This window comes from Aquisphaera insulae (genome assembly GCF_011064615.1).
Lineage (GTDB): Bacteria > Planctomycetota > Planctomycetia > Isosphaerales > Isosphaeraceae > Aquisphaera > Aquisphaera insulae.
On the sequence record NZ_JAALJH010000001.1, the window covers coordinates 230685 to 288355 of the forward strand.

Sequence of the window (57671 nt, forward strand, 5' to 3'; positions counted from 1 at the left end):
CCAGGATGGGATGCCCTCGTAGAGAAGGGAGTCGAACCGCTATGCAGCTCAGGTCACGGATGGCCGCCGTCGTGCTCGTCGCGGGAGCGACCCACCTCCTCATCGGGCCGGCGAGAGCCCAGAAGTCCGACGAGACGAAGCCCGCCGGAGCGTCCCGCGAGGCGGCAGCTCCGGCCGACCCGGCCGGGACCTGCCAGGTGGACCTGAACCTGAATATCGCGGGACTCGGGGCCGAGGGCTGCGATGTCGACGTGAAGCCCGGCAATCGAAGCTCCCGATTCAAGGGACAGCATCACCACGTGGCCTCGAACGGAAAGGCAAGCCTGAAGTTCCGCGGCGTCGAGGTCCTGGGCGCGGATCGCACCTGCTCGTTCGCGATCACCGTTCATGAGCCTGGGCAGGAGCCACGCACGATCTATCGGGCTTTTCGGATCAACGGGCGAAGCGGTCAGCCGCTGCCGCCATCTCAGGCGTTCACCTGCTACCTGAACTCGCCTTCCAAGCTGGCCCGGCTCTCTCAGCCGGAGACCAAGGTGCGCTGAGGCGCCGCGACGAAGCGGGGCCCGCGTCCGGGGCCGCGGCTCCGCCCGGCTGGTCTGTTCCCTTTTCGCGACCTCGCCGCCAAGAATGGATCGTGACGAGAAGGACCGGTCGGCGGGCGACCCGCTCGCGCCGGCCCTCGTCGCGTTCGAATTCCCCGAGCTGCAACGAGGATCCACATACGATGCGCCGGCCGATCCATCGACGAGAATTCCTGGGAACCACGGCGGCCGCGAGCCTGAGCACGCTGGCCATCGGTGCCGCTCCGGCGAGGCCGCCGGGCTCCAAGCGACCGATCATCGTCTCGAGCGCCAATGGCCTGAAGGCGGTCGAGAAGGCCATGGAGCTGGTCAAGCAGGGGCATGATCCGCTCGACGCCGCAATCGAGGGGGTCGCGATCGTCGAGGCCGACCCGACCGATCACAGCGTCGGACTGGGCGGATTGCCCAACGAGGACGGCGTCGTCGAGCTCGACGCGGCGGTGATGCACGGGCCGACCCATGGCGGCGGCTCAGTCGCCTCGATCCGAAATATCCTCCACCCGGCGGCCGTGGCCCGGCTCGTGATGAAGCGGACGCGGCACGTCCTGCTCGTCGGCGAAGGGGCCCTGCGGTTCGCCCGCGCCCACGGCTTCCCCGAGGTCAACCTGCTGACCGAGGAGGCCCGGCAGATCTGGCTGCACTGGAAGGAGACCCGCGACCCGGACGACGACTGGGTCCCCCCCCCGGCCGAGGCCGTCGCCGCGTTCGTGCCGCAGTACATCCAGAAGCGAGTGACCGGGACGATCCATTGCTCCGTGCTGGACACGCACGGGGACCTCGGCTGCACGACGACCACGTCCGGGCTGTCGTGGAAGATCCCGGGCCGGGTGGGCGACTCGCCGATCCTGGGCGCGGGGCTCTACCTCGACAACGAGGTCGGATCGGCCGGCTCGACGGGCGTCGGCGAGGCCAACCTCCTGAACCTCTCCAGCCACCTGGTCGTCGAGGGGATGCGCGCCGGCAAGTCCCCGAAGGACGCCGTGATGGACGCCTGCAAGCGGATCGCCACCACGAGCATCCGCGACCCCAAGCGGCGCCGGCCGGATGGCCGGACGACCTTCGAGGTGAAGTTCTACGCCGTCAGCAAGGACGGCAAGTTCTTCGGCGGCAGCATCTACCCCGGCGGCAAGATGGCCGTGCACGACGGCGACTCGGCGAAGCTTGTCGACTGCGAGCCGCTGTTCGACAAGTGACGGCCGGCGAAGCGGCCGGCGACGGGCGAAGGGGCCCGCCGCCGGCCTGTGTCCTGGCGAGGACAGGCTTCGCGTCCTGGTGGCTCAATAGCTATCGGCCGAGATCACCTCTCCGCCCTTGATGGAGACGATCCCCCGGAGCGCGACCGGATTGATCGAATCCTTGAGGAACCGGACGCTGCCGTCGCCGAAGAGGCAGTTCACGCCGCCCGGGTGGTAGGAGAAGAGCTCATCATTGGCGCCGGCCTGATTGCCGGCCGTCGTGCCGCTGGACGCCTGTGACCACGCCGCTTCCTCGCGCATCGGCCGGAACTTGTTGTTCGGGGTCCCGGAGACGCCGAAGCCGCCATCCGGCTCGGCCCAGCGCCAGTATCGGCGCTTGATGCCCATTCCGCCGGCCGGTCCCTGGCCGATGATCGGCCGAACATCGGTACCGCGGTAGGCCGACTCGAGATACGGGCTGATGAAACGAGGATCGCGACCGGCATCCTCGCCGATGACCATCGTGTTGCTCGTCCCGTCGGTGATCTCTGCGATCCGCGTCTTACCTTCCTTCAACGCCCCATCGACTCGGGACTTCTTGTTGCGATAGGGGGTCGCCGCGGCAGGGGCCTGGACGGTCCCGGTGGGATCGATGTCCGTATAGCAGGTCGCCCCGTAGTCCGTGACTCCATAGCCGCGACCGAAGATCGCGGTGATCGGATCGTTCGGATCGACCCCGTCGTTCCCCCCGTCCGGGGAACGAGTGGCGGACGGGCAGAGGTAGACATTGAGGACCGTCGAAGCACCGGTGAAGTTCATGCCGGTGGCCTCGTTGTAGTCCGCATTGAAGTTCAGGGCGTTGAACGAGGAGCCGCCTTCCATGAACGGCAGGAGCCGAGCCAGGGCGTTCCATCCGCCGTCGACGAACTGGGTGGAGGCGGTACCGGAGGGATCGGAATACCACGTGGACTCGCCCGCGGGGGGGAAACAATTGATGGCGCTCTCGTAGTTGTGGAGGGCCAGGCCGATCTGCTTGAGGTTGTTGGTGCACTGGGCGCGGCGGGCGGCCTCGCGGGCCGACTGCACCGCCGGCAGCAAGAGCGCGATCAGGACCGTGATGATCGCGATCACGACGAGCAGCTCGATGAGCGTGAAGCCTCGACGACGAATCGCCGGGGCCGACGAGATCAACATGGGGGTTCTCCGTGCAAGGTTGGTAGGCAAGATCAGTCGACGGAGCGGACCCCGTGCCGAGCCCTTCGCGGTCGCGTGGCCAGGGCCGGCAGGGCCCAAGACTATTCCGCTCAAGCCTTATGTTATTATCAAGTCATCGTATATTCAAGTTTATTTTTCAGGAACATGCTGTTACCGCTCTTTCTGCATGCGTCGCCAGGTCGGGGCGGATACCGCTTCCGAGCCCCGATCGGGAGGCCGGGAGAGGCTCCGGAGGTAGGGTTGTCCGATCGTGCCGCGAAATGGCCCGGGGCCGATCGGCTCCGAATTACAGCAGGATCCTACAACGAATGGCCATTGCCGAGCGTGAAGATTCGATGAGAAATCCAGCCGCATCGGGCTAACTTGCCTGCCCTTGTCAACGGGGGAGATGGGAGACGCGGGCGGGTCGACCGTATCACAACCCTCGGGTGCCGAGGTTTCGCGCAAGCAGGAGGCCGGCACAGGGAGGATCCCGGTGCCGGCCTCGATTGCGGATGGAGGATGTTCGGGACGCGTCGAGCGACGGCCTATCGATCAATACTGGTCGGCCGAGAGGACCTCGCCGCCCTTGAGCGTGACGAGCCCTCGGAGCGTGACGACGTTGACGGAATCCTTGAGGAACCGGACGCTGCCGTCGCCGAAGAGACAATTGACGCCGCCCGGGTGGAACGAGGAGAGCTCGTCGTTGGCGCCGGCGTTGTTACCCTTGGTGGTGCCGGTGAGATTCCACGCGCCGGCCTCATACATCGGCCGCAGCTTGTTGTTCGGCGCGCCGGAGACGCCATAGGCTCCGTCGGGCTCGGCCCATCGCCAGTAACGGCGGGGGATGTTGATGCCTCCGGCCGGACCGGCACCGATGATCGGCCGATTGTTGACCGCGAGGCCATCGCCGTAGCCCTCGACATAGGGGCTGAGGAAGCGAGGGTCACGCCCGGCATCCTCGCCGAAGGCGATGGTGTTGCTGGTGCCGTCGGTGGCCTCCGAGATCCGGGTCTTGCCCTGCTTGAGAAGGCCGTCGGCGCGGGACTTCTTGTTGCGATAGGGGGTCGCGGCATAGCTGGCACCGTCGTTGCCGATCTGGCCCTGCGGATCGATGTCGGTGTAGCAGGTCGCGCCGTAGTCGTTGTAGCCGTAGCCGCGGCCGGAGGCGAGCGAGATCGGATCGTTCGGGTCGGGGCCGTCCTGGCCGCCATCCGGGGAGCGGGTGGCCGACGGGCAGATGTACGAGTTGATGACCGTGCTGGCGCCGGTGAAGTTCATGCCGGTCGCCTCGTTGTAGTCCGCGTTGAAGTTCAACGCATTGAAGGACGAGCCCCCTTCGAGGAACGGGAGCAGGCGGGCGAGGGTGCCCCAGCCGCCATCGACGAACTGGGTGCCGGGGAAGGGCGTGAGCGAGTAGTTAGTCGACTCGCCGCCGGGGGGGAAGCAGCCGTTCGCGCTCTCGTAGTTGTGGAGGGCCAGGCCGATTTGCTTGAGGTTGTTGGTGCACTGGGCGCGGCGGGCGGCCTCGCGGGCCGATTGGACCGCCGGCAGCAGCAAGGCGATGAGGACCGCGATGATGGCGATCACGACGAGCAGCTCGATGAGCGTGAACGCCGAACGCCGGGCTCTGGACACGAAAGTCATAAATCACATTCTCCGAAGAAGATAAGTCAAAAGTGCTGCTCCGAGCTGGGGCAGTTGCTGGGCGATCGCCCCCTGGATTCCGCCGATGGAAAGGCGAGAGAGGGAGGGCAAGTTGGGCTTTAGTCGTCGTCCGAACGGCCGGCCTTCGCGGTCTTCGACTTCGCCGCGGCCGGCCCCTCAAGGAGGTGGAACGGTTCGAGCGAGTTCTCGCCGGCCTTGATGGTGGCCTTCAGGCCCGATGAAGCCTCGTCCGCGTATTTCGAGGGATAGGGATTGTTCCAGACCGACTTCCCGGCCGACTTCTTGGCCGGCGCGGAGCCCGAGGCGGAGGGATCGATCCGGATCAGATACTCCCCGTCGGGAATCCCGTCACCGAACTGGGAAGTCATCTTGAATGCCCCGTCCCCGCCGATCGCCGACGAGAACTCGAGCCCCTTGGCCGGCAAGACGAAGACGACCTGGCCCGAAGTCAGCGGCCTATCGTCCTTGAGCAGGACCTTTCCAGAGACGGGATAGACCGTCATGGACTTCACGGCGTTCGAATCGCCGCAGCCGCCGGTCGCGGCCGCCAGAGCGGCGGCCAGCGCGAGGAGAGACATCCCCGGGACGATCCGGCGGACGGAACTGGAGATCATCAAATTCAACCTTCTCCTGGGACCAGGCCCGCACCGATGGCGACGGGCCGCCGAACGGCCACGAGGGTGAACAAGCAACACTATATCAATCCCATATATAGTGTTCAATTAAAGATTCCATGAATACGCCCGTCGGTCATCGCCATCCACCGGCGCACTCTCGGGGGACAGAACCCTGCGGGGCTGGACAGCCAGGCACGACCGGCGGGGCGCAGGGAGGTCACCGGCCCGCGGGCGTGACCCGCGTCCATTGGTGCTCCCGAAGATTGTAGCGCCACTTCGACGGCGGCAGGTTAAGGTTCGATGAATTCGACGAACAGATTCGGAGAACGAGCAAGAACTTGATCAATCCAGATCGTCGTCCTGCGACGGGTCGTCGAGCTCGGGCTCGATGGCGGCCGAAGCGCGGGAGGGGGTGGGAGACGGCTGCGGCGACTCGATCCGCGCCGTGGCCCCGCGCTGGCCGAGGAGCCGGACGTTGCCGGCGCCCACGACGTTCTCGAGGTCGGATTTGAGCTGGTCGTCGTAGCGGACGCGGAGCGAGGGGCCGGCGCGGTAGATGGCGCGACGCAGGTGCTCGATGCCGGTGAGCTCGAGGTAGAGGTCCAGGTGGCCCGGCTTGACGCGGATGAGGCGAAGCAGCCGCTCGAGGTCCTCCTCGCGGAGGGCCGGGCGGTTCAGGCGGACGATCACGCCCCGCGCCAGCTCCGCGGCGGCCGTCTCGATGGGGAGGATCTTGCTGATGATCAGCTCGGCGGGCTCGCGCCGGCGGTCCAGCGTCCCCTTCACGAAGCCGATGAGGTCGTCGCGGACCAGGTCGCCGAGCTTGGCGAATTCCTCCGGCCAGAGCATGGCCGCCGTCGAGCCGGTCAGGTCCTCGAAGGTCAGCTTGGCCATCCGCGTCAGGCCGGAGCGGCTCTTCTGGACGTTCCGGGCCTGGACGTTGGTGATCATGCCGCCGAGGGTCACCTCGCCCTTGTCCGGCACGCTGGCAAGGTCGGAGCAGCGGTGGCTGGCCAGGGCCTGGAGGAGTCCCGCGTGCTGGGAGAGCGGATGGCTGGACATGTAGAAGCCCAGCGCCTTCTTCTCCCCGGCCAGGAGCTCGACGTCGTTCAGCTCGGGGACGTCGGGCAGGTTGGAGTGCGTCGACGCCGTCCCATTCCCGTTGGCGTGGCCGTTGCTCGCGTGGGCGTCGGCCTCGAAGGAGTCGAATAGCCCACGCTGGCCTCGCTTGCGGTCTTCCTGCTTCGACTGCCCGGCCTGGATCGCGCGGGTCAGGATCGCCAGGAGCTGAGCACGGCGGGCCCCCAGGAAGTCGAAGGCTCCGGCGCGGATCAGGGTCTCCGCGCATCCAGACGTCACCTCGCGGGCCGAGATCCGCTCGAAGAAGTCGTCCAGGCTGCGGAACGGTCCCCCCTTCTGGCGTTCGCGGATGACGGCCTCGATGGCCTTGGTCCCGGCGCCCTTGATGGCGCCCAGCCCGAACCGGATCTGGTTCTCCCTCGCCACGCTGAACGGCAGCTCCCCCTCGTTCAGGTTCGGCGGGCGGACCTCGATCCCCAGCCGTTTGCAGTCGTCGATATGTTCGAGAAAGAACTTGTCGCGCTCCATGCCGTCCATCTCGGACGAGAGCACGGCGGCCATGTACTCGGTGGGGTAGTGGGCCTTCAGGTAGGCGGTCTGGTAGGTCAGCATGGCATAGGCCGTGCTGTGCGACTTGTTGAAGCCGTAGCCGCCGAAGAACTCGATCAGGTCGAAGATCTTGACCGCCTCATCCTTGTCCATCCCGCGCTCGACGGCGCCCTGCACGAACAGGCCGCGGCCCTCGGCGATGGTCTCCATCTTCTTCTTGGAGATCGCCTTGATGGTCGCGTAGGCTCGCGAGAGCTCGATGCCGCCGAGGCGGTTCAAGATCCGCATCACCTGCTCCTGGTAGACCATCACGCCGTAGGTCTCCTCCAGGACATCCTTGAGCACCGGGTGGAGGTAGCTGGCCTGCTTGCGGCCGTTCTTCACGTCCACGTACTCGTCCACCATGCCGCCGTTGAGCGGGCCGGGGCGGTAGAGCGCGTTGATGGCGATGATGTCCGCGAATCGGTCGGGCCGCATCTTGATGACGAGGTCGCGGATGCCCGCGCTCTCGAGCTGGAAGACCCCCTTGGTCTCGCCGCGCTGGAGCAGCTCGAAGGTCCTGCGGTCATCGAGCGGGAGCTTCTCCAGGTCCTTCGGCGCGTCGGGATGGCGCTCGTTGATCAGGCGGACGGCCGCCTCCAGCGTCGTCAGGTTGCGGAGGCCGAGGAAGTCCATCTTCAGCAGGCCGGCCTTCTCGACGTCGCCCATGTCCCACTGGGTGCAGACGATCTCCTCCTTGTCCCCCCGGCGGATCACCTGCAACGGGACCAGCGATTCCAGCGGCTTGTCCGCGATGACGACGCCGGCGGCGTGGGTGCTCGCATTGCGGACCGAGTCCTCGAGCCGCTTCGCGAACCGGATCAGCTTCTCGATCTCGGGATCCTGGTCGACCAGGGCCTTGAGCGCGGGCTCGTCCTTGAGCGCCTGGTCGATGGTGATCCCGAGCTTGGTCGGGACCAGCTTGTTGATCTGCTCGACCCGGGCCAGCGGGATGTTCAGCACCCGGCCGACGTCCTTGATGGCGGCCTTGGCCTTCATCGCCGCGAAGGTGCCGATCTGGGCGACATTGGCGTCGCCGTACTTCTTCCGGACGTACTCGATGACCTCGTAGCGCCGCCCCTGGTCGAGGTCGATGTCGATGTCCGGCGCCTCCGAGCGATTGGGGTCGAGGAACCGCTCGAACAGGAGATCATACTTGATTGGGCAGACGTTGCTCAGGTGCAGGACGTAACTCACCAGGGCTCCGCACGCCGATCCGCGGGCCGAGACCCGGATGCCCTGCTCCCGGGCGTAGCGGACGAAGTCCCAGACGATGAGGAAGTACGAGGCGAACCCCATCCGGTTGATGATGCCGAGCTCATGCTCCAGCCGCTCGCGTGCCTCCGCTGGGGGAGACTCCCCGTAGCGGACGATCAGGCCGGCCTCGCAGAGCTCGCGGAGGAAGTCCTCCGGCGTCTTCTCGTCGGGGGGCTGAAACGAGGGGAACTGACGCTTGCCCAGCCCGACGCTCGTGTAGTTTTCCTCGACCATGCCGGCGATGGTCGCCGACATCGCCAGGGCCTCCTCCATCCCGGGGAGCGCGGCGTACATCTCCTCCGGGCTGCGGACGTGGAACTGGTCGGAGAGCTTGCCGTCATCCGCCACGAAGCGGGGCTTGTCCAGCGGCTGGTCGATCGTCTTGCCGGTGTTGATGCAGAGGAGGACGTCGTGGGCGAGATAGTCCTCCTGGGTCAGGTAGTGGGCGTCGCTCGTGGCCACCACGGGCAGGCCCATCCGCCGGGCCAGGTCGATTTCTCGCTCCATGCAGTCGCGCTGGATCTGGAGGCCGTTGTTCTGGACCTCGACGTAAAAATTGCCCTCGCCGAAGGTCTTCGCGTACCAGGCGGCGAGCCTCTCGGCCTCGTCTACCCGGTCGCCCAGGAGCTTCTGCGAGAACTCGGAGCCCACGCAACCGGTGAGGCAGATCAGCCCCTCGCTGTGCTGGGCGAGGATCTCCTTGTCGATCCGCGGCTTGTAGTAATAGCCCTCCAGGTACGACCGGGACGAGAGCCGCAGGAGATTGCGGAAACCCTCCCCATTCTTCGCCAGCAGCGTGAGGTGGTAGGCGAACCGCTCGTCGCCCGCCCCCCCCGCGCCCGTCGATCGGTCGGTCCGCTTGCCGGGTGCGACGTACGCCTCGAGGCCGACGATCGGCAGCACGTGGGCGGCCTTCGCCTCGCGGAGGAACTCGACCGCCCCGAACAGGTTCCCGTGGTCCGTGAGGGCCACCGCCGGCATCCCCAGATCGTGGACCCGCTTCACCAGATCCGGGAGCTTGCTCTGTCCGTCGAGCAGGCTGTAATGGCTGTGGCAATGGAGGTGCACGAAGGGAGGGGTGGCCATCTTGGATCTCTCTCTGAAGTGCGCCATGGGACGAGGGATGCGCGCAGGCCATCCGATGAACCGGCGTCCAGATGAGCGTACCACATCCTCCCGGGTATCGCTAATTCGGCGGCGTATCTCGGCGCGGAGGTCATGCCAGTGCTGACGATCGTATCGCTCACCCCGATCGCGGAGATTGCTCACTCGGTGCCAGGGGGTCTCGCATGCAAGGGCTCGCCCCCTCAGGGGACCTCGCGCGCCCGGTCGAATGGGTGATCGTATCGAACGTCACCATATACGTTTTTGTATTGACATGCGGGGCGATGCCCTCTATGGTCGCGAGACTCGGCAAGCCCCGCCCTTCGTGCATGGGGAAAGGCCCCGCATCGCCGTGCATCTTTGCCAGCACCAAGGAGGATACCGTGACGTCAGGATGGACCCCGGCCGGACGGGCCGGTCTCGGGTTGGCGATCTTCGCGACGACCCTCGGAGCTCCCTCGGCGGCGGCCCCGATCCTTCGCGCCCGACTCGACGCGACGGCCCCGACGCTGCCGGTCGCCGTCACCGTCGATCGGGTCGCTCCGCCGGGCCGGACCGGCGGCGGGATGGATTCGGAACTCGGGCTTCCGGTCGACGTATCCAGGGGCGTCGCTCCTTACCCATCCCCAGTCCCCGGATCCGGCGGGCCGGCGATGACTCCGACAGCTCCGGCCTCGACTCCTCCGCGAGGCGAGGGTGAGTTCTCCGGACATCCGTTCAACGTACCGACGGCGAGCGGCGATGGCGGACCGGTCGCGGCCTCGACGGGGGCGATTCCCAGCCCTCCCACGCCTCCAACTCCTCCCGCCATTCCAACGGGCCGAGGTTCGGCCATCCCGCCTTCCGGTTCCCTCACGGACTCGGAGCGTCCGCGACCCTCGACGGCCGTTACCAGCGGGGCATTCGTCACAACCGGTGCGGCGTCGGGATCATCAGCAACGGCCGCGTCGACACCCCCATCCACGTCCCCCGGCCCTGCACCCGCGCCCGCCACCGGGACGAATTCTCAACCACTCTCCCCGGCACCTGGCCAGGTTCAGCCGACCGCGGTCCCGCAGGCGAACTCGGCCGCGACGAGCAATCCGACGACGTCCGTCGCCCCTCCTTCGTCGTCCCCGGGGGCGACAATTGCCGCCCAGACCCTGGCGCTTCCCCTGATTAGCCAGACAATCGGAGGGGCAGCGCTGCCAGTCGCGGGCTCGGAGGGTCATTCGGACGGTGCGGTCTTGCCCCCAGCGGCGGATTCGGCAGCGGTCCGGATCGCCATGATGGCGATGGCTTCCGCGACGATTCCCCTCGGATCGCCGTCTCTCGCATCCCATGTCGACTCGGCCCTCGACGTGTCATCCACCCCGCGGATCGTGACCTCGACGCCGGCGACGACGGAGATCGGACTGGCCGTGCCGGTCCCGGCCGTCCCGGATACCGTGGTCCCGAATCCCGCCACGCCGGTTGCGGCCTTCCGGGAGTCGATCGCGTCCCCTCTGCCCTCCGCGGTCCCGGAGACGAGCGTCCTGACGTTCGCCGGCCTCCTGGGCGCGGGGGCGGCGGCACGGGCGGGCTTCCGATCGGTCCGAGGCTCGCGAAACCCTCGAGCGGTCGAGGGCGCGGACGTTTGAGGCGGAGGATCACCTGTCGGCCAGCTTGACGGCGATCTCGCCGGCGAGGCGGGCATTCTCGACCAGGAGAGCCATGTTGGCTCGGAGACTCTTCCCCGAGGTTGCCTGGCGAATCCGGTCGAGCAGGAACGGTGTGATCCCCTTGCCGACGACGCCCAGGTTCGCCGCCTCCCTGAGGGCATCATCCAGGGCGGACTCCATCTCGTCTCGATCGATCGCCACCGCTTCGGGAACCGGCTGAACCAGGACGACCGCCCCCGGGGTCTCCAGCCTTCGGTGCCATCGGATCATCTCGGCGGCCTCGGTTGGATCATCGACCCTGTGCTCGATCGACAGCCCCGATCCGATCGACGTGAAGGCAGGCAGTTCGCCGGTTCGATAGCCCACGAGCAGGATACCTCTCGTCTCCAGAACCTCGAGGGTCGCGGGGAGATCGAGGATGGACTTGAAGCCGGAACAGATGACGACCGAACCGCTCGCTTGCGCGAGTTCATCGAGGTCCGTCGAGACGTCGAACGTCGTCCCCGCACCTCGATGGACGCCCCCGAGGCCGCCCGTCGCCATCACGCATGGGTCGATTCCGGCGCGGCGAGCCAGCCAGATCGTGGCGGAGACGGTCGTGGCGGCCGAGCCGCGGCGGGCCAGGATGGCGGCCAGGTCGCGTCGATTCGCCTTTCGAATCGGGCCTTGAGCCGGCTCAATCGCGTTCCTGGGGACGATGCCGGGCGGGGCCGTGATCGGCCTGGCCAGACGCTCGATTTCAGGGATTCCGAGGCCGACCCTCGCCACTCCATCCAGGACCCCGATCGTCGCCGGATCGGCGCCCGCGTGGCGGACGGCCTGCTCCATCCGGTTCGCCGTCTCGAGATTATCCGGCCAGGGCAGCCCCTGCGCGATGACCGTCGATTCCAGCACGACGATCGGTCCACCCGGGATTACGGTCGATCGGACGAAATCGGTGAGGTCGGTTCGATCTCGGTTCAATATTTCCGTCTCCTTGCTGTCGCCGGAATCTGAGTTGGCTCGAATGAAAGACTGAATGAGTGCGAGGACCGCTCTTCGGTACGAATGATCCGTGCCCGGTGTCCACGAATACGAAAACGCCGGAGTTTCGGCCCGAAGTCGAGGAATCTCAGGGCGGCGATTTTGCTTGCTCTTGCAGGGCTCCTAATATTTGTGCGTTGCGTCCTTCCTGTAGGGAAGATCGCGGCCCATCCGATGCTCTCACGGGCGGAGCGGAGATCGCACGCCCGCAATCATCGATGGACTTCGAGGCGAGACTCGAGTCAAGCCAGCGCCGATTGTTGCGAAATTCCTGCCACGATCGGAGCAGGATCAACGTAGACAGAGATAGTCGAAACACGAATTGAGGATAGGAGATTCGAGATCCCTGGCGGCCCGATCGATCGCCTGCGCAGGGGAGGACCGATCGTTTCCCGCCATCGAGTTGTCCCGTACCCGATTTCCGGAAAGAATCGATGCGAGTGATCCTCGAAGTGCTCCAGGGGCCGCGCAAGGGGCGAACGTTCACGTTCGATCGCCATGACACGTTCATCGTCGGCCGGTCGCGGTTCGTGCATTGCTCCATGACCGACGATATGGCCCTGTCTCGCGATCACTTCATGATCGAGATCAATCCGCCGCTTTGCGAGCTGCGGGACCTCGGCAGCACCAACGGGACGTTCGTCAACAACGAGCGCGTGGATCGGGCTCGGCTGGCGTCCGGCGATGTGATCGCGGCCGGCCAGAGCCTGTTCCGGGTCCGCGTCGAGGTTGGCGCGGCCTCGAGCGGCGATGCGAGTGGGCTGCTCGACGGCCGGAGCGTGGAGGGCGGGATCGCCGCGATCCGGTGTGCGGGCTGCGGCACCCCGGCACCGCTGGACGTGACGGTGACCGGCCCGATGAACGGGGACGCGACGGAGGTGGTCGAGTGGTGGTGCCCACTTTGCCGGGCGGAGTCCGGCGTCCTGCCGCAGCCGGTCCCCCATTACACGACGCTTCGCGAGATCGGCCGGGGGGCCATGGGCGTGGTCTACCAGGCGCGCCACAACCAGACGGGCCAGATGGTCGCGCTCAAGTTGATCATGCCGGAGACCGCGACCACGCGAACGGCGATCGACCGGTTCTATCGCGAGATGTCGGTCATCAGCCGGCTCCGGCATCCGAACATCGTGGAATGGTATGAGCAAGGGATGACCCGCGGACAATTCTGGTTCGCGATGGAGCTGGTCACGGGGAGCAACCTCGAGACCCTCGTCCAGGAGCAGGCCGGGCACTATCCCACCACCCAGGCATGCCGCCTGATCTGCCAGGTCCTCAAGGGCCTCGAGCAGGCCCATCGGATGGGCTTCGTGCATCGGGACATCAAGCCGGAGAACATCCTCATCGCGCGCAATGCGGAGGGCCTGATCGCCAAGATCTCGGACTTCGGCCTGGCCAAGAGCTTCCGGGGCGTGGGGCTCTCCGGGCTGACCTTCTCCGGCGAGATGCGCGGGACCATCCCCTTCATGCCGCCGGAGCAGATGCTCGACTTCAAGACCGTCACCCCGCTGGCCGACCTCTACTCGACGGCCGCCACGCTCTATTATATGCTCACACAAAAGTACATCTACGACGAGCCGGCCGGGGGCGGCGACCTGATCCGGATGCTCCTCGAGGAGAAACCGGTCCCGATCCTGAAGCGGCGGTCCGACATCCCCGTGGACCTGGCCGCGATCATCATGAAGTGCCTGGCCCGCGAGCCCAGGGAGCGGTTTCCCGACGCCGCGTCGATGCGGAAGGCATTCAAGGCGTTCTGCTGATTCGCGGAAAATAGCTGAAGCAGCTCTTCCGTCCTCCCGGCACCATGGATCATGAGGGATGATTCAACCCGGATGACGGAGACCGCAGGATGACCCGGCAGGCGCTGGCGGCGGAGAATTCGAGGGACCTTGGCATTCTCTTCGGGGCCGGGGCGATCGGCGGTCGAACCGATCGCGAACTGATCGAGCGGTTCCTGAATCCGGCAGACCGTGGCGACGCGGAATCGGCCTTCGAGGCCCTCGTCCGGCGGCACGGGCCGATGGTCGAACGGGTCTGCCGATCGGTCCTGGGACGTGCCGAGGACGTCGACGACGCGTTCCAGGCCACGTTCCTCGTCCTGGCTCGCCGCGCCGGTTCGATCCGCGACCGGGACTCCCTGGCGAGCTGGCTCTTCGGCGTGGCATTGCGAGTCTCTCGCCACCTGAGGGCGGCCGCGGCCCGACGCCGGGCCGTCGAGATCGACGTCGCCGAGCCGAGGTCCATGACGTCCGCCCCGGCTGAGGATCTGTGCGAGGTGTTCGAGGAAGTGGACCGGCTCCCGGAGCACTACCGTTCGCCGATCGTCCTCTGTTACCTGGAAGGTCGGACCCACGACCAGGCCGCCCGGGAGCTGGCCTGCCCGCTCCGGACTCTCCAGACGCGACTCCTTCGCGCCAAGGAGAAGCTCCGTTCGCGGCTCGTTCGCCGCGGCCTGGCCCCAGCGATGGCCGTGGCCGGTCTCGAGGCTCTGGGCGGCCGCCGTGCCGACGCCGGGGCGATGGCGACCTCGGGATTCATCACCTCGACGACCGAGGAAGCGGCACGCGCGGTGATGGAGTCCATGGGCCGGTCTGCCCTGCGACGATTGATCGGTCTGGCTGGAGTCATTGCGACGGGTTTGGGGCTGCTCGCGTTCGCGTTCCTGGCGGTAGGAGGAACGCCCGACGAGAAGACGCTCATCGTCACCGGCCGCGTGCTTGACGAGGCCGGCAAGCCCGTGGCCGGGGCGAGCATCTGGATGCCCTGGCAATACGGGGGGGCTCTCGAGAATTCCTCCCGGGCGAGTTCCGATGCCGAGGGGCGGTTTACGCTCCTGATCCCCGGGGCCTGGGCGGCAGCGCCGCTCGAGAGGCGAGCCACGATCGTCTGGGCGTATTCCAAAGGCCATTCGATCGCAACGGCGACTGCTTATGACATCCTCAACGGTAAGCCCGGCTCCCTGGAGTTCCGGCTGGGAGCGGCGACCGATACGGCTTTCCTGGTGGTAGGGATCGATGGCCGTCCTCGCGCCGGGGCGATGGTGGAACCGTATCACTTCCTCACGCCAGTCAATTTGTATGCGCCCTTGCCTGAAGGGCTGAGGACCGAGCTTCGGGTCGTCACCGAGGCGAGCGGCCTTGCCTCCCTCCCCGCCATGCCGCGGCAGGGGTTTCGGTCCGTCATGGTCACGACGAAGGAGGAGGGCGTCCAGGAAATCCCCTTCGTCGACAAGGACACGGAGCCGGCTCTCCGATCGGTCACCCTGCGCGCGGCCGGACGCGTCGAGGGCCGGCTGGTGACCGACAGGCTGGAATGGGCTCGTGGGGTGACGATCTACCTCCGCACGGAGGAGGATCGCGGCCAGTTCGGTTCGCTCCGACTCACGGGGGCGGGCACCGCGGTCGTCCAGACCGGGGATGACGGGACGTTCACGATTCCCGCGATCGCCTCCGGGACGCTCTCGATCAACTGTTCCAAGTCACCCCCCTGGAGTGCCCGCCCCGTGCCGCCGCAGACATACCTGGTCCAGGCCGGCGAGACAACCTATCCCAAGATCCCTCTCGCCGCCGCGGTCAAGGTTCGCGGGTCGATTCGCGTGAAGGGCTCGGGGCAGCCGATCGCCGGCGCCTCGATCAACATCCGGACCGAACGAAACGACAGCGGCGAAACGGTCGCCAGCGACAAGGAGGGCCATTTCGAGGGATACGTCCTTCCCGGCCGCGTCACGATGCAAGTGATCGCGATGTCGGGGAATTTTGTTCAACCCCGCGGTTCGCGAGAAAAGCCCATCCAGGTCGCCGAGGGGCTCTCGACCTTCGAGCTTCAACCCCTTGAGGTTGTCCCGACCCGAGCGATCGAGGGGAAGCTCCTCGACGGCAAGGGCCAGCCCCTGGCAAAGGGGCGCCTTGCCGCGAAACAAGGGGAAGACCTGCTCGGGTACGGCATGACTGATGATCATGGCGCGTTCTCCCTCTTCGGAGTCCCCGAAGGGCCCATCGAAGGTTACCAGGCCTACTTCGACGACGCGCCGGGAGGATTTCACGATCTCGTCGTGGTGTCGAAGGATCCGCTCGTCCTGCGTGACGATTCCGAGAAGGTCCCTCCCCCGGCGTCCTCGACGAAAGTGACCATCAGGGGCCAGGTCGTCGATGACCGAGGCGAGCCTGTCCAGCAAGGGCCTGTCGTGCTCAACATCGAGATCCCTGACGGCGTGAGGAATGCACCCGGAGACCCGCCGGGCTTCGTCAACCTGAGGAATGAGCGGGTCAAGCTCACGACCGATCAGGACGGACGATACCGGGCGGAGAGGGTCCTCAAACCGGGAGCCATGATCCGGGCCATTGGAGGAAGTGAACCCTACACTCTCGCTGGATCGAAGAGGCTCACCTCAGACGGCAAGTCGCCGGTGGTGTTCGAGCCGATCCGCGTCGAACGGCTGCGGTCGATCTCCGGCGTCGTGACCGACACGGACGGCAAGCCGCTCCTGGGTGCACGCGTGAAAAACTGGGGCAATCCCGGGCCGCTGACCATGGCCATCGCCGGGCAGGGCGGTCGCTTCTCCCTGGGCGGCCTGACGCGTTCGACGTCTCGACTTCTGGTCGAGGCCATTGGATATCGGTCCCATGGGCATGACGTCGGCCCGGACGTCTCCACGATGACAATCAGGCTCCGTCGCCAGGACCAGCCGCCCGAGGGGACGATCCGGCCTAAAGGAACGGGACTGAGCCGCGAGGAGACGCTTGCGCTGGCCCGCCGGGTCATCGATCCCATCCGCGAAACCATCCTGGACGAGGGCGATCGCGACCTGCTCGAGCGCGGACTGGAGACCCTGACGAAGCTCGATCCCGACGATGCCCTCCGACGCTGCCTGGCCAATGAATCGCCGTGGAACCAGAACGCCGTCCGGATCGCGGCCGTCCATTCGCTCATGTTCACGGCGCCGGATGAGGCTACGACGATCATCCCGACGATCACGAACAACTTCTGGCGGCCGTACACCCGGTTCGAACTGTTCGACTCCCTGGCGCCGGATCGCATCGGCCTGCGGAAGACGCTACTGATGGAATCTCTCCTGGACGCCCGTCGCGAGGGAGATCCGGGCCGGCGGGCTCCATCCCTCTTGAAAGCGGCCGGCCGTTTGCTGGATCTGGGAGAGACGGAGCAGGCCCGGAAGGTCATCGACGAGGCCATGGCTCTCGTCCCAAACAAGGGGGATGCGGATGTTTCGGCGCTTCGATACATCCTGCCGACTCTCGCTCGCGTCGATCTGAAGGCGGCCGTCAATCGAATCCCGGCCGCGGGTGACGAACGGGCCCTGAACGATCTGCGCGGAGCCATTGCCGGCGCCGCAGCGTCCAGCCAACCGGCGGAAGCGGAACGCCTCCTCGGCGAGTTGACCCAGAACAATTCCACGACCGACGGGCTGCTCGTCTCCGTTCGGATGGCCCGAGCGGACCTGCCACGGGCACGACGGATCGCAGCTAGGATCAAGCTCGCCAACCTCCGCGGGTTGGCACTCGGGAGGATGGCGTCCGCGATCCATGACACCAACCCTGCCGCGGCGAGAGAACTCCTCGAAGAGGCATTCCGAACCTTCCCAGAAGTCCTGGAAACAGGCGACGGATATGGAGTCTGGGGTCTATCGGCAGCGGCCAACATGGCGGCGGCGCTTCTGCCCGTCGTGGAGCGTGTTCAGCGTGATCGGATCAGTGAATTCGTCGAGCGAGCGCGTGCCCTGCGATGGTATCCGCGCACGCTGACCGAACGCACGATTTCGATCCCGGACACGAGCGACCTGAAGGCCATCCAGTCCGCCGCGGCACTCGCGGCCCAGCTTGTCCCCTACGATCGCGAGCTCGCCCGGTCGATCGCCGGGCCGATCCTGGATCATCTTCGCGAACCGCGAACGGAGGTCGAGCGAATCTACCTGGACTTCTACCGTGTCCTCCCCACCCTCGCCCTCGCCGATCCTCGCGGCGCGGCGGGCCTGGTGGAGGCGATCCCGGAGGACGGAAACGCCTCCCTGGGCCAGACCAGGAGTCGCGCGCGGTTGATCGTCGCCGAGGCCCTCGCCGCGCCCGAATCGCGGTGGGACGCGATCATCAAGCGGGGCTCGATTGACCTGGAGATCGCCGAGCGTGAGGAGTGACCGCCCGGCCCTGGTCGGTCAAAGATCGTCGTAGAACCGACTCAGGTCCGGCACGCCGTAGACGGGGAAGAACTCCGGCTCCTCCAACTCCTCGGGGGGCTGTTCGACCTCGGGGTTGATCATCAGCTTGATGAACCGGATATCCCCGTCCAGGTGGCAATGCCTCGCTTGTCGGGCGAGTTCCCCGGGGATGTCGTGGATCGTGATGTGCCGGTCGTTGATCTCCTCGTTGCCACTGTAGGTCCCGAAGAGCGTCCACATGCGGACGTGGGTATTCTCGGTCATGGTTCTCCCCTCCCCTTCCCTTCCTTCTCCTCTCGCTCGCGTCGCGCACGGCGGGCCGGCCACGCGCCTGCTCCGGATGAGGTCCGCGGAGACGCCAGCATTCTGGGATCGGGCAAAGCCCGCTCGGGGCAGGCCGTGCCTTCTCAGCCTCGATACCTGGGATATCGGGCGGCCCCGCGGGCGCGGAGGCGTCCTGGATTGAATTGGGGGCTAGGTCGACCGGCAGGCGTGTCGCTCACCTCGTCGCGGCCGCGAGGAGGTCGGCCCGCTGGCGGCGAAGTCCCGGGCCGGCTTCGGTTTCCACGAAGGGCCCATCCTGGAACCAGACAACGTTCCTTCGACAAGCTCGGCCGGGCGGGATCTCGGGCTTGAGCATTCTTCCCGCCCAGGCCGATCGGTCTGGAACGGTGGGACCGGGAGAGCATGCTTCCCCTACTCCAATCCTAGCACATGGCGATGGTCGAATCGGTAATACGCGCTCGCCTGGCTTGCAAGGCAGCCCGAGCCGGAGAAGAATGAGACGAAATCCGCCCGCCGAGGGCCGATCCCCGGGTCACGGACGGGGCGGACGGGCGAGTAAGAGGAGAGCCAGAATGTCGCCTGGTCAGCCGGACCATCCCCTTCCCGATCCCTCCGCGGCCGATGCGAGCCTCCCCTCGAGCCCCACGCCACTGCCCGCGGGACGTCACTCGCTCCGCGACCAGGATACGCTCTGGAACGGCTTCCTCCAGCTCGCCTCCTCGGTCGTCGACGCCATGGAAAAAGCCGTCCGCGCGATCGAAGAGAGGGATTTCGCACTGGTCGACGACCTGGCCCTGGACGAGGAAGAAACCGACCGCCGCGAGGTCATGCTGGAGCAGGAATGCCTCCGGATCATGGCCCTCTACGAGCCGGTGGCCTCGGACCTTCGCCGCATGGCCACCGTGCTCAAGGTCAACCGCGACTGGGAACGAATCGCCGACCTGGCCCTGCGCGTCGCCCGCCGGGCCCGCAAGTTCGCCCGGCTCACGGGCGGCCAGCCCTTCCCCGCTCCCCTTGTCCAGCTCGCCCATGACGTGCTGAGCCAGGTCCGCGGCTGCCGCGATGCGCTAGCCTCCATCGACGCGGATGGGGCCCGGGCGATCATCGTCGGGGACAAGGCCGTTGACGCCCAGTATCGAAGCATCCGCAAGCAGCTCAAGCTCAAGATCGGCGAGCGTCCGGACCAGCTCGACCCGATCCTGATCCTGATGAACACGGCTCGGAACCTCGAACGAGTTGCGGACCACGCGGCGGGCATCGCCATGACCATCGTCTACCTGAAGGAAGGTACGATCATCCGCCACCAGCGGGAGGGTCGGGTTTCCGACTCCTGAATCGTCGCCTCATCCTTCACTCAATGTGCCGCACATCCCAGCCGTGCCGGGCGACCAGATGGGCCGCGATGAGCGTCCGGTGGCAGTCTTCCGGGCGCTTCTCGGCGCAGAGCAGGCAGAAGGGCCTCTCCAGGGAATCAAGCTCGGCGCAGAGCAGGTCGCCGGAGCTCTCGAGCAGACGGCGATACGGCTCGCGCCAGTCCTCGCGTCCCAGGAAGAGGTTACCGAGTGCCACGATCGAGCGGTAAGCGATCCCGCCCGATGTGAGCAGCCTCTCGATCCCCCTGTCCGGCTGGCTCGCCTTCGTATAGGCCCCCATGCTGGCTCGATCGGGCCTGAGTCGGACATCGGCGACGGTCCGGACGCCGTGCCGCCGGAGGAGATCGAGGAACTCGTCCGGCGGACGACCCCCGTATCCGATCGTGAAGAAGGTCATGGGACGGCCCCTCAAGCGAGGGCCAGTCCGCGGGCACCGTCGGCCGCATGGCAGACGTGGATGTCCGGGGTCACTCCCGTGGCGCGCGAGTAGGCGGAGCGGACCGACTCCGCGAACGGACCGGCCTGGTCCGACCGCACCAGGTTCACCGAACAGCCGGCCCAACCGGCCCCCGAGAGCTTGCCCCCGAGGAACCCCGGCGCGGCCTCCGCGGCCTCGACCAGGGCGTTCAGCGCGGGCGAGCTGTTCTCGAAGTCGTCTCGGCTGGAGGCGTGAGACGCCGACATGAGGCGACCGAATTCCTCGAGGTCCCCGGCGCGAAGGGCCGCGACGCCGCGGGTCACCCGATCGTTCTCCGTGAGGACGTGGCGGGCACGCTTCCGGCCCAGGGGATCGAGCCGGTCCCAGTGCTCCTCGACCTGCGAGAGCTCGATGTCCCGGAGCGAGGTGACGGACTCCGCGCCGCGGGACTGGAAATAGGTGACGACGGTCTCGCACTCGGCCCGACGGCGGTTGTACATCCCGTCGGCCAGTCGTCGCGAGGTCTTGCTGTCGCAGACGACGATGGCCGGGCCGGGATCGCCGAGCGGAACCCGCGCATGGTCGAGCGTCCGACAGTCGAGATAGACCGCGTGATCAGCCCGGCCGAATAGACTGGAGAACTGATCGAGGAGGCCGGATGCGACCCCGACGAAGGCGTTCTCGGAACGGCGCAGGATCTTGGCGAAGGCCATCCGCGTCGCATCGCTCAGGTCCGTCCCGAGCCGCTTCCCGTCGCGTCCCTGGATCAGGCCCGCCTGAAGCAGGAAGAAGCCGACCGCGGCCTCCAGGCTGGCCGAGCTGGACAGGCCCGCACCCAGCGGGACATCCCCGAGCACGGCCATTTCGAAGCCGGAGACGAGCTCGGGACCTTCCGCGTCCTGTATCGCCCAGACGACCCCCTTGACGTAGTTGGGCCAGTCGCCGTCCTCGCCGCGCTGGATGCTGCGGAGCGAGAACTCCGTGTCGTCGGCGTAGTTCACCGCATGGATCCGGCAGGACGAAGTCGAAACCGGCCGACCCGCCGCGAGCGTGAAACGGTCGATGGCGGCGGCCATGACGAGGCCGCCGTTGTAGTCCGTATGGTTGCCGAGCAGCTCGACGCGGGCCGGGGCCAGGCCGAGGGCGGAAGGCGACGCACCGAAGCGTTGTTCAAACGAGGAGGTGCAGCGAGCCTTCAGTTCGTCCAGGGTGGACATGGAGAGGGGGCCTTCTCAGGGCCGCGAGGCGGCGGACGGCACCGCCTCGCGGGGGTTTCCGCGATTGACGATCAGACCATGGCGGTCTGGCGGCTGAACTGGGACGCCAGGTCTCGCAGGGTCTGGGCCTTGTCCGTCTTCTCCCAGGTGAACTCCGGCTCGGAGCGGCCGAAGTGCCCGCCGCTGGCCGTCTTGCGATAGATCGGCTTGCGGAGGTCGAGGTGCTTGATGATCCCCGCCGGCGTGAGCGGGAACCCCTTGCGGACGATCTCGGAGATCGTCGAGTCGGGGAGCTGGCCGGTGCCGAACGTGTCGACGTGGACGCTCACGGGCTCCGAAACGCCGATCGCGTAGGCGAGCTGGATCTCGCAACGCTTCGCCAGGCCGGAGGCGACGACGTTCTTGGCCACGTAGCGGGCCATGTAGGCGGCCGAACGGTCCACCTTTGTGGGATCCTTGCCGCTGAAGGCGCCGCCGCCGTGCCGGCCCATGCCGCCGTAGGTATCCACGATGATCTTCCGGCCGGTCACGCCGGAGTCGCCGTGCGGGCCGCCGATGACGAACTTGCCCGTCGGATTGATGTGGTACTTGATCTCGCCCTTGATCAGCTCCTTGGGGATGATCGGGTCGATCACCTGCTTGCGGATCGTCTCGACGATCTCCGCCTGGCTGACCTCCGGGGAATGCTGGGTGGAGACGACCACCGTGTCGACCCGGATCGGGGTGGAACCCTCGTATTCGACGGTCACCTGGCTCTTGGAGTCGGGACGAAGCCACTTCACCGTGCCGTCCTGGCGGACCTCGGTGATCTTGTTGATGATCCGGTGGGCCAGGGCGATGGGCAGCGGCATCAGCTCGGGGGTCTCATCGCAGGCATACCCGAACATCATGCCCTGGTCGCCGGCGCCGATGTCCTTGCCCTTGTCCGAGTTCTCATCCACGCCCTGAGCGATATCCGGCGACTGCTTGCCGAGCGCGACCAATACGGCGCACGTCGTGCCGTCGAATCCCATGTCGCTCGAGGTGTAGCCGATATCCCGGACGACCTGTCGGACGATCGACGGATAGTCGATCATGGCCTTGGTGGTGATCTCGCCGGCGAGGCACACGAGGCCCGTCGTGAGGAGGCTCTCGCAGGCCACCCGGGCATAGGGATCCTGGGCCAGGATGGCGTCGAGGATGCCGTCCGAAATCTGATCGGCCATCTTGTCGGGATGGCCCATCGACACGGATTCGCTGGTAAAAAGGTAACGGTCTCGGTTCGACACGGATGCTTGTCTCCTAGCCGGTCGGATCGGAGTTCCCCGACGGCGCCTGCCCTGCGGCCCGGCGCCCGTCATCACGATGATTGCTCGAGGAGGTAGGGAAGATACGCCAGCTTCATCCGCAAGGGACGCCCGGGACGGCCGAGGGCCATGGATCGAGCGATCGGAATGCGGCTCGGCATTTCTTTGGTGCAAGGAAAATAGTCTAGCAACCCGATCGGACAATGGAAAGCGCCGCTCCCCATGGTGATTCTCCGAAACAGCACCGGCCCCCGCGGATCGCTCCCCCGGCCGCGAAATCCGGAGTCGGCGTATGGACACGCCGGGGTGTTCTCCGCAATCCTGGCATCGGTCGGTGACGCCGGCCCCGGAGATCGGTCGTCGAATCCTCCGCGCCGACGGGTGTCCGGATCGAGAGCCGCGTTGCGCCAATCGGACGACCGATCGAGGCCGATTCCCGTGAGCAATCCCGCGCCGACCGGCGACGCGACTCCGCTCCTGAGCGTGGTCGTCCCCCTCTTCAACGAGGAAGCCAACGTCGAGGCCCTCCATGGAAGGCTGAGGGATTCGCTCGCGACCACCGGCGAGCCCTACGAGCTGGTCCTCGTCAACGACGGCAGCCGGGACGCGACCGCGATCCTCCTCGACCGGCTCCACGAGGCCGATCGCCGGGTCGTCGTGATCCACCTCAGCCGCAACTTCGGCCATCAGGCGGCCGTCTCGGCGGGCCTCGACTTCGCCCGCGGCCGCGCGGTCGCCGTGATGGACGGCGACCTGCAGGATCCGCCGGAGGTCTTGCCGAGGTTCCTCGAGCGCTGGCGCGACGGCGTCGAGGTCGTCTACGCCATCCGCCGGGACCGGAAGGAGACCGCCTTCAAGCGGCTGGGCTACTTCGCGTTCTACCGGATCATGAACGCCATCAGCGACCTGGACATCCCGCTGGACAGCGGCGACTTCTGCCTGATGGACCGGAGGGTCGTCGACGCCCTGACGACCCTGCCGGAACGGATGCGATTCGTCCGCGGCCTGCGGACCTTCGTCGGCTTCCGCCAGGAGGGCCTGGAGTACGAGCGGGCCCCGCGCACCAGGGGGCGTTCCAAGTACACGTTCCGGGCCCTCATGAGCCTGGCGATCAGCGGGCTGATCAGCTTCAGCAGCTATCCGCTCCGGATCGTCACCTATCTCGGGATCGCCACCGCGGCCATGGCCGCCGTCATGATGGCCTGGGTCTTTCATGACGCCTTCACCAACGGAACAGCCCCAAGGGGATGGGCGAGCGTGATCGTGACGGTCCTGTTCATGGGCTCGATCCAGATGGTCGGCATGGGGATCCTGGGGGAGTACATCCGCTTGATCTTCCTGGAATCGAAGGGCCGCCCCTCGTACATCGTCGGGCGATTCCTCTCTCATGACGGACCGGCCTTGCCACGAGTCCCGAGTGCACCGGCAGTGGGGGACGCCCTGAAATCGGGGATCGGAGCGTCGGAGCGATGATCACCCGGTGGTCGGAGGGGGTCGCGGACGAGAACATGGCCGAGGACATCCTCGTCGAGCTCGGCCAGATCATCGGGCGGCACCCCTGGTGGAGGGCCCGAACCAACCTGACGTTGAGCCTCCTCGACGGGTTGGGCATTCGCCCGCCGGCGCGAGTCCTCGATGCCGGATGCGGCTGGGGGACCACCCTGTCGGCGCTGGAAGCCCGCGGCTACCGGGTCGTCGGCGCCGACATCTCCCGGCGGGCGCTCGAGACGCTCGATCGCCCCGGCCGGGAGCTCGTGGAGGTCGACCTGTCGTGTCCGCTCCCCCAAGAGCTTGTGCCGTTCGAGGCTGTACTGCTCCTCGACGTGATCGAGCACATCGAGGACGATCGCGGGGCCCTGAGCCGCGCGGGCTCGCTCGTGAAGCCGGGCGGAGTGCTCATCGTCAGCGTCCCCGCGCGCCCCGACCTGTTCACCGAATTCGACGCCATCCAGGGACACCGCCGCCGATATCTCCCCGAGACGCTGAGTGCGGCCTTCGAAGGCACCGATCTGACCCTCGAACGCCTCTTCTGGTGGGGCCAGTGGATGGTCCCGATCATCCGATGGCAGCGGAGGAAGAAGCGGGGGATCGCCGGGGAGTCCCCCGCCGAGACCTACAGACGCTACCTCAAGATCCCACCCTGGCCCGGATCCTTGGCCCTCCGAATGGCCTACGCGCTGGAACGACGCCGAGCCATCACCGGCAAGCTCTCGACCGGGAGTTCCCTCTTCGTCGTGGCCCGTCGCCCCCCGGATCGCCAATCTTGTGCCGAGTCGGGACTCGGAGTTGCGGCTGTTCAATAATCGTTGTACGCTTTGTGAAGCGATTGCGGATTGCGTGACGACGGTATAGGTCGTGGGGAGAGCGGAGAGGCCGTGGAACGGCTCCGCCCCGCGAGCGAATCGAGATTGACCCAAGCCGCCCGTTTTATCCGACCGCATGATCCATCCCTCCATCGCTTTCCCTGCCTTACCGCACCCAACCTGAAGTCGGGCGAGCCCTTCGCCCTGAAGGTCCGTGAAGCCGGCCGAGGTCCGATCCGACGCGGCCTGGCGCGGCAAACAAGAACCACGCAGGAGGCCCTGCGATGAAGCTCCGAAGGCATCGGTTTACTGTCCTCGGGACCTACTTCCTGGTGATCGCCACGGTCGCGTCGGTTGGTGCGGCGGTCTGGAGGAGTACGCAGCGGAGCACGAGGGATCCGGCGCAGAGGTACATGCTCGCGGCGGTGAAGCGCGGCGATCTGTTCCCCTCGATGACCGCCAGCGGCCGGGTCGAGAGCTCGGTCCGAACCGTCGTGGAATGCGAGCTCGAGAACATCACGATCGGGGTGTTGGGCCAGCCGCTCTCCGCCGGAGGAGCCTCGGTGCTGCTCTCCATCGTCCCGGAAGGCACGATGGTCAAGAAAGGGGATGTCCTCGCCACCCTGGACTCCTCCGACTACGAGGAGCTGCTCCGCCAGCAGCGGATCACCGTCGAGCGTTCCCGGGCCGATTTTCGGACCGCGGAGCTCAACGTGGAGATCGCCAAGCTGGCCGTTCGGGAGTTTCGCGACGGCTCCATGGTCGAGGCCGTCAATGACTTCCGGCGGACGATCGCCATGGCCCAGGCGGACATGGTGCGCGTCGACGAGCGGCTGAGCTGGTCGCGTCGCATGCTGGAGAAGGGTTATGTCCCGAAGGGCCAGGTCATCGGCGAGGAGTTCAATCGGGCCAAGGCGGAATTCGCGTTGTCCCAGGAGCGTGCCGCGCTCGATCTGTTCACGAAATGGACCGCCCCGACCGCCCTGCGCAGGCGGCAAGTCGCCGTGCTCGGCGCCGAGGCGACGCTCGCCTACCAGAGAACTCGTCTGGCACGCAACCTGGAACGACTCGCCAAGCTCGAGAAGCAGGTGGAACGGTGCACGATCCATGCGGAGCACGACGGCCTGGTGATCTACGCGAACGACGAGCGCCGCAACATCCACATCGAGCCGGGGATCTACGTCCGGCAACGGCAGGATCTGATGTATCTGCCGGACCTGACGAGCATGGAGGTGGTCACGGCGCTCCATGAATCGCTGGTCAAGACCGTCGAGAAGGGGATGCACGCCAAGATCTACGTCGAGGGCCTCCCCGATCGCCGGTTCGAAGGGCACGTGACGACGGTCGCCGCGATCCCGACCCCCAATCTCAGGTCGGACGTCCGCTATTTCGACAGCACCGTCAGGCTCGACCATGCGCCCAAGGGCCTCCTCCCCGGGATGACGGCGCGGGTCGAGATCGACCTCGAGCGGAGGAACGACGTCCTCACGGTGCCCGCCATGGCCGTGACCCGCGAGCAGGGCCATGAGTATTGCTATGTGGTCCATGACGAGGGCCTCGAGCGCCGGGAGGTCACGCTGGGCGAGGGGACGAAGGACCTCCTGGAGATCAGCGAAGGGCTCAAGGAGGGAGAGAGCGTGGTCCTCAATCCGGTCCTGTCCGAAGTCGAGCAGGATACCATCGCGGTGGCCGAGCAGGATTCGCCCGTCGGGACCGCGAGCACGGCCCCGAAGGACGCGGCGGAGCTGGTCTCGTCGAACTGATTTCCCGGGAGATGACGGTCGGCCGGCCGGTCGCAAGATAGCCTCCCCGATTCGGCTCATTCGAGTGACCGCCCGGGTCGATGGTGAAATCCAGGCGTTCCTCGTCGTCGGCTCGCCGCGGCGACGGACGCCCGTCGATCCGCCATTCTTCCCCTCGGCCGCTCCCTCGAGACCTGCACCGTCATGGCAGCCAAACGACAAACCAGCAGCGCGTCCGGCTCCGGGTCGTCGGACCGGCCCGTCATCAACGCCATCCTGGTCCTGGGAGCCGTCGGCTGGGGCCTGAGCGTCCTGGTGGATCGCGGCAGGCTGACCTGGCCCCCCGTCGCCCTGCTGGGTGCGCTCTCCACCCTGGCCGGATGCCTCGCGCTGGTCGGCCCCGTCATCCTCATGCGACCCGGCACCAAGGAAGGTTCCCTCGGGGAGCTCGTCTGGCTGACCGGCGGCCTGCTCGTCTGGCTTTTCGACCTCTCCGGCGCCATCCAGGGACGCACCCGGTCACTCAACTGGACCACCCCCCTGGGGGACCGGATGATGGGGCTGGCGATCCTGGCGGTACTCCTGGCCGGCTGGCGCTGCGGACTGGCGGCGCGGAACTGGTCGTGGACGAACGTCACCGGCTGGGCCCTCGGACTCTTCTGGATCGGCATGGCGGTGGGGTCCTGGTGGCTTCCGCCCGCGGGCGGACTGGCGGGGCTCGTCGCACGCTGATTCTTGACGGGCACACCCGAGACCGATTAGCCTAAATGGCACGGAAAATGAGCCTCGGCCCACCCCCCTTGACTGCGCCCCGCGATGGGATTCATCTTTCGTCCTTACGACCTGGCCGAGGCTCGGGGAGGATCTGATCCGTGGCGACACAGCAGAGGCCCGTCGAGGCGACCCTGAACCCGGCGATCCCGGCCATCGAGAATGAGCTGCCGACCTATCGCGCCGTGAGCACGCGAGCGATCCTCGCGTTCCTCTGCGGCCTGGTCTCCTTGTTCAGCATCGCGAACCCGTTCTTCTACGTCTTCGCGATCCTGGCGATCATCCTGGGCACCTCGGCCGATCGCAGCATCCAGAAGTTCCCCGACATGCTGACCGGCCGCTGGCTCGCCCAGGCCGGGATCGCCTTCGGCCTGGTCTTCGGGCTCGGCATCCTCACCATCACGTCGATTCAGGCGTTCATGCTCCAGAGGAACGCGGAGCAGTTCGCACGTCACTATGCGAACGTGATCAAGACCGGTGAGCTCGGGGACGTCCTCCTGCTCGGCCAGCCGCCTCTCCAGCGGAAATCGACCACCGCCAAGGAGATCCTCGACCGGATGAGCGGCACCAAGGGCAAGGAGTCGGCCATGATGGAGATGAAGATCGCCTCGATCCGCGACCTCAAGCGGCGGGTGGACACGTCCGCCAACAGCGAGATCCACTTCGCCAGGACGGAGAAGATGGGGAGCGAGGGGATGCTCAACGTCGCCCTGGCCGTCTTCGAGGTCCACGGGTCGCCCGCCAAGGACTCCAACGAGACCGAGCAGTACGCGATGGCGATCATCAAGAGCGATGGCTCCCACAACAAGGTGGATGAGTGGTGGGTGGAAGAGGTCGTCTTCCCCTACAAGCTGAAGACCGCGGAGCTCCCCGAGGCGCATGCCGACGATGACGGTCACGGCCACCCACATTGAGGTCGCGCGGGCCGTTCATTCCCGACCATACGAGGCGAAGCAGTTCGCCGTCTCCCAGAGGAGGACCTCGACGATCGGCAGGCCCTGCTCGGCTGCTCGTTCGAAGATGAGCCGGGCGATGTTCTCGGCCGTCGGATTGCACGACATGACGAAGACCCGCTCTCCCCGGTCGCGAAGGACGGGGAGCATCGGGTCGTCGCGGCAGAGGAGCATGTTGTGATCGAGATTCTCCTCGATCCAGGCCTGGATGGTCCGCTTGATGTCCCCGAAGTCGATCAGCATCCCGCGCTCGTCCAGCGACTCCCCCTCCAGGGTGATCACGGCCCGGCCGTTGTGCCCGTGGAGGTAGCGGCACTTGCCCTCGTAATTGAGCAGGCGATGGCCGTAACAGAATTGAATCTCGCGGGTGACTCGAAACATGCCTCGGTGACCTCCTCCCGGCACGGGCCGGCCCATCAACTCGCGTAGCGTGTCCGGTCGGGGACCGCTGCATTCCGGAACCCCTCTCGTCGCTCCGCGCACTTGTTGCAGCAACCGCAGTGCAGGCCGTCGATCGGTCGCAGGCATGAGAAGGTGAGATGGAGCGGGAGGTCCCTCCCCTTCCTCACGACGTCTGCCTTGTCGAGCAGGCCGAAAGGACGCACCAGGCGAGGGCCGCCGTCCATCCCCTGTCGGAGTACCGTCTCCAGGCTGCTGAAAAACCCGGTCGTGCCGTCGGGAAACGGGTTCGCCGCCAGGCATCCCAGCGTCAGCAGAGAGATCCCCCGCACCCGGCACCAGACCGCGGCCTTGGCCGTTAACAAGATGTTCCGACCCGGCAGGTAGACCTCCTCGGCGGGAGTGTCCGCGCCCGGCACCGGGCCGGTCCCGGTGCTCCAGTGATCTCCATAGACATCGCGAATCGGCTCGTCCAGGACCACGAGAGGCTCCAGTCCGGGCCCCGAGATCGCGGCGACGAACGCCCGCGCGGCGGCGAGCTCCCTCTCCTCCCAGCGGAGCCCGCCGCGGATGAAGAGCGGATGGACCCGCTCGTGGTCGTGCCTCATCTCGGAGAGGAGGACCGCGCTGTCGAGGCCGCCGCTGAGGAGCACGGCCGCGGAGTCACCCCGCGTTCCGATCGCTTGCAACGTCTGGACCTCCCGGGCGCCGACTCCGGTCCGAGGCGGTCGCCTCGACTCGATGCCATTCTAGGAGGGGGTAACCCCCCCTTCAACCGGCGAAGCCGCATCGCCGCCCCCCTCGCCGGCATGCCAGGACGGCCAGCGACCGGTCGACCGGTAATGCTCCACGCACTCGGAAGCCTCCCGCTTGTTCTGGATCCGGCCCTCGAGCTGGGCCTCCCGGATCGACTCCAGGATCGAGGCGAAGTGGGGCCCGGGCTCGAGGCCCAGCCGCACCAGGTCGTGGCCCGTCAACAACGGGGCGGGATTGATCGGCCCCGACGGCTGGTGCTCGAGGTAGTACTCGCAGTAGTCCACCTGCTCGGTGTCGCCCGTGGAGGCCAGGGCGTCCGCCCGATGCAAGGCCAGCAGCTCGTCGATCCCCGGCTCGGCCAGCATCCGCTTGAGCTTGGATTCGCGGAGCCGCTTCGCCTCGCCCAGGTACTGGTGGTTGGTTACAAGCCAGGTGACCCGGTCCCGCTCCGCGTTGGACAGCTTGAGGAGCCGGCAGAATCGCTCCGCGATCCGGCCCCCGACAACGTCGTGCGCGTGGAAGGAGGTCTTCCCATGATGCTTCCCGCGCGTGCTCGGCTTGCCGATGTCGTGCAGCAGGGCCGCCAGGGCGAGCGGGAAGCTCGGCCGCGGGCCGAGCAGCTTCAGCACCAGCATGACGTGATCCCAGAGGTCCCCTTCGGGCTGGATGGGCTTCCCCTGGAAGAGCCCGCGCATGTCGGCGAGGGGGGGGAAGATCGTCCCGATCAGCCCGACCTCGAGCGCCAGATCCATGCCCCGATCGCGAGTCTCGTGGACCAGCATCTTCTTCAGCTCCTGGGCGATCCGTTCGGGAGAGACCGTGACGACCTCGGCCGCCATCGAGCGAATGGCCCGGTACGTCTCGCGCTCGATCGCGAGGCCGAATCGCGCGGCGAAGCGGATCCCTCGGAGGAGCCGCAGCTTGTCCTCTCGAAATCGCTCCCGAGGATCCCCGATGGCCCGCAGGCGGCGCCTCCTCAGGTCGTCCAGGCCGCCGACGTAGTCGACGACCCGGCCCGACTCCGGGTCCAGGAACAGGCCGTTGATCGTGAAGTCCCTCCGCGCGGCGTCCAGCTCCGGCGAGCTGAACGAGACGGACGAAGGGCGCCGCCCGTCCACGTAGGCGTCGTCGCTCCGGAAGGTGGCGATCTCCACCTCGATACCTCGCATCCGAGGATGGCGGACGCGGACCACGCCGAAGGCGATCCCGACCGGGATCGCCGGGAACGGGAGGATCTTCATGACGGCCTGGGGGCGGGCGTCCGTGGCGACGTCGTAGTCGGCCGGCTCGAGGCCGAGCGTCAGGTCGCGGACGCAGCCGCCGGCCCAGAGCGCCTCGTGGCCGGCCCGACGGAGCAGTCGGACGACGTCCAGGGCGAACTCGCGGCGGGCCGCGGCATCAGTCATCGACCGCCTCGCCTTCTCTGGGGGGATTGGGCTCCTCGTCGATCTCGACCGAATCGCCGTCGTCAGCCCCTCGATCTCCCTCGCTCACCAGCCGGATCGCAACCTGCGTATCGCCGTAGCGCCGGACGTCCCAGGAGCCGAGGTCGGGGATCACGTCGTCGAGGTCTCGTCCCGCCTCGACGGCGATCAACGAGCCGGCCGGGAGCCGTTCGAGGAGCCCGCCCAGGAGCTGACGGAGCGCCGGCTGGCGGGTCTGATAGTCGCGATAGGGCGGGTCGAGGAACACCGCCAGGGGAGACGTCCCGTCGGGCTGGTAGGTTCGCGCCCAACGATAGGCGTCGGCCAGGCGGATGGTGGCCCGGTCCTCGTACCGAAGCGTGGCGACGTTGCGGTGGATCAGGCCGACGTGCTCGCGGTCCTTCTCCACGAAGATGGCCCGCTCGGCGCCCCGGCTGAGGGCCTCGAGTCCGATAGCTCCCGTGCCGGCGAAGAGGTCCACGGCCAAACGGCCCGGCATGAGGTCGCCGACCATGTTGAAGATCGACTCGCGGACCAGGTCGCTCGTCGGCCGCATGTCGGACTTCGCGCGGGGACCGTCGAACTTGTGGCCTCGTCGCTGGCCGGCGATGATCCGCATGGCCGAGGTCTCCCACCTGCCCCGCGGCGGCCCTTCGCACGAGATCGGGGCGGCGTGCCCATCACCGGGCCGGCTGCGGAGTCATTCCGGTATCTGTCGTTGATTTTGCCAGAACCGATGCAGCTCCGGCAAGTTTCGGGCGATGAGGTCCGGTCGCGGGGACTGGCCGTCGACGGCCCGATCTCCCCGGCCGTCGATCCAGACCGTGAACATCCCGGCGGCCCGGCCGCCGACGATGTCCGAGGCCATGTTGTCGCCGACCATCGCCGCCTCATCGGCCCGGCAGCCGAGCCGTTCCAGGGTCCGCTCGAAGAGGGGTGCATAAGGTTTGCCGATAACGATGGGCCGCGCCTCCGCGGCCGTGGCGACGGCCTCCACGAGCGCGCCGCAGCCGGGGTCGAAGGCGTCCTGGGCGACCGGAAAGCGGGCATCCATGTTGACCGCGAAGAAGGCCGCGCCCGCCGCGACGGCCCTCGACGCCGCCCGGAGCCGGCCGAAGTCGAACGCCGGGTCGTTCCCGACGACCACGGCTTGCGCCCGGGCCCAGTCCTCGAGTGGGAGGACATCATGGCCCGCGGAGGCCAGCAACTCGTCCATGTCGGCCGTCGCCAGGGGGAGGACCCGTACTCGGCCGAGCCGGCGAACGATCTCGTCGGCGACGAGGTCGAACGCGGCGACAACGTCCCGCTCGCCGGCCGAAATCCCCATGCCGGTCAGCCTGGCGGCGAGGACGGCCGCCCCATGCCGGGAGGAGTTCGAGGCGAAGACGACCGGAATGTCCGACGACCGAAGGGCCGCCACCAGCTCGATCGCGCCCGGGAGCAGGGTCGAGCCGGCCCAGATGGTTCCGTCCAGGTCGAACGCGAACCCGCGCAGCCGCCCCAGCGACGGCCCTGGCGCGTTCGTTGTTTCGCCCTCCATCCCGCCTTCCTCCTGCATTCGTCCCTCGCCCCTCGACTCGGCGCGATCGCCCTCAGTGTATCAGTCCCTCCACGATTTCCCAGCCGGGTGATCACGGCTGACCGTCGACTCGGCCACCAGTGCCAGGGAAGATCCCCCCCTCCGCTCATGAGCCCCTCGACCCTTCGCCGTGGCATCCCGCCCACCGACGCAACCCAGCGGACCATCGATCGCACCCCAACCAGTCGAGTTCCGAACCAGGTCCGATTTGGGTTCGCTCGTCGCGCGCCCCGCGTCACGCGACAACCACAAATCCTTTGCCTCTATCACTTTATGTGTGTTTTTCGATTGGCTTTGCCGGCACCGTCCCGAGAGGGTTCGCTTGAGGGTCCGACGAGCCGGGCAATTGGCACGGAGCTGCGGGTGGGTGGCCGCGGTGGAACACCACGGGAGAGCAAGCCGTAGCGCCGGACGAGCTTTGCTGTCAGGCCGGGGCGGTCCCGTGGTGGAACACCACAGCCACCCGGCGGCTCGGGCTCGGCGCACCTCTGTCGGTCACGTCGGATTTGGCTTCGCTCGTCACGCAACCCGGGCCGCATGATAACCACAAGTCCTTAATCTATTGCACTTTATATTCGTTTTCTCGATTGGCTTTGCTCGTCGACTTCGGACGCGGCGAGATCGGATTCAAGGTCGGTTCCGGCCTCGGAGCGTGCGACCAAGGTTCCGGGCTGGTGGGCCGGGCGTCACGATCTGTGTCCTCCAACGCATCGGAGATCGATTTCGGAGGTCCGCGCGCAGCCTCGCCACGAGGCGGGGGCTCTATAGAGAGAGTGCGCCATGTTTCGCGATTTTCGTTCGTCGCTGGCGAGATTTCTCATCCTCACGCCGGCGCTCGATCCGCGAAGCCGGCGCAATTGATACCGTCGTTAGCCACGCCAGGATCGATCGGACCGACAGGGCGGGTTCGCCATTCGTCTGGGTTCGGTCCACTCCAGGCCGGTCCGCATCCATCTCGTCGGGACCGATCACGCCGGCTCTCGCGCGTGCCTTCGCGGTGTCGGCCGAGCATCGACCTTGCACGTCTTCCCGGGCGGTGATCCTTGGAGGAGGGCGGACGATGGTGGACCCGGTCTGCAAACTGCTAGAATCTAGTCAGTCGGCCCGACGCGTCCATTCCAGGGCCGCATGCTAGCGAGTTTGCACCAGATCTTCACGGGCTGTTCGTGGGCCCGACGCGACCTGGAGGAGGCCGAGATGAACCTGCTCGAACAGCTCAAGTCGATGACCATCGTGGTGGCCGATACCGGCGACATCGAGTCGATCGCCCAGTACCAGCCTCGAGATACCACCACGAACCCCTCGCTGCTGCTCAAGGCGGCGCAGATGCCGCAGTATGCTCACCTGCTCGACCAGTCGATCGCGTTCGCGGACTCCCTGGGGGGATCCGAGGACGGCAAGCTCCAGGCCTGCATGGACAAGCTCGCGGTCAGCTTCGGCAAGGAGATCCTCCAGATTGTGCCCGGGCGCGTGTCCACGGAGGTTGATGCCCGCCTCTCGTTCGACACGGAGGCCACCATCGCCAAGGCGCGGCACCTGATCGAGCTCTACGAGGCCGACGGTATCTCCCGCAACCGGATCCTGATCAAGATCGCGTCCACCTGGGAGGGCATCAAGGCCGCGGAGACGCTCGAGAAGGAGGGCATCCACTGCAACCTGACCCTCCTCTTCGGCTTCGGCCAGGCCGTCGCCTGCGCCAAGGCGGGCGTCACCCTGATCTCCCCGTTCGTCGGCCGGATCCACGACTGGTATCTCAAGGATCGGGGCGTGAAGTCGATCGAACCGACCGACGATCCGGGCGTCCACTCGGTCCAACGCATCTACAACTACTTCAAGAAGTATGGCTTCAAGACCGAGGTCATGGGGGCGAGCTTCCGCAATACGGGCGAGATCCTCGAGCTCGCCGGCTGCGACCTCTTGACGATCTCTCCCGAGCTGCTGGGCGAGCTCCAGAAGGCCGACGGCAAGCTCGAGCGGAAGCTGTCTCCCGAGTCGGCGAAGAAGCAGGACGTCCCCGAGACGGCGATGGACGAGAAGACCTTCCGCTGGATGCTCAACGAGGACGCCATGGCGACCGAGAAGCTCGCCGAGGGCATCCGCAAGTTCGCGGCCGACATCGTCAAGCTCGAGCAGTTCGTCGGGAAGCGGATGAAGCAGGCCGTTGGAGTCTGAGGGGGTCTGATGTCCACCTCGCTTGTGCTTGCCCTTGGCCTCGCGTCGTGCACTCTACCCTCGACCGCTCCACCCGACTCGATCCGAGTGACGGTGCAGGAGAGAGGATCCGGACGCCCCCTCGCGGGGGCCCGGATCTGGATGGAGCCGAACCAGGCCGGTCCGGCGTCCATCACCAACGAACAAGGGCAGTTCGAGGTTCCTCCATCCTCGGCCTTCGTCGTCGCGCCCGGCGACGGTCAGCTTGGGCCCATGTTCCGGCTCCGGGCCGAGGACGCACGGGCCTGGCGGTTGGAGCTCGACGACGATCGCGAGCCGGGGAACTCTCAGAACCGGACGGCCCTCGACCAGGTCACTCCGCAGATCCAGGCCCGCTGGAAGGGCGAGGGACCCGAGGCGGTACTGGTCGTCGAATCCCCGCCCGTGGGCGAGGTCGAGACGACCGTCCGCGGGCCCGACGGCGCCCTGCTCGAGGATCGAGCCGTCCAGCTCGTCATGGGCGACGAGGGGGGAAATCTCGTCAGGGCGGCACTGGTCTATGCCGGCAAGACCGATCGCAACGGCGGCATCCGATTCCGAGCCTTCGAGGGCACTCGGCCGTTCGCGATCCGGGTGCCGGGGGTTGGCTACGGGGCCACGGGGAGGGTTGAGATCGTCGCCGGCCAGGTTACACGCACCACGCTCCCGCCGCTGGCTCGCTTTGCCCGCATCGAGGGCCGCCTGGCCCAGGGCCTGCTGGTCGTTGGAACGACCATCGCCCTGCACCGGGGACCGTTCGGGTATGAGGTCGGTCCGAGGACACCTTGCGACGACCAGGGACGCTTCACCGTGGTTGACGTCCCCGCGGGAGAATGCCGCCTGTCCATCTGGAGCGATTCGAAAGAAGGCACGGCATCCTCGGCAACCTTGAACCCCGAGCCCGGCCAGGTGCTCAGGGACGTCGTCATCAACGACCGGAAGCCCGCATCGCCGGAGGTCATCAGGGAGAGCCAGCGAGTCAATCGCGGCATGAACGGCGACCCCAAGGCGATCCTGACCTGGGTGGAAGGCACGGTCCGGGACGAGAAGGGCCGGCCTTTGCCCGCGGCCACGCTCTATCTGCGCACCCAGCATCACGGCGGCCGTCGATTGAACGAGGAGGTCCACCGGGCGACGTCCGGCGGGGACGGGAGGTATCGTTTTGAGGGCCCTCTGCTCGCTTCCATGGGGACGATGACGATCGTGGCGACGGCGTCGGGCCGGCCCCCGGTCGTCGCCTACGCTCCCGGTCCCAATTCGTATCAGGACGAAAGTCAGCGGAAGCCAGCGCGACTGGACGTGACGCTCGCGCCGGCCTCGGCGGCGGCCTCGGTCCGGGTCCAGGTCGAGGAGGACGGCAAGGGGCTGGAGGCAGTCCCGATCTGGCTTTCACCCGTCGATGGCGTGCTGCTCGACCAACCGGGTTACGCCGGCGCGGTGAGGGTCACCGAACGGGACGCCTTGACCGACCTCGTATCCCCCCTGAGGCGGTCGGATCAGGAGGCCCTGGCACGGTTCGAGAATCTGATGCCCGGCACCTTCCAACTGACGGCGGGCGTCGCTCCCGAGATGATGGCCTTCCCCCAGCTTTTCGGGGGAGGCCAGTCGGCGCCCCCCTCGGGGATCGTCCGCGGCCTGGCCGTCCCACCCGGAGGCCGGCTCGAGGCCAGGATGGGCGTGTATCCGCATCGCGACTCGGCCCGAATACGGCTCCTCGCCCCCGATGGCAGCCCGGTCGCGGGGAGGCCGATCACGCTCCGATTCGGGCGTGGATCTGAGACCACGACGACCTTCGTCAACACCGATGCGGAGGGAGTGATCCAGTTCCAGTTCGGCAGCCCGGGCTTGTGGACGGTGGAGCTCCTCTATCAGAACGCGACCTCGTCGCGATACTCCGTCCAGGGTGAGCCGTGCTATCGAGCGGAGAGCACGATCGCGGTCTCGCCCGCGGCCCCCCGCGAGGATCCCGTCACGGTCCGCGCCGTCCGTCGCGAGCCGGGTTCGATCCGCGCCCGGCTCCTCGACACGGCGGGCAAGCCAGCATCGGGGAGCATTACGATCGTGGGACCGTTCGCGGATCCGACCGATCCGATCGGGACGACCGACGCCGCGGGCATCGTGACCTTCGCCGATCTCCCCTCGGGAAGATATCGGCTCCTCGGTTTCCTCCGGGACCGATTGCAGGCCCCGCTCCCGCAGACAGGACGGAATCATCTGGAAGATGAGGCCCTTCGGGACCATATCATCGTCTTCGAGCGCGAGGTTGACGTGACCTCGGGAGCCGAGGTGTCGATCGACCTGAAGGCGGAGCCCGTCGGATACGTGCGTGCGGTCTTGAGGATGCCCCGGGATCAAGAGGCGTCCGATCCCTTCGTCAGCCTTCGGGATGACGGACCGTATCAGAGCTACCGCGGCTTCGAGCTGGATCGCCCGACCCGAACCTACCTGATCGGCCCGCTTCGCCCGGGACGGTGGCCGCTCGAGATTCAGGAGGACCCAAGGGATGCAGGCACCCCGACCGCACGGCGCTGGTCGTTTCCGATCGATGTCCAGGCGGGCCGGGTCATCCACACCGAGGTTGACGCGGGGCCTGCGAACGCGGAGACCATACAAACCACCTCGAACCGGCCAGTCGGCCTGGACCTGGGGGGCATTCGCCTCTTCGACTCCGGTCCGGAAGGCTTTTCCGCGACGGTTGTCCAGGCCGATGGCGAGTCGCCCGCCTACGCCGCGCGGGCCCTCTTCTGGCCGGCCGGCGGTCGCGAACCGGTGGCCCGCGGCATCGCCGACGGCGCCGGAGGCCTCACCTGGGCGGGCCTCTGGATGTCGACGGGTCGTTCCCACGCGAAGGGGCTGGAGCCGGTGAAGCAGCCAACGATCGCCGCCTGGCTGCCGGGTCGAAGCGGGCCGGTCGTCGCGGTCGTCGACCCGTCGAAGCCTGCGCGGCTGGTCCTGCCGCCAACGGCTTCAGCCGCCGGACGAGTCACCCTGGGCGGACGCCCGGCGACCGCTCGCGACCAGGCCCAGATCCGGGTCGTGATCGCCGCCGATGGCCGTGGCGTCCTCGGGCCGGCTTTCGACCGCGAAGTCACCTCCGATCCCGAGGGCCGGTTCGAGTTCCCCGACCTGGCCCCCGGCCGTTACCAGGTCCAGGCCGTTCGCGACGACATCTGGCTGTCGGAGGCCGTTCCCATTGAGGTGGTGGCGGGGCAGCGGCCCGTCCCGGTCGATCTCGACGTCCCGGCGCCGGGGGCCTCGGTGGAATTGACTCTCGTTGGTTCCGGGAACCGACCGGTCGCCGGACGATCGTTCACGATCCGTCGCCGGGCCGGCCCCATCACGACCGTCCCGTTGTCCTACCGGACCGACGATCAAGGCGCCGCGCTCGTTCGAGGCCTGGAGCCCGGGCTCCATTCCCTCCTCGTGGAAGGTGATTCCGGAGCCCACGGCTTCCAGGTGCCGAGGGCCCAGTCGGAAGGGACGATTCCGAAGATTCGGGTGCAAATCTCCGGTCGGGAGCCCTGACCGATCGGCGACTGGGATCCTGTTGCTCGGTGGAAGCCGATCGGCTTCGACACGGGGGACGCACATGGCCCACGGCATCGTCCTGGCGGCGTTGTTGGTCCTGGGCCAATCGCCCGCGGTCGGAGCGAGACGATTGGACGCCGCGAAGCCGTCGCTCCCGGACGCCAGCGACGAGGCGAAGACGCAGAACGCCCGACTGAAACGCACGTTCTTCGGCGATATCAACAAGACGATCACCTGGGTGGAGGGGATCGTTCGCGACCCGGACGGCAGACCGTGCCCCGGAGAGGTCGTCTACCTGAAGGCTCCCTGTCACGACACGACGTGGCGGGTCAACCTCGACGTTCGCAAGACGATCACGGACGAGTCGGGTCGTTACCATTTCGACGGCCGGTTGTATCCCCTGGTGGATACGATGACGATCCTGGCGACCTCCCACGGTCGACCGCCCGTCGTCGGCTTTGCGCCGGGGCCGGATCCCGCCCTGGAAGACGACGAGCGGGAACCGGCCCGCCTTGACCTCACCTTGCCCAGGTCCGGGACCGGGACGTCGTTGCAGGTCCGGGTCGTCCACGACGGCCGGAACCTGGAGGGAATCACGGTTCGGCTCGCCGCGGGTGACGGGAGATTCCTGATCGGTGGCGGCTGGGAAGGGACCCGGTCCAAGGGCGTACTTGGCGAGTTCGAGGATCTCACCGAACCCATGGCGCAGACCGGGAGCGACGGCGTGGCGCGGTTCGAGAACCTCGTGCCGGGGACCTTCGACGTTTTCGCGGGCTCGTATCCGAACCTATCCGAGCTCAGCGCCCAGTCCGGTGAGATCGCACACAATCGGCCTTACGGATTGGTTCGAGGGCTCGTTCTCGCACCGGGGGGCTCGGCCAGCACGGTCGTTCCGACGTTCGTGGGCGAGGACGCGGAACGGGAGCAGTTCGCCGCCCGGAAGCCCACGACGTCCTACAGCGGAAGGATTGATCGGATGATCGGCGGGATCCCCGTCCTCGACTCGAGCCCCCGGGGATTCTCCGTCACGGTCCTCCTGCCAGACGGCGTCACGCCGGCCTATGCCGCTCGTGCACTCTTCTTCGCGCCCGGTTCTCGGGCGGCGGACGCCCAAGGCATCGCCGACGGTGCCGGCCGACTGACCTGGTCGGGCGACCAGATCAAGCCGATCGAAGAGAAGGTCAAGCGAGATCCTCCGCAGGCGCCGACCATCATCGTCTCGTCGCCCGGAGTCGACGGTCCCGTCGTGGTAACGCTCCGGTCTGGGGACCCGATCCGGCTGGTCCTCCCCGCGACGCCCTGAGAAGGTCTCAATCCGACCGGACGTCTCATCGCCCCGCCTTGACCGGGAAGTCGCCCCAGAGCTCGACGATCTGGCCGTCCTCGAGTCTGTCATCGGCCTGATCGCTGACCGGCGTGGGCTGATGGAATGGGCCGATCTCCACGGCAGCGGGGGCAGGCCCCTCCGTCGGAATCGCGTCGATCGGCTCGGGGAGGGGCAGGCCGATGGCGTCGCCCTCGCTCACCGGTTCGGCGTCGAATCGAAACGAAGCCAGGCCGAGCCATGATTGCGCCTGAATGATCCTCGTCAAATCCTCGGCCCCGTGCAAAGGGAGGGAACGCTTTGGTAAGGTTGAGGACGTCGGACCGGCTCGACTCAGGAGGATGGACATGGGACATGGGATCGTGTTGGCGGCCTTGATGATCCTGGCCCAGGCGCCCGCGGACGTTCCGAAGGGGCTGGACGCCGCCAGGCGGCTGCTCCAGAACGGTCGCTACGCCGAGGCGGACGAGGCCTACGCATCGGCACTCGCCGACGCCGGCAAGCAGCCCGGCGGTGCCACACCGGCCGTGAGGGCCGCCGTCGCCCTGGGTCGGGCCGAGTGCCAGGCCAGTCAGGGCGAGACGGGGAAGGCCGTCGAGGGACTCAAGGCGCTCATCGCCGAGCAGCCGAAGAATGCGGAAGGGATCGCGAGACTCGCCGACCTTCACTTCCTGAGAGGGGCCTGGGGGGACGCGGAGGCCGCCGCGAAGAAGGCCCTGGAGGTCGCCCCGGACCACATCCCGGCGCGCTGGGTCGTGGCGCGGCTGCTCGAGGCGCGGGGCAGGCGTGAGGAGGCGATTGCGGCCTGCAAGTGGTTCGTCGATCACCGCAACGGCCGGCCCGACGACCTCGCCCGGAACGCCGAGAACCTGCTGATCGTCGGCCAGGCGGCCGAGCGCTATTATCGCTCGACGGCCCGGGGCGAGGACCTCAGCGGGGCTCTCAACGACGTGATCAACGAGATCTACGAGGCCGCCCTCCGGGCCGACCCGAATTGCTGGCAGGCCCCCTGGCTGGAGGGGAAGCTATTCCTCTCGGGCTACAACGAGCGGGCGGCCGCCAAGGAGCTGGCCCGGGCGCAGCAGATCAACCCGCTCTCGCCGGAGGTGCTCGTCACGCTCGGGCAGGCGGACCTGCAAGGCTATCGGCTCTCGGCCGGTCGGAAGAAGGGGGAGGCGGCCCTCGAGATCAACCCGCATTTCGGGCCGGCCCACGTCCTGCTGGCGGACCTGAACATCTCCGACGAGCGATTCGCCGACGCGCTCAAGGCCGCCGAGAAGGCGGTCGCCGAGAACCCGCGCGACGAGGACGCCCTGGGCCGGCTGGCGGCCTCGCGGAGGCTGCTCGTGGACGCGCCCGGGGCGCAGGCCGCGGAGCTGATGGCGCTGGCGAACAGCCCGCGGCCCGCGACCTTCTACGCGGCCGTGGGGGAGCGACTCGCCGATCGCCGCAAGTATCTCTCCGCGGAGCGCGCCTTCCTGCTCGCCGCCCAGGCCGATCCCACCCGCGCCGATGCCCCGATCGGCCTGGGGATGCTCTACATGCAGATCGGCCGCGAGGCCGAGGCGCGGAGCCTCTTCGATGAGGCCTTCGCCGCCGACCCGTTCAACGTCCGGGCCGACAACATGATGAAGGTCCTCAAGCACATGGAGGCGTATTCCCCGATCGAGTCGCGGCACTACAGCGTGCTCGTGGATCCGACCCAGGACGAGCTCCTGGGGAAGTACATGTCGCGCTACCTGGAGTCGATCTTCGACGAGCTGACGACCCGCTTCGGCTACGTCCCGCCGGGACGGACCCGGATCGAGATCATGAAGAACCACCAGTGGTTCAGCGGCCGGACCATCGGCCTCCCGTTCATCCCGACCGTGGGGGCCTGCACGGGCAAGGTCGTCGCGCTCGCCAGTCCGAAGGCCACGGGTAAGCCCTTCAACTGGGCCCGCGTGCTCAAGCACGAACTCGTGCACGTGATCACGCTCCAGCAGACCGAATTCAACATCCCGCACTGGTACACCGAGGCCCTCGCCGTCGAGAGCGAGGGCTTCCCGCGGCCCCAGGAATGGAACAGGATGCTCCTGGAGCGAGTCCCCGGCCGGTCCAAGCTCCTGAACCTGGACACCATCAATCTCGGCTTCATCCGCCCGAATGAGGCCGAGGATCGTCAGATGGCCTATTGCCAGGCCCAGCTCTACGCACGCTACATGCTGAAACGCTTCGGGGACGACGCCCTGATCAAGTTGCTGATGGCCTACCGTCGCGGGCTGACGACCGACCGGGCCATCCGTGAGTGCTTCGGCGTCGACAAGCCCGATTTCGAGAAGGGCTATCTCGCCTACCTGGACGAGGTCATCAAGACGATCCGGGTCCGCGTGAACAGCGACGAGAAGCCGGTCAAGTTCTCGCAGCTCGAGCGGCAGCTCAAGCAGAAGCCGGACGACCCGGACCTGAACGCGCAGATGGCCTACGAGCACTACGCCCGCCGCGACTACAAGGCGGCCCGCCCGCTCGCGGAGAAGGCCCTCTCGCTCAGGCCGCATCATCCGCTGGCGAGCTACGTGAAGGCCCGGCTGCTCACGACGATCGGCGATGACGACGCGGCCCGGTCCGTCCTGGAGCCGGCCCTCGACGAGTCGAAGCCGGACGAGCGGGTCGTCGATCTCCTGGGACAGCTCCGGATGAAGGCCGGCCTGCTCGACGAGGCGGAGAAGCTCTTCGAGCTGGCCCGCAAGGATAACCCCTACAACACCAAGTGGATCGCCAACCTGGCCCGGATTCACGTCCGGCAGAAGCGGACGGATCAGTTCCTCAAGGATCTGGCGATGATCGCGGCGAACGACGCCGACGACATCACCATCCGCAAGGAGCTGGCCGAGCGGCACCTTGCCGCGGGCCGGCCCGGAGAGGCGGCGAAATGGGCCGAGGAATGGCTCCAGATCGACGTCTACGACCCCACCGCCCACGTCATCCTCGCGGACGCCAGCGCGGGGACCGGCAAGCTCGCCGGGGCGATCGAGGAATACGAGACCGCGCTCTCCTTGAAGGTGAAGAAGCCGAACGACGTTCGCACCAAGATTGCCCACGCCCAGCTCGGCCTCGGCCGACGTGACGACGCCCGGAAGACCCTGGAAGCCATCCTCAAGGAAGATCCCGGCCACCCCGAGGCGAAGAAACTGCGAGAGTCCCTGGACTCGACTCCGGGAGGATGACGCCCGGGGCCGCGCCTCGTCTCGGCGTCGGCTCGATTCGGCGGCCCGGTCCCACCGGAAGCGGGTGCTCGGACGGGATCCTGCATCGGTCGTCGCGGCGCCGTTTCACATGCATTCACCTACAAAAAGGAGAGCCTAGGCCGGTTGGGAGTTGCTTCTTTGCTGCTTGCGCGTATTGAGATGAGGCGGGTGAGCATTTAGCTCGAGCTGGCATGTAGTCGATCGACCTCCAGGATGGAGAACCGATCACCACCTCTCTCTCTCTTGAGGGTCTTCATGAACATCATTGATGCGATCAAGGGGCAAGTCACGGGCGAGGTCCTGAGCAAGATCAGCGCGTTGCTCGGCGAAAGCGAGGACAGGACGAAGAGCGCACTCGGCGCCGCGGTCCCCGGATTGCTGGCGCTCCTGAGCAGCCTGGCCTCCACGAGCGGGGGAGCGGACAAGCTCGCGAACGCGCTCAAGACGGTGGATCCGAGCAAGGATGGCAATCTCGGCGATGTCCTATCGGGTCCGGATCTGTCCTCGCTTCAGGAGAAGGGGATCGGCTGGCTGTCGTCCCTCTTCGGATCCGCCGCGCTGCCGATCATCATCGGGATCCTCGGCAAGTTCGCCGGGGTGGGAGCCAGTCAGCTCAAGGGCCTGCTCGGGACGCTCGCCCCGTTCATCCTGAGCATGATCGCCAAGCAGTTGTCGGGCAAGCCGCTGACGTCGCAGACGGTCTCATCCTTCTTCGAGGACCAGAAGGCCAACATCAAGGCCGCCCTCCCGCCCGGCCTCTCGTTCGCGGATGTTCCCGGCCTTGGCAGCTTGACCGGCGCGGCCGGCGCGGCCGGCCATGCGGCCCAGAAGGCGGCCGCGGCCGCCCGCGACGAGGCCGCCGGCCTGCCGGGGTGGCTGCTCCCGCTCGTCGGCGTGCTGGTCCTGGGCGGACTGGCCTGGTACTTCCTGTCGGGCAACGAGGCCCCGGTCGTGGCACCGGACCAGGGCGATGCCAACCGCGCCCGCGTCGAGCCCGCTCCGACCAAGGGGGCCCCCGTCGCCAAGTCCGAGCCCGACGCGTCGAAGTCCGCGCCGGTCGTGACGGCCGCACCCGTCGCACCCGCCGCCGAGGCCGTCGCGCAGGTCTCCACCCTCACCAAGGATCTCGGCTCGGCCTACACGACCCTCGCCGAGATCCTCGGCAGCGTGAAGGACGGCCCCACCGCGGAAGCCTCCCTCCCCAAGCTGACCGACCTGTCGACCAAGGTTGATGGATTCAAGGGGATCTACGACAAGCTCAACGAGGCCGGCAAGGCGGCCATCGCCAAGATCGCCACGGAGCAGCTCGGCAAGCTCAAAGACGTCGCCGACACCGTCCTCAAGGTCCCCGGCCTCTCCGACAAGTTCAAGGAGATCCTGCAGGCGATCCTGACCAAGCTGGCCGGCTTCAAGGTCGGCTGATCCTGACCCCCGGTTCGCGACCTACCCCTGGAACCAGGCCCGGCATTCCCTGGGATGCCGGGCCGGTTCGCGCGCCCCTGCGATTGCACCAACAGGAAGACCACCATGCTCGCGCGATTGACGATCCGTCGTCTGACCTTGTCGCTCGTCTCCCTGGTCCCATTCGCCATCTGCACCGCGTCCGGCCAGACTCCGGCCCAGCCGAAGGTGGCTCCGGGGCCGGGAGAGCCGGACTGGAAAGTCCTGCTGGAGGAACGCTACGGGCTCTCGATGTTCGGGGACCTGAAGAACCCGGTCGAGACCACCGCCGCGAAGGCGATCGGCCGCTTCCGCAGGTCGGGCCCCGGCGAGGTGACGTTCACCCCCCTGATCGCGCTCGGGCTCCCCTCGAGATCACGATGCGGATGGTATCGCACGGGCCCGGACGGCCTGCCGGTCAAGCGCCCTCTCTGGACCTACACGTTCAAGAACACCGCCGAGGACCTGAAGGCGGACCGGAACCTCCCGCCGCCCCTGGAAGCCGGCTCGGTGACCCGGTTCGATCCGGGCGACGGGCCGTTCGGCCTCTGGGCGTCGAACGACCGGTTCGACGACGGCGGCGTCTTCACCGAGCCCGCCGTCGTCGCGGCCGTCAACGCCCGCCTGAGGAAGCAGCCCTACAAGGCGATGATCTACCCCGTCCGGGATAGGACCACCGGCAAGGATGTCCCAGGCAGCTACCTGATCGGCTGGGAATACTCGGATAACGACGACTTCCAGGACATCGTCTGCCGGATCGACAACGTCATCCTGGTCAAGTAGGCCGCGGCTCAGGACCGCGGCTTGGACGGCTCGACCGCGGGCTTTGCTCCCTCTGGCTTGGCAACCTCGGGCTTGGGGGCCTCAGCCTTGGCGGCCTCGGGCTTTGGGGCCTCGGGCTTTGGGGCCTCGGGCTTGGGGGCCTCAGCCTTGGGGGCTTCAGCCTTGGGGGCCTCAGCCTTCGAGGGGGCCTCGGGTGGGACGGCACGGCCCATCTGATCCATATAATAGGCCATGAGGGGGCGATAGGGAGTGGACGGTTCGAGCTTGAGCGCCCGAGAGAAGGCATCGGCGGCGCGGTCGGGCGTGCCGGATTCGAGCAGGCAGACGCCCAGCTCGAATTCCCAGCCGGCTTGCTGGCCCAGCAGGTTCGCGAGGGTCAGGTCGGTGCTGGCCGCGCTGACGAGGTCGCCTCGGCTCACGAACTGGGCCGTGCTCAGGGCCCGGCTGGTGCGTTCGTAGCGGAGCCGAGGGATGGCCCTCTCCTGCCAGAAATTGGCCGCGGAGAGGTAGTTGCCCAGCAGCAGGTAGATCAGGCCCTGTCGCCGGTAGGACGCGCCCGGCTCCGATCCGAGGGACGGGTCTTCCGACGCGCCGACGGAGAGCAGCTCCATGGCCCGGTCGGGCTGGCCGGTCGAGCAGTAGAGGTCGACCAGGAGCGGCTTGACGATGACGGGGCTCATGTTCTGGTGGTACGCTTCCTCCAGCTCGCTGATCGCCCGGCCGACCGCCCCCTGCTCGCGGGCGTACATCGCCTTCTCGACCGGCCCGGCGGATCGCTCCACCTGGAGGTTGAGGGTGTTCTCGTCGATCTGCTGGACTCGCTCCGAGAGCTCGGCGAGCTGCTGCTCGTAGCGGGCCCGGGCGTCGTCGGGCAGGTCGCCGCTCTGGCTCATGTCCAGGAGCATCTGGAGCCGATCGCGGGCGAGGTCGACGAAGCCGGCCTGGCCGAAGAGCTGGAACAGCTCGTACGTGAGCTGCCCGAGCTCGCGACGGTCGTCGGCGGTTTGCGGCGGCGGATTGGTCTGGATCGCGTAGTTGAGCACGGTGACCCGCTGCTGGAACCGAAGTCCCAGGGCCGTGTAATTCGGCGAGAGCATGTTGATCCGGGGCAGGTTCTCGGCCGTCACGGGCATGCCCCCCAGGATCGCGGTCTCCTGGGAAGACAGCAGGCGGTAGGCGAGGTTGAGGAGGCGGTAGGCGACCCAGTCGTCCGGATTCCTGGCCAGGGCGGTCCGGGCCTCCCGGATGGCGAGCAGGCAGCGGGCCGGATCCGGGGTCGAGGCCTCCGCCGTGTCCGCCCCGATCCCCTGGAGCCATCGAATCGCCGCGTTGGTATGCGGCTCTGCGAGCCCGAGGATTCGGTTGCGGAAGATCTGGTCGATCCAGGTGGTCGGCGTCGGCGGCCGGTCGGCGGCCGGGATCGCGGACGAGATCCGGAAGGCACGCAGGTTCGGATCGAGCCGATTGTTCTGGAAGGCCTTCCGCTCCGCTTCGGGCGCGTCCGCTCGGCCGAACAGCATGGTCAGGCCGTCGTCGTAATAGGGGATCCAGCGCGGGCTCCGTGAGAGGCGGCGGACGGTCTCCGGCGCCCCGTCCGCGTCGATCATCACGGTGTTGACGCCCAGCCGATCGAGGGCGGGCTTCCAGGTCTCCTCCTCGTCGTTCCTGAGGGCGAGCCTGAGCTTCCTCTGCTCCTCGAGCAGGCCCTGCGGGAAGACGTTGGAGCGGTCGTCATAGAAGTTCTTCCGCCCCGGGTAAGCCTTCCAGACCAGGGCGTCTCCCTGGGCGGCGGTCGAGTTGAAGACATTGCCGACGATGTCGTTGTTCCGTGCCAGGAACTCGGAGGCCTCGAAGGGGAACTCGCCGGGGTCGTACGAGAAGCCGAACCGCGGCTGGCCGGGGACGGTGAGCCAGCCGGTGATCGCGACCCCGACGAAGAAGAAGAGCAGCGAGAGCGTCACGAGCCGCCCGCCGGTGGACCAGGCGTTCCATCCCGAGCCGAGCCGGCCCCGCGTGCCGAACTTGTCGAGATACCATTCCTGGCCGTTGAGCGAGGCCACCGCGGCGAAGACGACGGCGTATTCCTGGCGAAGCCCCATGAAGAGAGCCCAGAGCGCGGCCGTCAAGGCGAACGGGAGGAAGCGGGTCCAGGTGAACCGGCGGGCATTGACCAGGAAGCTCGCCAGGCCCAGGCAGACCATGACGAGGTAGAAGACCGTGAACCAGTACCACGACTTGTAGAAGCTCTGGATCTGGGAGCCGAAATAGGAGATCTCACCCGCCCGGGCAATCTCACTCGCCGCGAAGACGCGGCCGAACGGGGACGCGGCGGCGACGAACGCCCGGTACGTGAACGGATTGACCAGGCAGGCCGCGACGCTCAATCCCAGGATCAGCCAGACCAGAGAGGTCCCGACCGGACGCGGCAGGTCCCCGATCGAAGGCTTCTCGACCGGCACCCCGGGGTCTTCCGGAGGGGAGATCGCCTGGTTCCCCGCCGCGGACCCGTCGAGCATCCGCCCGACCGCCGACGCGGCCAGGATCAGCAAGCCCAGCAGGAAGGACTCGTCCAGGTTGGCCCAGACGATGAACAGGGGGATCAGGCCGTAGAGCGCCCTCGTCTTCGCCCGGTTGAAGGCGCGGTGGAGCAGCAGCAGCTCGATCGACAGGAGCAACGCCCCCCAGGTGCTCGGCGCGACCGCACCGGGCCCGGCGATCCCCCCCGGCTGGATGCGGATGAACGAGCCACCCCCGGACGCGCCGGGGCCGATCAGCACGCCGAGGGCCACCGCCGTGCAGAGTGCCGACCACCAGAGCCCGGGCCCCGGCCGCCGAATCCTCATCAGCACCCAGGCCGTCAGGAGCCGCGCGATCGCCCCGAGGGCGATCAGGCAGCCCACCCCGATCTGATCCGCGGAGGCCACGTTGCCCGTCGGATCAGCCGGATTCACCGGGACGAAGTCCCGCACCGCTCGATAGAGCGCGGAATGGCTCAACTGGAAGAGCCAGGAAACGTCCGCCCACGACGCATCGGGGTTCGAATAGGAGAAGATGTTCCCCAGCGCCGGCGTCCCCTTGGCGGCGATCAGCTCGCCGGTCTTGAGGTGGGTCCAGAGGACCGAGTTCCGCGCGTCCACCCGCACCGCCGAGGCCACGAACACGAGCAGGAGCGCCGCGAACATCACGTAGATGTCATAATAAGCGTTCCATTCGAGGACGCGTTCGGGCGTCCACGGTTCGGGCTCGGGGAGGGGCTCGGCTGCGTCGGGGGCGCTCGCGGCGTCGGGAGCCTGGTCCGGGGTCGCTCCGGCCAGAGGGGCGTCGGCATCCGGTGAGGGCGGTGTCGCTTGGGGGTCTGACATCAGTGGGGACCGCAATTCGCGATGAGGGATGGAAAATGGCGCAAGGGAGGTCGACCGCGCACTCGGTCGACTCGTGATCAAAGCCTTATGCTAGAAACCAGCCGTCGCCCCGGTCAAGGGCCTCGACGCCGCCGCGGCGACGCCCGGCGTTGACTTCGTGCATGCCCGACCTAGAATGCGTAGGTCCTTTGAAGACGCCGCGATCCGGATCGTCGCCGGCGACTGTGTTCGAGCACCCCGCGGGCCGGCCCCTCATGAGAATCCTCACCGCGATCCCCGTCCACAATGAAGAAAAGCACATCAGGTCGGTGCTCCGGGAGGTGGTCGGCCACGCCGAGCACGTCCTGGTCGTGGACGACGGGTCGACAGACCGCACTCCCGAGCTGCTCCGCGAATTTGGGGAGGTCGAGGTCGTTCGCCACCCCCGGAATCTCGGCTACGGGGCCGGGCTGAGGTCGGCCTTTCGCCGGGCCATCGAGGGGGGCTACGACGGGCTCGTCACGCTCGACTGCGACGGCCAGCATGAGCCGCACATGATCCCCGAGGTTGCGGCCGGGCTCGCCGAGGCGGACATCGTCTCCGGGAGCCGCTACCTGCGGGTGTTCGACCCCTCGCAGCGGCCCCCGGAAGAGCGGCGGCGGATCAATGTTGAAGTGACCCGCTGGCTCAACGAATGCCTGGGCTTCAACCTGACGGACGCCTTCTGCGGCTTCAAGGCGTATCGACGATCGGCGCTCGAGAAGTTCGAGATCACGGACCTGGGCTACGCCATGCCCTTGCAGGTCTGGGTCCAGGCGGCTCGCCACGGCATGTCGATCGTGGAGGTGCCGGTCCCCCTCATCTACCTCGACGAGGAACGCGCCTTCGGCGGGGCGCTCGATGACTCGGACTATCGCCTCAAGCACTACCGGAGCGTCTTCCAGGACGCGATGCGAGGGGCGGGGCTCGAGACGGCCGGAGGATGTCGCGGATGAAAGACAACCGCCTGCGGGCTCCCTCGACCGACGGCGCCCTGCTGGCGGTTCCTCCACTCGCCGAGGCGCTCGGGGAGATCTCCAGGACCTCGACCCGGCTCCGCGCCTGGGATCACGACTTCCAGGGACGAAGCTCCAGATTGCTGAGGAAGCAGGTCCGGCGCGACGTGCTCGCACGCGCTTCCGCCTTCCTGGCGCGGCACGGCATCGACGCCCCGGACGTCCCGTCGGCCGACGAGACCGTGCTGCTCCCCCCGCTCATCGTGACGGGACACCAGCCCGAGCTCTTCCATCCCGGAGTCTGGGTCAAGAACTTCGCCGCCGCCTCGCTGGCCTCCGCCTGCGGGGGTATCGCCCTCAACATGATCGTCGACAACGACATCCCGAAATCGGCGACGATCCGGGTCCCGTTGCTCGAGCGAGACAGGGCCCGGGCCGTCCGAATCGAGTTCGATCGCTGGATGGGGGAATGGCCCTATGAGGACCTTCGGGTCCACGACGAGGCCCTCTTCGCCAGCTTCCCGGCCCGCGTCCGCAAGGTCCTCCCCGCTCAGATCGCCGATCCCATTCTTGACGGATTCTGGCCGCGGGCGGTCCGGCGAGCGTCCGAGATCCCCACGCTGGGCCTCCGGTTGGCCCTGGCCCGCCGCGAGATCGAGGCCGAGTGGGGCATCTCCAACCTCGAGATCCCCCTCAGTGAGCTCTGCCAGGGGGAGGGATTCCTCTGGTTCGCCTCGCACATCCTCGCCCAGTTGCCGCGGTTCCAGGAGGTGCACAACTCCGCCCTGGCCGACTACAGGCGGCACTACGGCATCCGGAGCAAGAGCCATCCGGTCGCCGACCTCGGCCTCCAGGGCGAATGGCGCGAGGCCCCGTTCTGGGCCTGGCGGCAAGGCGAACCCCGGCGCAGGGCCCTCCTCGTCCTCCAGGAGAAGAAATCCATGAGGCTCCGGATCGCCGGCGAATCCGAGACCCTCCTGGAACTTCCCCTGGCCGCGGATCGCGATGCGTGCTGCGCGGTCGAAAGGCTCGCCGACCTGCCGGCCCGCGGCGTCCGACTTCGTACCCGCGCCCTCACCACCACCATGTTTGCACGCCACCTGATGGGCGACATGTTCATCCACGGGATCGGGGGTGCCAAGTATGACGAGCTGGGGGATGCCATCGCCGCGCGATTCTTCGGGATCGAGCCGCCTCGCTTCCTCACCCTCTCTCTCACCCAGCGACTCGGGCTCCCGGAAAAGCCCGCCGGCCCGGAGACACTCCTCGCACTCGAGCAGTCCATCCGCAGGATGACCTACAATCCCGATCGGTTTGTGGATGAACCGACGACGCCGGAGGTGCGTACTCTGATTGATGAGAAAAGTCGTTGGATTGCTAACGAGCCGGGCACTCGGGACGAGAGAATTCGGCGATACCGGGCGATTCAGGACGTCAATGGACGACTCCGGCCCCTCGTCGCGGGCCGGATGCAGACGACACAACGACTGAAGCAACAAGCGATTGCGGATCTTCGGTGGAATCTCGTGACCCGCAGTCGGGAGTTTCCCTTCATCCTCCATTCGGCGCGGCGATTGCAGCATGTGATGTCGGTGATGGCCGATTCTGCAAATTCCAGGAACCCCGACGCCACCGAAGGGGCGATCATGGATGCGGTCGTGAATTGCTAGCGTAAAATGTTCCCGGTCAGGACCTTGGTTGCGGCGGCGGCCGATTTCAGCCCGTACAATCTGGGAAGGCGTTGCGAGATGAGTAGCGTAGGATCTCCCTGGTCTTCGGCTGACAGTCCTCGCCATCCGCGTCGCCGTTCCAGGACGGTGGATTCGATGAAAGGCTCATCGTCGGCGATCCGTTATCCGTTTCGCCGCGGCTCGGTGGAATATAGCCTGGGGACTGAGGCCGATCACGAAGCGGTCTATCAGACCCTCCTGCACGTCTTCCACGGTCCGGACAGGGACACGTTCCTCGGTGCGCTCAGCGATCCCGCCTATCGGCCCGACCAGAGGCTCCTCGCCAAGGTGGATGGGCGAATCGTCAGCCATGCCCACCTCACCGAACGTGTGGTCCGCTATGGTTCGGCCATGCTGCCGATGAACGGAGTGATGTGGGTTGGGACGCTGCCCGAATTCCGCGGGCTGGGGTTCGCCCAGAATCTGATGCGTCTGGCCGACGAGCGGGCCAGGGCGACGGGCCGGGGACTCCAGGTCCTGACGACGGGCATGCCCCAGTTCTATCGGCCTCTGGGCTGGGGGGTGTGCGGCCGACAGTCCTATGCCCAGGCCCTGAGCCGGAACCTGCCCCAGGTGAGCGACGGCGTTGTCGAGGGGAAGGGAGGCTTCTGGCACGTCCGCCCCTGGCGGCAAGTCGAGCTCTCCGACCTCATGACGCTCTACGAATCCCAGTTCGCGAACGTCTCCGGCTCGGTCGTCCGCTCCGAGGAATACTGGCGGTGGCTGATCGGTCGCCGCTATGCCCACGTGATCTGGGTTGCCTGCCAGGGCGAGGCCGTCCGCGGCTATGCCTTCGTCAAGGACCACAAGATCCTCGAGATCGCCTCGGATCCGGCCCACCCCCAGGCCCTCCGCGCCCTCCTCGGCCGCGTCCGGGCCGAGGCCCTGGAACGCGCCTACCCCCGCGTCACGGTCCATGCTCCGACCAATCACCCGGTGATCGAGTCGTTCCAGGCCGCGGGCGGCCGCCTCGTGGACGACGACCTGATCGACGGGACGGTGTCGATGTCCCACATCCCCGACGTCGGCAAATTCCTCACCGCCATCCTGCCGGAGCTGAACCGCCGCGCGGCCGAGGCCGACGCGACGCTGCCGCTGGAGCTCGGCATCGCCAGCGAGGATCATCGCTGGATGATCCACATCGACGGCAAGCAGTCTCGGATCGAGCCCGACAAGTTGAGCCGGCGCTACCTGACACTCAGCCCCCCTTCCCTCGTTCGTCTCCTGATGGGCCATTCCGGGATCGACGCGGCGAGCCATGAAGAAGGTTTCCTCGCCTCCACGGCCACCGCCCTGGATGCCGCGAGGATCCTCTTCCCGACCCAGCCGATCTGGAGGAGTCCGCTCGACTCGGCCACGGCCTGAACAGGGCTCTTTGCCAGCCGGGCGGCCTCACCGGATGCGCATTGCAACCAGGCACGCGCGGGTTTGAAGTCCGACTCGACAAACGGCGAGCACGCCCCCCCGCGCACTTCACGCGGGGTCGTGGGCGGTGGTACACTTCCCTTGTCCCGTCCGCCGAATTCATTCAGACAACGCGTCCGAGAGTATCCCGGCCATGGAAGCGGTGGTCAATGCCTGCGAGGGAAGCGGCGAGGACGCCCGGATTCCTCGTCACCAGCACTCCTCTGGCCCCCGACCACGATCCCATCCGCTTGTCTCCGCACTGGTCGAGTCCATTGGCTTCGGATGGTCGCTTGGCGTGTTCGGCGTCGCGATGATGGGGATCCTGATCGGTTTCGGGACCGGCGCCGCCGAGTCACGCTCGACGTTCGGCTCCTCGAGAGTCTTCCACGAAGAGGCTGCCGCCGGGATCGCCGCCGAGGCTCGGCCCGCGCGCGGGCCGGAGGCCGATGGGGCCCCGAGCGAGTTCATGCGGTCGACCATCGCCGCACCGGTGTCCGAATCATCGAGCTCGGGCGCGGGACCATCGACCGTCACCCCCGCTCCTCCGCCGTTGACCATCGACGCGAGGCGTCTGAGCAACGCCTCGGGGCCGCCTCCGATCGCGGGCGGCTCCGTCCAGGTCTCCGGATCGGACAGCTCTCCCGCGCGGGCCGTCCACGACGACGGCCCGATGCAGGGCCGCCGGTTCCTGGTCCGCGATGATGCCGGCAACCCCGTCGTGACCAGGCTCTACGGCGAGCACGATGGGAAGGCGGTCCTCCTGCTCCCGGACGGTCAACTCGGCGTCCCGGACGTGCTGGTCCCCACGGCGGAGGCGTTCCGTCCGATGTCGGCCGATGAGGTCAAGACGCACCTTCAGAAGGGGCCGCTCGCGGATTTTCGGGTGCACCAGACGACTCACTACCTGGTCTTCTACCAGTCCTCTCGGGGCTTCGCGGAAGAGAGCGCGAAGGTCCTCGAGGACCTCTACGGCCGACTCCTCGAGACCTTCCGCAAGAACGAAATGACGGTCTCGGATGCGGAGTTTCCCCTGGTCGCGGTCATCCACGCCAGCGAGCGCGACTTCCGGGCGAGCCACGAGGTGGGCCCGGACGTGCAGGCTTTCTATGAGATCTATTCCAACCGGATCATCTTTTACGAGAACTCGAGTCGCGATCAGGATTCACCGGAGGTCGCGGCGCTCCGGAAGCCGCAAACCGTGGCCCACGAAGGGACGCATCAGATCCTCCAGAACATCGGCGTGCAGCCCCGGCTGAGCGCCTGGCCGATCTGGCTCGTCGAGGGCCTGGCCGAGTACTGTGCGTCGCCGTCGATCCCGAGGAAGGGAGGCAAGCCCGCCTGGGACGGCATCGGCCTGGTCAACAGCCTCCACATGGCCACGCTCCGCGAGCTGAACGACCCGCTCTCCCTCGACATCCCGGGCCAGGACGAAGGCCCGAAGGAGCCTGTCCGAGAGCCGGGCCGGACGCTGCTGGAGTCCATGATCCGCAAGACGCACCTGACGCCGACGGAATATGCCCCGGCCTGGGCGATGGTCCACTACCTGGCCTTCAAGCGGCAGGCCGAGTTCGTCGCCTTCCTGAAGAGCATGAGCCAGTTGCCGCCGCTCGTGCCGAAGTCGCCCGAGGAGCAGACGGCCCTCTTCCGCGAGGCCTTCGGCGCGGACCTCAAGAAGATCGACAGGGCCGTCGAAGCCTATTTGAAGAAGCTGACCAAGCAAAAGGGCTTCGACCCGATGCCCTATTACCTCGTCCTCTACGAACAGCACCTGCCCACCGGGCAGGTGCGTCGCTCCGTGATGGTGAGCCAGTCCCCCCAGATGATCCAGCAGTGGCTGGAGAGGATCACCAGCCCCGACGGCGCTCCCCCCTCCTGGCAAGCCTTCCCCCATCCCACCCGAGCTCGCGCCGTGCTCGCCGCCAGGGAGTGGCTCAAAGGACCGAATTAGGCGATTTCGGCCCGAGGTCACGGGTTCGCCGGGCGCCACCTAGGCAGGCCCGGCCCCGGACGCTAACATGAAACTCCGTCGGCAAGGGGGAGACCGAGATTCCCTCCTCTCGACACGCCGGGGGGACGTAGCTCAATTGGGAGAGCGCCTGGTTTGCAACCAGGAGGTTGAGGGTTCGATCCCCTTCGTCTCCACTCCGATTCGCATTGAAATGTGGACCCACTCATCGCCATTTCGTGGTGGGCCCGCAGACCTCGACGGCGAGGAGATGCGATCGCCGTTGCTTTTTTCGTCCGAACAGGACATTCTTTGACCATTTCCGAATTCCCAGCGGGCGATGTAGGCCCCACCCGATTTGCCGTAACCAGATCTGGTAACCTGCGAAGTCTCGCGCCGGCCAAGCGTTCCGAGGCGTCAGCCGGTCTTCAATCGCGTCGCAACGAATCGCGCAACTCCCAGAGCGACAGGATCATGGGTCAGAATCACTGACGACCTGCCGGGACCGATCGACGAGGCAGGTCCTGGGATCATTTGCGTCGCCGGAGAGTCGTTCGACGAATTTCTGTCGCGAATCGTCGATCGCTGGCAGTATTGAGTCCATCGAGCCACATCGACCGCCGTCCTGCGCCCCGAAGTGGACAATGTCGTCGCACCAGGAGCCTTCATCCATGTCGAACTCAAGCCGTGCGCGCGGCTCATTCCGTAACGAGAGCCCCAAAGTACGGCGTGCCTCGGCTCGACACCGACGGGCGCTCGCCTTCACACCATGGATGCAAAGCCTCGAAGATCGGCGACTGATGGCCGTCTTCCTCGTGACGAACACGGGGGACGCCGGGGCCGGATCGCTCCGCCAGGCGATCACCGACGCCAACAGCTCCGGGGGGGCCGACACGATCGACTTCTCGATCGGTTCCGGGCTCCAGACGATCTCCCCGCTGTCGAGCCTCCCTGCCCTCACCGACACCGTCACCATCGATGGGACGACTCAGCCCGGTTTCGTCGGTACGCCGCTGATCCGGATCGACGGCTCGTCGGCTGGCGGGAGCAATGGGCTGGTGCTGGGGGTCGGGTCGGATGGGAGCACGGTCCGGGGCCTCGGCATCGCCAACTTCAGCGCGGACGCGATCGTTCTGGCCAGCGGAAGCAACGTCGTCGAGGGCAACTGGATCGGCATCAACGCGACTGGAACGTCCGCGGCGGGGAACGCGGTGGGTATCTTCGCCACGAGCTCTTCCAATGTGATCGGCGGCACCACGGCGGCCCAGCGGAACGTCATCAGCGGCAACACCTATGGTGTCTACCTCAGCTCGGCCTCGTCGAACAGTCTGTTGGGGAACTACATCGGCACGGATGCGGCGGGCACGTCCGCGGTCGCGAACGGGTATGGCGTGTATCTCACCAATTCCGCACTCAACACGATCGGCGGCGCGACCGCCGCGGATGCGAACGTCATCAGCGGCAACGCGAGCGGTGGCGTGTTCTTCGACGATTCGGGGTTCATCAACTGGCTGCAGAACAATCTGGTCGGGGTGAAGGCCGACCAGAGTGCGGATCTGGTCAATTCGGGCACGGCGGTCGTGATCTCTGCGGGCGATATCGTCCGGGTCGCCGGCACGTTCACGGGCGATGTCAGCGTCCTCGGGTTCCTGGACCTCCGCGGCAACAGCGTCACCATCAACGGCGGCCTCTTCGGTTCCGGGACCGTGGCGAACAATGGGACGAGCACACCCGCGACCCTCACCATCAACGGTAACGGCACCTTCGACGGCAACATCCAGGATGGCGGGTCGGCCACCACGGCGTTGACGATCGGGGGGGGGAGCCAGGTCCTCACCGGGACCAACACGTACAGCGGCGGCACCACGATCTCCGCCGGTACGCTCCAGGTCGGCAACGGCGGCTCGACGGGGAGCCTGGGATCCGGGCCGGTCGTCGATAACGGCACGCTCATCTACGACTTCTTCAACGGCATCAACGTCTCGAACCCAATCAGCGGCTCGGGCACGCTGAACCTCTCGAGCACGAACGGTTCCATCACCCAGTCCGCCGGCGTCACCGTGGCCAACGTCATCGCCGGTGCCAGCTCGGGGATCGACCTCAGCGGGGGCGGGAATTCGATCACCTCCTTCAGTGCGTCCAACACCTCGAGCGGCGCGATCCGGCTGACGAACAGCTCGGCGACCCTGTCGATCATCGGAGTCACGCAGGCCGGCTCGGTGGCGGGCTCCGACATGACGGTCATTCAGACCGGTGCCCTGTCCATCGACGGCGCGGTCGCCACGACCGCCGCCGCGAACGGAGGCATCAGCCTCGGGTCGACCGGCGCCATGACCGTGAACTCGAGCATCATCGCGGGCGGTGCGGGCTCGGTGACGCTGACCGCCAACCTGGCCGGAACGACCCCGGGCAACTTCACCGGCATCCTCGCCAATGTCCCCGGGGCGATCATCGAAAGCACCGCGGGCAACGTATCGTTCCAGGGGACGGGCGGAGATACCGGCGACCACAACGCCGGGGTGATGATCGGCGCCGGGGCCCTGGTCCGAATCACGGGCGGTACCGGGAAGATAACGCTCGACGGGACCGGCGGCCTTTCGAGCGGTCGCGGGAACTTCGGCGTCTACGTGACCGATGCCGGGACGTCCCTGACGACCGGTGGCGGCAACATCGTATTGACCGGCACCGGCCGTGGCATCGGCTCATCGGACTACAGCAACGGGGTGAACCTCAACAACGGCGCCCAGGTGAGTGCCGGTGGAAGCGGCACGATCACGGTCCAGGGGGTCGGCGGTGGCGGCTCCGGTGGCTACAACTCCGGCATCTACATGATCGACGCCTCGACCCTTCTCTCGACGAATGGCGGCGACATCTCGATCACCGGCGACGGGGGTATTCCGGGGGACGAGGGCATCACTCTCGACTCGGGTATCATCAGCGCGTCCGGCTCCCACTCCGTGACGCTCACCTCCACGGTGGCTGCTAGCGGGCGAATCTACGTCGGCGCCAGCGTCAGCAGCGGATCGGGCGCCATCAACATCACGTCAGCACGCGACATCGACGTCTCTAACCTGAGCACCACCGGCACGCTGACAACGTCTTCCGCGATCGGCACCTCCGTCGTCGCCGCGGTCGGCACCTTCCACGCCTCCAACACCACCA

Annotated in this window: 38 protein-coding genes and 1 tRNA gene (1 of these 39 only partly in view); 23 read left to right on the forward strand and 16 right to left on the reverse strand. The window is 67.2% G+C overall.

The window, feature by feature from the left end:
- Positions 1-41: 41 nt before the first annotated feature.
- Complete coding sequence (locus G6O54_RS00835; protein WP_205678635.1) at positions 42-542, forward strand: hypothetical protein; 501 nt, start codon at positions 42-44, stop codon at positions 540-542.
- A 182-nt stretch (positions 543-724) separates the two neighbouring features.
- Complete coding sequence (locus G6O54_RS00840; RefSeq protein WP_165219229.1) at positions 725-1774, forward strand: glycosylasparaginase; 1050 nt, start codon at positions 725-727, stop codon at positions 1772-1774.
- Positions 1775-1858: 84 nt separating this feature from the next.
- Here the strand turns inward: G6O54_RS00840 and G6O54_RS00845 are convergent, their stop codons facing one another.
- The 4 genes from G6O54_RS00845 to dnaE all read right to left on the reverse strand — a co-directional run bounded on the left by G6O54_RS00845 (position 1859) and on the right by dnaE (position 9246).
- Entirely contained in the window at positions 1859-2950 is a 1092-nt protein-coding gene (locus tag G6O54_RS00845) for a DUF1559 domain-containing protein (RefSeq protein ID WP_165219230.1), read from the reverse strand.
- 555 nt (positions 2951-3505) lie between these two features.
- Entirely contained in the window at positions 3506-4597 is a 1092-nt protein-coding gene (locus G6O54_RS00850; protein ID WP_165219231.1) for a DUF1559 domain-containing protein, read from the reverse strand.
- Between the two features lie 119 nt (positions 4598-4716).
- A complete protein-coding gene (locus tag G6O54_RS00855) occupies positions 4717-5232 on the reverse strand; it encodes a hypothetical protein (protein WP_165219232.1) in 516 nt (171 codons plus the stop codon).
- A 345-nt stretch (positions 5233-5577) separates the two neighbouring features.
- Positions 5578-9246 (reverse strand): DNA polymerase III subunit alpha, encoded by a 3669-nt coding sequence (gene dnaE, locus G6O54_RS00860; protein WP_165219233.1) that lies wholly within the window; start codon positions 9244-9246, stop codon positions 5578-5580.
- Positions 9247-10604: 1358 nt separating this feature from the next.
- Here dnaE and G6O54_RS00865 point away from each other — a divergent pair.
- A complete protein-coding gene (locus G6O54_RS00865) occupies positions 10605-10883 on the forward strand; it encodes a hypothetical protein (protein ID WP_165219234.1) in 279 nt (92 codons plus the stop codon).
- 9 nt (positions 10884-10892) lie between these two features.
- Here G6O54_RS00865 and G6O54_RS00870 read toward each other — a convergent pair whose 3' ends face one another.
- Positions 10893-11867, reverse strand: a complete 975-nt coding sequence (locus tag G6O54_RS00870) for a pseudouridine-5'-phosphate glycosidase (RefSeq protein ID WP_250846647.1) — start codon at positions 11865-11867, stop codon at positions 10893-10895.
- A 494-nt stretch (positions 11868-12361) separates the two neighbouring features.
- Here G6O54_RS00870 and G6O54_RS00875 point away from each other — a divergent pair, with 494 nt between their 5' ends.
- A complete protein-coding gene (locus G6O54_RS00875) occupies positions 12362-13684 on the forward strand; it encodes an FHA domain-containing serine/threonine-protein kinase (RefSeq protein ID WP_165219235.1) in 1323 nt (440 codons plus the stop codon).
- 89 nt (positions 13685-13773) lie between these two features.
- Entirely contained in the window at positions 13774-18072 is a 4299-nt protein-coding gene (locus tag G6O54_RS00880) for a sigma-70 family RNA polymerase sigma factor (protein ID WP_165219236.1), read from the forward strand.
- 18 nt (positions 18073-18090) lie between these two features.
- Here G6O54_RS00880 and G6O54_RS00885 read toward each other — a convergent pair whose 3' ends face one another.
- A complete protein-coding gene (locus G6O54_RS00885; RefSeq protein WP_165219237.1) occupies positions 18091-18357 on the reverse strand; it encodes a hypothetical protein in 267 nt (88 codons plus the stop codon).
- A gap of 593 nt (positions 18358-18950) precedes the next feature.
- On the opposite strand from G6O54_RS00885, the gene phoU reads away from it, so the two are divergent.
- Entirely contained in the window at positions 18951-19712 is a 762-nt protein-coding gene (gene phoU, locus G6O54_RS00890) for a phosphate signaling complex protein PhoU (RefSeq protein WP_165219238.1), read from the forward strand.
- Between the two features lie 16 nt (positions 19713-19728).
- Here phoU and G6O54_RS00895 read toward each other — a convergent pair whose 3' ends face one another.
- The 3 genes from G6O54_RS00895 to metK form a co-directional block, all read right to left on the reverse strand.
- Positions 19729-20148: a DUF488 domain-containing protein gene (locus G6O54_RS00895; RefSeq protein WP_165219239.1), complete on the reverse strand. Its 420-nt coding sequence runs from the start codon at positions 20146-20148 to the stop codon at positions 19729-19731.
- Positions 20149-20159: 11 nt separating this feature from the next.
- Positions 20160-21386 (reverse strand): galactokinase, encoded by a 1227-nt coding sequence (gene galK, locus G6O54_RS00900; RefSeq protein ID WP_165219240.1) that lies wholly within the window; start codon positions 21384-21386, stop codon positions 20160-20162.
- Between the two features lie 71 nt (positions 21387-21457).
- Entirely contained in the window at positions 21458-22654 is a 1197-nt protein-coding gene (metK, locus tag G6O54_RS00905) for a methionine adenosyltransferase (RefSeq protein WP_256368963.1), read from the reverse strand.
- Positions 22655-23110: 456 nt separating this feature from the next.
- On the opposite strand from metK, the gene G6O54_RS00910 reads away from it, so the two are divergent.
- The 5 genes from G6O54_RS00910 to G6O54_RS00930 all read left to right on the forward strand — a co-directional run bounded on the left by G6O54_RS00910 (position 23111) and on the right by G6O54_RS00930 (position 28402).
- Positions 23111-24145: a glycosyltransferase family 2 protein gene (locus G6O54_RS00910; RefSeq protein WP_250846648.1), complete on the forward strand. Its 1035-nt coding sequence runs from the start codon at positions 23111-23113 to the stop codon at positions 24143-24145.
- Positions 24142-24975, forward strand: coding sequence for a class I SAM-dependent methyltransferase (locus tag G6O54_RS00915; RefSeq protein ID WP_165219242.1), 834 nt, complete (start codon positions 24142-24144; stop codon positions 24973-24975). The genes G6O54_RS00910 and G6O54_RS00915 overlap by 4 nt, the downstream gene beginning before the upstream one ends.
- Before the next feature lie 284 nt (positions 24976-25259).
- Positions 25260-26738: an efflux RND transporter periplasmic adaptor subunit gene (locus G6O54_RS00920; RefSeq protein WP_165219244.1), complete on the forward strand. Its 1479-nt coding sequence runs from the start codon at positions 25260-25262 to the stop codon at positions 26736-26738.
- Between the two features lie 183 nt (positions 26739-26921).
- Positions 26922-27449, forward strand: a complete 528-nt coding sequence (locus tag G6O54_RS00925; RefSeq protein WP_165219246.1) for a hypothetical protein — start codon at positions 26922-26924, stop codon at positions 27447-27449.
- Positions 27450-27589: 140 nt separating this feature from the next.
- Positions 27590-28402, forward strand: coding sequence for a hypothetical protein (locus G6O54_RS00930; protein ID WP_165219248.1), 813 nt, complete (start codon positions 27590-27592; stop codon positions 28400-28402).
- 15 nt (positions 28403-28417) lie between these two features.
- Here G6O54_RS00930 and G6O54_RS00935 read toward each other — a convergent pair whose 3' ends face one another.
- From G6O54_RS00935 to G6O54_RS00955, 5 genes are all read right to left on the reverse strand, one after another.
- Entirely contained in the window at positions 28418-28822 is a 405-nt protein-coding gene (locus G6O54_RS00935; protein WP_165219250.1) for a 6-pyruvoyl trahydropterin synthase family protein, read from the reverse strand.
- A gap of 35 nt (positions 28823-28857) precedes the next feature.
- Entirely contained in the window at positions 28858-29529 is a 672-nt protein-coding gene (locus G6O54_RS00940) for a 7-cyano-7-deazaguanine synthase (RefSeq protein WP_250846649.1), read from the reverse strand.
- A 60-nt stretch (positions 29530-29589) separates the two neighbouring features.
- Positions 29590-31002: a CCA tRNA nucleotidyltransferase gene (locus G6O54_RS00945; protein ID WP_165219252.1), complete on the reverse strand. Its 1413-nt coding sequence runs from the start codon at positions 31000-31002 to the stop codon at positions 29590-29592.
- A complete protein-coding gene (locus tag G6O54_RS00950) occupies positions 30995-31639 on the reverse strand; it encodes an RsmD family RNA methyltransferase (RefSeq protein ID WP_165219254.1) in 645 nt (214 codons plus the stop codon). Before G6O54_RS00950 ends, G6O54_RS00945 begins: the two co-directional genes overlap by 8 nt.
- Positions 31640-31720: 81 nt before the next feature.
- Positions 31721-32560, reverse strand: a complete 840-nt coding sequence (locus G6O54_RS00955) for an HAD-IIA family hydrolase (RefSeq protein WP_165219256.1) — start codon at positions 32558-32560, stop codon at positions 31721-31723.
- Positions 32561-33796: 1236 nt separating this feature from the next.
- Between G6O54_RS00955 and tal the strand changes: the two genes are divergently transcribed.
- The 3 genes from tal to G6O54_RS00970 all read left to right on the forward strand — a co-directional run bounded on the left by tal (position 33797) and on the right by G6O54_RS00970 (position 39620).
- The gene (gene tal / locus G6O54_RS00960; protein WP_165219258.1) at positions 33797-34771 is read left to right on the forward strand and encodes a transaldolase; all 975 of its coding nucleotides are present in this window, start codon (positions 33797-33799) and stop codon (positions 34769-34771) included.
- A 141-nt stretch (positions 34772-34912) separates the two neighbouring features.
- Positions 34913-38314, forward strand: coding sequence for a carboxypeptidase regulatory-like domain-containing protein (locus G6O54_RS00965; protein WP_165219260.1), 3402 nt, complete (start codon positions 34913-34915; stop codon positions 38312-38314).
- Positions 38315-38378: 64 nt separating this feature from the next.
- Positions 38379-39620 (forward strand): carboxypeptidase-like regulatory domain-containing protein, encoded by a 1242-nt coding sequence (locus G6O54_RS00970; RefSeq protein WP_165219262.1) that lies wholly within the window; start codon positions 38379-38381, stop codon positions 39618-39620.
- A gap of 25 nt (positions 39621-39645) precedes the next feature.
- Here G6O54_RS00970 and G6O54_RS00975 read toward each other — a convergent pair whose 3' ends face one another.
- Positions 39646-39843, reverse strand: a complete 198-nt coding sequence (locus tag G6O54_RS00975; protein ID WP_165219264.1) for a hypothetical protein — start codon at positions 39841-39843, stop codon at positions 39646-39648.
- 145 nt (positions 39844-39988) lie between these two features.
- Between G6O54_RS00975 and G6O54_RS38490 the strand changes: the two genes are divergently transcribed.
- The 3 genes from G6O54_RS38490 (at position 39989) to G6O54_RS00990 (ending at position 45091) form a co-directional block, all read left to right on the forward strand.
- Positions 39989-42847 carry a tetratricopeptide repeat protein gene (locus G6O54_RS38490; RefSeq protein ID WP_165219266.1) on the forward strand — a complete coding sequence of 953 codons (2859 nt, stop codon included), beginning with the start codon at positions 39989-39991 and terminating at the stop codon, positions 42845-42847.
- Positions 42848-43123: 276 nt separating this feature from the next.
- Complete coding sequence (locus G6O54_RS00985; protein WP_165219268.1) at positions 43124-44290, forward strand: DUF937 domain-containing protein; 1167 nt, start codon at positions 43124-43126, stop codon at positions 44288-44290.
- Positions 44291-44395: 105 nt separating this feature from the next.
- Complete coding sequence (locus G6O54_RS00990; RefSeq protein WP_250846650.1) at positions 44396-45091, forward strand: hypothetical protein; 696 nt, start codon at positions 44396-44398, stop codon at positions 45089-45091.
- An 8-nt stretch (positions 45092-45099) separates the two neighbouring features.
- On the opposite strand, the gene G6O54_RS37245 is transcribed toward G6O54_RS00990, so the two are convergent.
- Positions 45100-48453, reverse strand: a complete 3354-nt coding sequence (locus G6O54_RS37245; RefSeq protein WP_205678636.1) for a tetratricopeptide repeat protein — start codon at positions 48451-48453, stop codon at positions 45100-45102.
- Between the two features lie 254 nt (positions 48454-48707).
- On the opposite strand from G6O54_RS37245, the gene G6O54_RS01000 reads away from it, so the two are divergent.
- The 6 genes from G6O54_RS01000 to G6O54_RS01025 all read left to right on the forward strand — a co-directional run.
- Entirely contained in the window at positions 48708-49427 is a 720-nt protein-coding gene (locus G6O54_RS01000) for a glycosyltransferase family 2 protein (protein ID WP_165219270.1), read from the forward strand.
- On the forward strand, positions 49424-51097 hold the full coding sequence (locus tag G6O54_RS01005) for a hypothetical protein (RefSeq protein ID WP_205678637.1): 1674 nt from the start codon (positions 49424-49426) through the stop codon (positions 51095-51097). Before G6O54_RS01000 ends, G6O54_RS01005 begins: the two co-directional genes overlap by 4 nt.
- Positions 51098-51253: 156 nt before the next feature.
- Positions 51254-52522 carry a GNAT family N-acetyltransferase gene (locus G6O54_RS01010; RefSeq protein WP_250846651.1) on the forward strand — a complete coding sequence of 423 codons (1269 nt, stop codon included), beginning with the start codon at positions 51254-51256 and terminating at the stop codon, positions 52520-52522.
- A 337-nt stretch (positions 52523-52859) separates the two neighbouring features.
- The gene (locus G6O54_RS01015; protein ID WP_165219274.1) at positions 52860-54512 is read left to right on the forward strand and encodes a DUF1570 domain-containing protein; all 1653 of its coding nucleotides are present in this window, start codon (positions 52860-52862) and stop codon (positions 54510-54512) included.
- A gap of 121 nt (positions 54513-54633) precedes the next feature.
- Positions 54634-54706 (forward strand) — tRNA-Ala (locus tag G6O54_RS01020).
- A 603-nt stretch (positions 54707-55309) separates the two neighbouring features.
- On the forward strand, positions 55310-57671 hold the beginning of the coding sequence (locus G6O54_RS01025; RefSeq protein WP_165219276.1) for a PKD domain-containing protein. The gene runs 13517 nt beyond the window's last position; the window shows 2362 of its 15879 coding nt (coding positions 1-2362); it begins with the start codon at positions 55310-55312; the stop codon falls past the right edge of the window.

Excerpts from the sequence above, each read along its gene's own strand:
- G6O54_RS38490 (WP_165219266.1), top strand. The coding sequence starts at position 39,989 with ATGGGACATGGGATCGTGTTGGCGGCCTTGATGATCCTGGCCCAGGCG.
- G6O54_RS01000 (WP_165219270.1), top strand. The coding sequence starts at position 48,708 with ATGAGAATCCTCACCGCGATCCCCGTCCACAATGAAGAAAAGCACATC.
- G6O54_RS00935 (WP_165219250.1), bottom strand. The coding sequence starts at position 28,822 with ATGTTTCGAGTCACCCGCGAGATTCAATTCTGTTACGGCCATCGCCTG.
- G6O54_RS00885 (WP_165219237.1), bottom strand. The coding sequence starts at position 18,357 with ATGACCGAGAATACCCACGTCCGCATGTGGACGCTCTTCGGGACCTAC.
- phoU (WP_165219238.1), top strand. The coding sequence starts at position 18,951 with ATGTCGCCTGGTCAGCCGGACCATCCCCTTCCCGATCCCTCCGCGGCC.
- G6O54_RS00875 (WP_165219235.1), top strand. The coding sequence starts at position 12,362 with ATGCGAGTGATCCTCGAAGTGCTCCAGGGGCCGCGCAAGGGGCGAACG.
- G6O54_RS00840 (WP_165219229.1), top strand. The coding sequence starts at position 725 with ATGCGCCGGCCGATCCATCGACGAGAATTCCTGGGAACCACGGCGGCC.
- G6O54_RS00945 (WP_165219252.1), bottom strand. The coding sequence starts at position 31,002 with ATGACTGATGCCGCGGCCCGCCGCGAGTTCGCCCTGGACGTCGTCCGA.
- G6O54_RS00990 (WP_250846650.1), top strand. The coding sequence starts at position 44,396 with ATGCTCGCGCGATTGACGATCCGTCGTCTGACCTTGTCGCTCGTCTCC.
- G6O54_RS00985 (WP_165219268.1), top strand. The coding sequence starts at position 43,124 with ATGAACATCATTGATGCGATCAAGGGGCAAGTCACGGGCGAGGTCCTG.
- G6O54_RS00950 (WP_165219254.1), bottom strand. The coding sequence starts at position 31,639 with ATGCGGATCATCGCCGGCCAGCGACGAGGCCACAAGTTCGACGGTCCC.
- G6O54_RS00925 (WP_165219246.1), top strand. The coding sequence starts at position 26,922 with ATGGCAGCCAAACGACAAACCAGCAGCGCGTCCGGCTCCGGGTCGTCG.
- G6O54_RS00880 (WP_165219236.1), top strand. The coding sequence starts at position 13,774 with ATGACCCGGCAGGCGCTGGCGGCGGAGAATTCGAGGGACCTTGGCATT.
- dnaE (WP_165219233.1), bottom strand. The coding sequence starts at position 9,246 with ATGGCCACCCCTCCCTTCGTGCACCTCCATTGCCACAGCCATTACAGC.
- G6O54_RS00855 (WP_165219232.1), bottom strand. The coding sequence starts at position 5,232 with ATGATCTCCAGTTCCGTCCGCCGGATCGTCCCGGGGATGTCTCTCCTC.
- G6O54_RS37245 (WP_205678636.1), bottom strand. The coding sequence starts at position 48,453 with ATGTCAGACCCCCAAGCGACACCGCCCTCACCGGATGCCGACGCCCCT.
- G6O54_RS00835 (WP_205678635.1), top strand. The coding sequence starts at position 42 with ATGCAGCTCAGGTCACGGATGGCCGCCGTCGTGCTCGTCGCGGGAGCG.
- tal (WP_165219258.1), top strand. The coding sequence starts at position 33,797 with ATGAACCTGCTCGAACAGCTCAAGTCGATGACCATCGTGGTGGCCGAT.
- G6O54_RS00955 (WP_165219256.1), bottom strand. The coding sequence starts at position 32,560 with ATGGAGGGCGAAACAACGAACGCGCCAGGGCCGTCGCTGGGGCGGCTG.
- galK (WP_165219240.1), bottom strand. The coding sequence starts at position 21,386 with ATGTCCACCCTGGACGAACTGAAGGCTCGCTGCACCTCCTCGTTTGAA.
- G6O54_RS01010 (WP_250846651.1), top strand. The coding sequence starts at position 51,254 with ATGAAAGGCTCATCGTCGGCGATCCGTTATCCGTTTCGCCGCGGCTCG.
- G6O54_RS00920 (WP_165219244.1), top strand. The coding sequence starts at position 25,260 with ATGAAGCTCCGAAGGCATCGGTTTACTGTCCTCGGGACCTACTTCCTG.
- G6O54_RS00845 (WP_165219230.1), bottom strand. The coding sequence starts at position 2,950 with ATGTTGATCTCGTCGGCCCCGGCGATTCGTCGTCGAGGCTTCACGCTC.
- G6O54_RS01005 (WP_205678637.1), top strand. The coding sequence starts at position 49,424 with ATGAAAGACAACCGCCTGCGGGCTCCCTCGACCGACGGCGCCCTGCTG.
- G6O54_RS00965 (WP_165219260.1), top strand. The coding sequence starts at position 34,913 with ATGGAGCCGAACCAGGCCGGTCCGGCGTCCATCACCAACGAACAAGGG.
- G6O54_RS00895 (WP_165219239.1), bottom strand. The coding sequence starts at position 20,148 with ATGACCTTCTTCACGATCGGATACGGGGGTCGTCCGCCGGACGAGTTC.
- G6O54_RS00970 (WP_165219262.1), top strand. The coding sequence starts at position 38,379 with ATGGCCCACGGCATCGTCCTGGCGGCGTTGTTGGTCCTGGGCCAATCG.
- G6O54_RS00915 (WP_165219242.1), top strand. The coding sequence starts at position 24,142 with ATGATCACCCGGTGGTCGGAGGGGGTCGCGGACGAGAACATGGCCGAG.
- G6O54_RS00850 (WP_165219231.1), bottom strand. The coding sequence starts at position 4,597 with ATGACTTTCGTGTCCAGAGCCCGGCGTTCGGCGTTCACGCTCATCGAG.